The sequence below is a fragment of the Chitinimonas sp. BJB300 genome, from assembly GCF_002735695.1.
Lineage (GTDB): Bacteria > Pseudomonadota > Gammaproteobacteria > Burkholderiales > Chitinimonadaceae > Chitinimonas.
Window position 1 is genome coordinate 1 of sequence record NZ_PDZH01000011.1, and the last position, 54,937, is coordinate 54,937.

Consider the following 54,937-nt stretch of genomic DNA (forward strand, 5'->3'; position numbering starts at 1 on the left):
TTGGCGCGGTGTAGATCGGCCGAATCGCAGCTGCCAATGGCTTGCGATCCTTCCAATTTGCATAGTCAAGGCTGTTCCGGATCAGATGGACGATGCAGGTCTGTAAGGTCGTGGCAGGAAATACTGCGCCTAGTGCCTCGGGCATGCCCTTGAGGCCATCTGTCACGGCGATCAGGATGTCGTTGACGCCACGCGTCTTGAGATCGTTGAAGACTTTCATCCAGAACTTGGCACCTTCGGTGTTCTCGATCCACAGACCCAGGATGTCACGCGTGCCATCGGGCAGCACGCCCAATGCCAAGTAGACTGCCTTGTTGCGCACCACGGCGTCTTCGCGGATCTTCACCCGCAGTGCATCGAAGAACACAACCGGATACATCGGCTCAAGCGGTCGAGCTTGCCAGGCGGTGACTTCCGCCATGACCTCATCAGTAATCGAACTGATGAACGCCGGCGAGACTTCCGTGCCATATTGCTCGCGTAGGAAGCCCTGAATGTCACGTACGGTCATACCTCGGGCATACATGGCGACAATCTTGTCGTCGAAGCCGGTAAAACGGCGTTCATGCTTGGGAATCAGCCGCGGCTCAAAACGGCTGTCGCGATCGCGAGGGATTTCGATTCGGATTGGACCATCCTCAGTCAGGATGGTCTTGGCGCCCCAGCCGTTGCGTTGATTGGTAACGCTATTTGGCTTAGGCGCACCGGTTGGATAGCCAAGATGGTGGTTCATCTCGGCAGCCAGTGCCCGTTGAATCAAGGCTTTCTTAAGGGCTGTCGTAGCGGTATTGATGGTCTCAGTCGTCATGGGCTCGTTGCCGAATTGCTCCAGCAGTTCGGCGGAAATCGACGGCAAAGCTATGGGCTGGGCTTTCTGTTTGCGAGGCATACACTCTCCTTGGGAGCATGATATGCCCTGAACACGAAATTACTGACAGGTCCCTCTCTACATTTTCTGGCACCCGGCCTTGCTTCATTACCTCGTTGTGCTGCCATTCTTTTCCCCCTCCCAAGCCAGATACCCACAAGTCCTAACCGGTTGCGGAATACGACGCGATTCTTTCCCAATGCAGCAGCATCGCAACCGGACAATTAGTTCAGCACCACTGGTCATTCCCTTTTTGACCTTCCGCAGCTTGTAGCAACGGTTGGATATGCCAATACGAAATTTGAGGAAACAAATGTCAAGCCGGCAGAAGAAAGCCAGGCTTGTGATTTATATCGCTATATGGGGGATTTCCTTGCCTGACAGAAGCGAGCATAAAACCAGTCAACTTAATAAAAGACTTATTTTCAGTAGAAAGCATGCCAACTTGATGGTTTGAACGAACTAGTCAATACATTTAAGCCAAAAATCTGATCGTGAATATTACCAATATTTGTTCCTATTCTGGGGCAAACAGGGGCACTCGCCCGACAAATACCTGCCTGGAAAGTTAAAAATCGACAAAAGCTGATTTTTTCGAAAGACCGTTATGATGTGCAACATTTAAGTTGAATATAACAAACACGGTCGACATACGCTTATCAAGCTGAAAGCGTTTTCTATGGGCGCAATGCCCAGTGTGACCTCTTCGACCTATCGTCCATGGCGTAAATCGCCAAATGAATTATATGGAGCGTCGAGTATCCCCTGCGTCATGGGACTAGGTGCTCACGCCAAGTACGAGTGTGTTTGTCGTGGCTTATTACAAGCTGATCTGACCATATATTCACTTGGAGGCATTCAAATGCAATTCGACCAAGGCAAACAGGCGCTTAATAAAGTCTCATTGGTAATGAAACCCCATTCGCTGGGTTTAAAAGCACGTTTTATGAACCCTCACCTTTACCGGTTGGCAAACATTTCGCAACCGGCATTGGCATTGAAGCATTGCGTGACGGCCAAGTCTACTTATGGCCACGTTCCAGTGCAGTACCAAAGTGTCGACCACCAGCTTTATCAACAGGCAACTCAGAAACGGGCTGGCGTGGGTCGTTGATGTTATTTACCTCGCCCGTTTCTGCAAAGAATCAAGTTGCTCAGTTTTCCTCCTATTGGCAACGCTTGCGCTTGCCTATTACGCTAATGCGTTGGCTAGTGCCATTGCTGTTACTTTTAGTCACTATGCCGGGCTGGGCAAGTCCGGTGGAAATTATGGATCTGAGTTCAATTGCACCGAATTTGCTTCGGGACACTTTTCTTTCACTAAAACCCCAGTTCGAAATGGCTGTTCGAAAAATACAAAATAGCAAATTTGGTGATGAAGGGGTTAAGAATTTTATTGATGTTAGCGTCACAAATAATCTTGATGAAGTGGCGGAACGCTATCAGAAATTGATAGATCAATACTGGCAAGATCGCCAGGTAAGACTATTTTTATTAACTGGGCATAAAGAACTTGATGCTAAGTTACAAGCAAAATTGAGTGGGGCTGATTTTAATGGAACCATTATCTATAATGCGCACGGATCTCCATTCAGGGTCGGAAAATATCCTATTAAGGATATTGTGGGAACGGTAGCGAGAGTTATCAAACCAACCAATGCGCCGCTGCAGAAGGTGTTCTTTGAAGCCTGCAATATGTCAAAAGAATGCTTACGATCTACTGTGAAATCCCTAGTGGATGAAAAAGTCCCACTGGCAGATGATTTTAAAATAATCGCCGCCACTACTTCATTGAGTGTTAATGATGAAAAAATTACTCATGTTGATCCTTATGAAGAAGAAGACTTGGCACACAATATTATTGTAGAAGGAAATTTAAAAAAAATACCCCCAAATGTCTATGTTAGCGCCGGGGATATCGGTGAAAATATATTGTTAAGCAACCTATTGAGTGATGATAAAACCTTGGCCAGACTACAGCAGCATGGTGATTATATGGTAGTGACCAAAGATGAAGCATCTAGGAATCAACCTGATTGGTCAGAACAGTTAAAAAAAGATTGGTCAGCTGAGGTAGATGTCGGATTTTTAGGGACTACTGCTAAGATGAAGGCAAAAGTAGGTGATTTATTCGATATTGGGGTGGCCTACAAAGACACAAAAAACTTTAACGGTGAAATTCTAAAATATACTAACCAATTGATAAAATATCCCGTAGAGTTGGGCACAGATTGGAAATTAAATCCTGAAATCCTTTGGCGTCACGCCGACAGAGAAGCAATAAAAAAGCTTTTCCAATTTATGCGGGAGAATAACATAAAAACTAGCGACATATTCATCAATGAGAATGATCCAAAAATAAATGATTTTATCCCTAATTATCAGAGTGCAGATAGATTTCAGAATCATACTTATTTTGCTAAAGGTGCATACGCCGATTTTATACTGGAAAACGTCGGACCGAGTTTAGGTAGAGTGGACACTAACAATCAGTTGCTTACACCCTCAGGTGATCTTGTCAAAATTGACAACAAGCCTATTACGCTTGACTTTGGTAAATGGGAAAAACCTGTTTTTACGCCGGGGAATACTAATGCTTCTAACTCTAGCTATGACAAACAGTTGATTGTCCAATTGCAAGGCGACGATGCCAGTTACGAAGCAGCGCGTAATCTATTCGGTAAGCATCCGAATAAATCAGACTGGGTGCAATGGCATGAGGGTAATCCAACCACTTCAAACTGGGATGGCAAGCAGCTGAATACACGAAATGGTTTACCCCAGAACAACCAAGGTGCCATACGTCTTGCTCTGATTGGCCACGGAAACGAGGACGATACTAAGTTCGGTGGTCTAGATTCTGATCAACTAGCGGATGTGTCAAAACAAGCGGTCGGCTCGGTCAAAAAAGGCCCAATAACGCGCCTTCGGCTCGATTTAGTGGGCACAGGTAAGTTTCAGGGAAACGATTTTAAGAATACGCTTCCTGAAAGCTTAGTTAAAACGTTAACCGGAATGCTAAAGACTGAACTGAAGCCAGAACAAATTTCCCTGATCGCGCGTAATGCCTTCGTTCGGGTCAACGCCCAGGGAAAGAAGGAATATTTCATTGCAGAATATGACGCAATTGGCGATTTGATACCCGAAAAAACTGGCTGGTATACTAAGGAAGAAGCCATTCGCTCCCTGATAAAACTCGACCTTATTTGGGATGCAAAGACGCAGAAATATGTGCAGAAGCCATCTCAGGCTAACGCCAATGCCGTTGCTGTAATCGATAAAATAATAGCGGATCCCCTGGGTAAGAATTTACCCAGCCCAAGCGGTTGCGCAGAGACGCGCAGTGCGTGTATTTCAGAAAATAATTATGCTGAAATCATTAAACAAGCCAAGGAACAAGCAAAAATAGCCCAAGACGTACAAGCTATCCAGGCCTTGAATGATGAAGTCTTTGCTGCTGATCCGAAAATCAACCAAAAGGATTCGGTAGTCGTGCTCGATAAGCTGATAGCCGATGGTAAGGGCGGTTATTCAGTGCCGGTGACGAATGTGCTCACCGGTGAGACAAAAAATCTAACCGTCCAGCACAGCAGCAAACTTGTGCCCGCACAGACCGCGCTGGCGGAGTTCAAAGCGAGTTTTGCGCAGCTGAAGCCGCTTGTTGAACCAGTGCCGGGCGACCCCCGAAATATCCGGCTGCGGGCAGGTGCTCATGCCCCCGAAGCAAGCAACGGCTTGAATACCGCGTTTGGCGCTCAGGCGCTGATGGCCTATCTGCGCGATGGACCAGGGCTGTCGCCTGCAATGCAGCTCAGTACCTATTGGAATCTCGCCGGTGTTGGAGTGGGTGCCGCAGAAGACATAGCTAAATTAGGCGTCGCGGTGAGAGAGGTTATGGCACCCGGTGCTGCCGTCAGCAAGAGCATGACTGGGCTGACTCGCGGTTTAGGGGGCCTCAATGTAGTGGCTAGCGTCGGTTCGATAGGTATTGATAGCTACAACCTAGCAACCTCTACAGACTATGTCAGCAATGTTGGTACTGGCATCTCGCTCGGTTTCAATGTCGCGTCATTCGGTGTGTCCAGCGGGGCTTGGGCGGTCGGTGCGGCTTTCCCTGCAGTAGCTGGGACTGCTGCGGGGTTTGGTTATTTGGCAGGGCCCATTGCGGCGTTGGGTTATGGTTTTAGTGCCCTGGGTATGCAGCTGGCAGTCAATCGGGAAAAGGTGCATGACGCGCTGGGTTATCTGGTCAAGACTGACCAGGCCTACGCTACGCCCGTCGCCCTTAAAGAGGGGGTGTGGCTGACCGATCCCCATGCCGTTGTCAGCCAACTCGATTTCCGTTCCGGCACTGTGACTTTTGGGAATCAGCGTTTACGTAGTACATCTGATAGTAGAAATGGATACACACCTAGACCGTGTCGTAGCGGCAAGAACGGGAAGTCGGGGCCGGATGATCCTGATGATAAAGCGTGCTTTGTTGATCTGCACGAGGCGCTGGGCAGCGGTAAGGCCGAGACTAAGTTCAACGCTGCAGCCGCAACAGAACTGGTATTGCCCATGGTGCCGGCTATCGTACTCGGGTACGAGTACCAAAATGGCGGTAGCTGGGCTTGGGCTGACGGAGAGAAAGCAACTTGCGATAAACTGTTTGCATCCTCCAAAAAGCTAAGTTGTTATGGTGGTAACGATGCAATAGCAAAATTGATACCGTCGTACGAGGCGCTTGACATCAAGCTTCTGCTCGACCAAAAGCCGCGCATACTCTGGTTCGGGCCATTGAACAAGGCTGAAGCCAAACCGATATTAGACAAGCTCAGTTATACCTTTGAAGGCAAGGGCGGCATCTACCTGCTAAAAGGTGTCCATAATGGTTTGAGTCAAAAACTAAGTCTGAAAGAAGCCCCCAACACGTCTACGCCATCCACTTTTGTCCTGCAGTTCAGCGATAGGACACTGGCTTATGACCCCGCTCTGACCAAGAATAAGCAAGCTCTGACGGTACTTAATGAAGGTGCAGAAGGAAATAATGTAGGGCCCTTCAAATTCACGGCATCAGATTCACTCCCCACTGTGACACTTCAAGGCACCGTTGGCACATGGGACATCGACCCTAAAACTGGCAACTACTGGCTTAGCGCGATTGATATGAGGGCTTATCCACAATTTGATGAAAAACATCTGAAGATAATGACGACCTCCGTCAAAGACTTCACCGTCCATACCCGTGACTTGGTCAAGGTGACCATGGGTGATGCGCCACCTAAGCCGCCTGCTAATTTGGATAATAAAGCCGACGCTGAGAGTTATAAGTCAAAACTCATAGAAGCTGCCAAGAACGCTACCCAAACTGTCTACGACAGCAAAGCGCACAGCTTGATCTCACTCGGCACCACTGATGCCGCCGTACAAAAAGGTAGCCGCATCGTCGGGCTCACACCTGAGCACGCCTTCTTTGTCAATGAAGCCAAAAAGATATTGTGGCGCACTGACCGTAGCAGCAATAAAGTCGATGCCAGCTATGCTCTGAACTATCTTTACACCGAGGGCAAAGAAACCGATGATCATATTGTGGCGGTCGAACTGGTTGATGATAAAACCATTAGACAAAACGTAAAGTTTAATGACGACTATGTCTCGTTGATCTATGCCTTAGAAGGTGACGGGCTAAAATTGATTGGCATACAGCCTATCAGCGAAAACCTAAATGGAAAAATGGGTCTTGCTAGTCTCGAGATGTTTGTCGGCCGATTAGCTGAAGCTTCCAAATTAGAAACACCGACAAAGTTGTCTAAGGTTCAACACTATCCAACAAAGCTAGCTGAGTGGGTATCGGTAGCCACGCCCGATAATAAAAACCGCGCCTTGGTCAATATGAGCCTACCAGCCCAAGTCTCGCTGTCCTTTGACAAGGCCGCAATAGACCTAAAGCCAATCAAAAGTTGGCCTGCGGATCAAGGACATGCGGCGCGTCTATTGTTATGGTCGCCTAAGCAACAATCGGCCTACTTTGTCACCCTATCGCGAGAAAATAATGGGCCTTACAAACAAGACAATAAGCAGCTTAAAACACCGCAAATCATATGGGCTGGGGAACGAGAAGGACAGGCTTACCTCGTTACCCAAGACAGTAAGCTCATCAGCGTAGACTCGCAGGGCAAAGAGACCGTCGTGCATTGACGCATCTCAACCACCCTGAGCATTGAAATGTTCACTACCAGTTGAGCGATAGCCTGAGGGAGATTCCCTTGGGCTACTCGATCACCTAGCCCAGATAAATATTGCGGTAGGAAATAAATAGCCACCTTGAGGAGACCTTTGAGTGCTTCCTTCCATGTGGGTGATAAGAGTGAACCATTTATCTCGGGGCATGACTTAGTATAGTTTGGCCACTACAGCTCAAGTAGGGAATTAGGTGATACCTAACGTTCTACAGTAACCCTAGACGGCCACTCAACGGGCTTTATTAATAAAAAGGTGAATTGAGTTATGCCTATTATCCATCCTCCTTTAGGTCGTTCTGACACAACAATTTCTTATGTTGACGCAGTCCCCACTGATATTGACGGTAATGAACCTATTTCTCGTATTAATGAGCGCTATTTAACACGTGAACAAAAAATGGAATTTAGCGCCAATATAAGAGGAGTGCTATCATTATACGAAGGCCATACATTTATTGGCCTGTACAACAAAAAATATGACAAAACATACATTTTGCCAACCACAAATGAAAAAGTATGGATTTTAATTGACTCAAATGGACATTGTAGGAACGGATGGGAAGTTATTGAAAATATGAACGCACAACCTAGATTTATTCGAGGTGCTATATTAGCACCGATAGTTGTTGAAAAATATGAAAACGATCATGCTTATACTCCAAGGATATATTCCAGCTATGAGAGCGATGATGGTGTAAGCAGAAAAACATCACATGACTATATGATTTATTTTTTGGAAGAAGAGGAATGTGTTGAGGATTATTATGGATTCTCACTAAGACAAGATAATGAAAACAAAGACCGTGTCAACCTAGTATGGGTTTCAGCAACACTGAACTCTAGGGATGAGCAGGGCGTTAGAAGAAGGGGTGCTAATGGAATCCCATTAATAATTCCGGGCGCACAAATGGACCCGAGCATTCAATCTCTAGTGAAAGAAAATATAAAAAGAAGCGGTTTTGAAGTATGATTTTTTCACACAAAATAATTCTCTGAATTTCTATTGTTCCAGTGTCTGTTCGTACTTCAACAGAAGCAGAATGAAAGAATATAGCCGTCGCGCTTGGGGGCGTGCGCTCAGAGCTTGTCAAAGGTGCCCCGTCCGTTTGTTCGCAACACATTTCCTGGGAAATTGTTCAGTCCTGCCAATTCATTGATACATTGAGTCAGGTCGGAAGCGATGTACTGTTTCACGTATATGCGCTGGATTTTCTGCTGGTGCTTGCTCTGACGAATTGGCGGTTTTCTAGTTGTGCAGTACACCCCCGCCTTTACAGGGCATCCATCGGTATACGGAGATAGCGTATGCCATTTGTATCCGCCGGAGGGAGTACGCCGGCGCGGATATTGACCTGGATGGCAGGCAAAATCAGCATAGGCATGCCTAATGTCTTGTCACGTTGGGTGCGCATGGCCACGAATGTTGCTTCATCTACGCCATCATGGAGATGGATATTGGCTGCACGTTGAGCGGCCACGGTTGTTTGCCACTGAGGTTTACGGTTCTCGGGCGGGTAGTCGTGGCATAGAAACAAGCGCGTCTGGGCAGGCAGATTGAGCAATTTACGCACCGATTGATACAACGTTGCCGCGTTGCCACCAGGAAAGTCACAACGTGCCGAACCCACGTCGGGCATGAACAGGGTATCGCCGATGAATACCGCATCGCCAACCTGATAGGCGAGGTCGGCGGGCGTATGGCCGGGCACGGCAATAGCACGCGCGCTTAGCGTACCGATGGCGAAGGTTTCGTCGTCCTCAAACAGATGGTCAAACTGGCTGCCGTCGGTGGCGAAATCAGCTTCAAGGTTGAACAGGGTTTTGAATACCTGCTGCACCGTGCCGATTTTCGCCCCGATAGCGACTTTGCCGCCGACTTGTTGCTTGAGCCATGCTGCTGCCGAGAGATGGTCGGCATGGGCATGCGTTTCCAATATCCAGGTGACCGTCAGCGAATGAGCATGCACAAAGTCGAGCACCTTCTGTGCGTTGTCATGTCCCGTACGGCCGGACTTGGGGTCGTAGTCCAACACCGGGTCGAGAATGGCTGCACTACCGCCCACTTGGTCATACACCACATAGCTGATGGTCCAGGTGGTGGGGTCGAAAAAAGCTTCGATGTGGGCTGGTTGAGACATAGACATTCCGACGAAATTAATCTGCTTGAGAATATATTGTTCGAATATATATTGTGCCAATGGCACGTTGGACGTAATGATGCACGTTGTTGCATGAATGAGGTATTGCCGCGTTATTGCAGCCGGGTTTGGCCGCTGCGCAAACAACGCCATAGAACCTGTCTAAAGTCTCGCGAGCTAAGGCAAGATAAGGCGAAAACAGCCGAGGAAGCGGAGTTTACACAGGGTAAATGAGCATTCCGAGGACGTTTTCAACGCCAGATTGCTGACGCGCAGCAGACTTTAGACAGACTCTTAGGGAGTGAGTGACATGCGTGAAGCGGTGTTGACCCAGGCTCAACTGGATACGCTGTGCCAAGCCGCGGATGCGGCAGCAACCTTGCTTAAACCATTAGGCAATGCAGATCGACTTTTATTGCTTTGCCAGTTGGTGCCTGGAGAAAAAAGCGTGTCGGTACTGGAGGCCAACACCGGCATTCGGCAACCCAGCTTGAGCCAGCAACTGGGTGTATTGCGCAATGAAAAGCTGGTCAGCACCCGGCGTGATGGCAAATACATTTATTACAGCCTGATCAGTGATGAGGCAATGCGGGTGCTCGCGTTGATGTATGAGATTCACTGTTCGAAAGGCGAGAAAGGCCCGGAACATGCAGATTGAGGGGCCGTGTGATAAGGCATGTAGTGGGGCGTTGACCTTGAACTGGCTGAGATACCACCATGCCTGAATGGTTGCGCCGGTACCGGCTAACTGACTTACCGCACGATCTGGTTGCCAGTGCGACATTGCTGGTATTGCTGGTGCCGCAAGGCTTGGCATATGCCCTGTTGGCGGGGCTGCCACCACAGGCGGGTCTTTATGCCAGCATTGCCCCGGTGCTTGTATATGCGCTGTTTGGTTCCAGCGCCACCTTGTCGGTGGGGCCGGCTGCCTTGCCCTCGTTGATGACGGCAACAGCGTTGGCTGGGCTGGCTATACCGGGCAGCAGCAATTGGGTTGGGTTGGCGGCCATGGTGGCGTTGCTGTCTGGCTTGCTGCGCCTTGCGTTGGCTGGGCTTAAATTTGGATTTGTAGCCAATTTTCTTTCCCAGTCGGTCGTCGGAGGTTTTGTTGCAGGTTCGGCCGTGTTGATCGTGCTGAGCCAATCACCCCATCTCTTCGGCGTGTCGGTTCACGGTGCGACGGCTTGGGAAATTCTGGTTTCCCTGGTCAATGCCTGGGCGGGCTTGAACAAGGCGGCGTTGATGCTGTCGGTGGCGGCATTGGCGTTGTTGTTGGCAGGTAAACGTTGGACACGGCCACTTTTACAACGCTTGGGTATGCAGACCAAGCATGCTGATCTTGCAGCCAAGGCCTTTCCAATTGTTGTCGTGGCTTTGGGGGGTATTGCGGTAAGCACCCTGCAGTTGGGCGTACGGGTGGTCGGTCACTTACCCCAGGGGCTGCCGCCTTTGGCGTGGCCCAACATTGACTTGCAAGCGGTACAAGCCATTTTGCCTGCTGTACTGGCGATTGCCTTGGTGGGCTTTGTCGACAGTTTCTCGATTGCACAATCACTGGCGCTGAAACGCCGCGAAACCGTCAATCCCGACCGTGAGTTGCTGGCGCTTGGGGCTGCCAACGCAGCGGCGGGTCTTACAGGGGGATTTCCGGTGTCAGCCAGTTTCGGGCGTTCTGCTGCCAATGAGCTGGCAGGTGCCCGCACCCAGCTGGCGGGTGTGCTGTCGGCTGGCTGGATGGCGCTGGTGCTTCTGGTTTTCACGGATTTGTTCGCCAGTCTGCCGCTGGCGGTGCTGGCGGCCACGATTGTCACTGCCGTTACCCAGATGATAGACCTGAGCGTGCTCAAGCTGGCGTGGCGTTATGACCGCCGTGATGCCGTGGTCTACCTGGCGACCTTCGCCGCGGTGCTGCTGCTGGGTGTTGTCGATGCCATATTGCTGGGAGTGGCGCTGTCATTGGCCTTGTTTATCTGGCGCACAAGCCAACCCCATCTTGCTGTATTGGGGCGGGTGCCAGGGACCGAGCACTACCGCAATATCCTGCGTCACAACACCCATGTCGTGCCTGAAGTGCTGGCGATACGGGTGGATGAAAGCCTTTATTTTGCGAATATCCGCTTTGTTCGTACCCGTCTGATTGCTTTGCTGCGCGAGCGGTCAGAAACACGCCATCTGCTGCTGGTGCTTTCCGCCGTCAACGCGATTGATGTCTCTGCACTACAGGGTTTGCGTGAGCTTAACCAGGGCTTGTTAGAGCAGCGAGTTGACTTGCACTTGGCTGAGGTCAAGGGGCCGGTCATGGATCTGCTCAAGCAAAGTGGTTTTCTGGATGAGCTTTCCGGCATTGTGCATCTGTCCACCTATACCGCCATGCAACACCTTAGTGCCGATCACTATACTGATTATGTCATTTGAACCAGTTAACAAACGTAACAAGACACATTAGTCTGAGGACATAAGCAAGGGTGGCGTGGCGATTGTTGGGGGCTACGAAGCGCTTGATAATATTGGCAAGGAGGTGTTGTTAGGACCGCTGCGAGCTATGGCTCGAGATGGAATACAACATGCTGCCAACCCTGCCACCTACACGCGAGCCCCTGCGTATTGCCTCTATTGGTTACTTTAATCGGTTCAACTAAGGCGATGAACTTTTACAGCAGTCGATCGCCAGGCTCTTCATGCATCACGCGATTAACTTCCTTGGCTGGATGCCAAGCTATAGCGCTCTGAATGAATCTGATTTGGTTCTGGTAGGCGGTGGCAGCATTTGGCCCGACTCTGCTTTCTTCACCCGACATGAAACTCTGTTTGCTCACCTAAGTGTTCCATTTTGCGTAATTGGCATCTCCGCACGTAGCGACAACCCCGGCATTAATAATCGTACACAGCGGCTGGTAGACCGCCCTGCTTTTTTCCATGTGCGAGACGAAGAGACCCTGCAGGTATTACCATCGAAATCGGGTATCCGTGCTGGGGCTGATCTCAGTTGGTGGAATGATGATATTCCTCAGTACCCTGCGGCGAGCGATGGGCGGGGGCCGATTGTGTTGAACCTGCGCGAGTGGAAGCGCAGTGACTGGTCACCCCCCAAGCTGGCGGCGGCTTGCCGTGAATCTGGCAGCGCTATTCTGCCGATGCCCATGTTTTTTGGCTTGCCGGTCCATGATTCCGCAATCGATCGAAACGATACGGCCCTCTTGCACGAACTTGGCCTGTCCGACCCGCGGCCTTATTGGCGTGACGAAGTTCTGTCTGACGCGGCTATTGTGGTGTCGATGCGCTTTCATGGCTTGCTGTTGGGGATTCGATCCTGCCGGCCGGTCATCGGGTTTGACTATCACCCTAAAATCCGCAGCTTGTTTGCTTCACTGGGGTTGAGCGAGTTTTGCCTACCCTTGAACGAGCCTGTGCGCCTGAGAGAGGCGATTGCAAAGATACGCGATGACTACGATGGCGTGGTGGAGAGGGTATCGGCGATCTGCAGCGCGTTATTCGCTACAGGCTAGGCCGACCGCAGTGCATTTCTACAGACCTTGCAGCAACAGTTCAGTCATCGATTCTAGCTGTCAAAGCCCAATTGGGTTCGCAGCACAGCACGAACAGCACTTTGGCCGGGCGTATCCAGATACGGCAACATCTCGCTGTACCAGACAATAGCTTGGCTGGAAGCCAGCACCGGTATAACCACCGGCCAGCTTTGTGCCAGGAATGCATCAAAGTCGGGCAGGCCCCGCAGTGCCAGATAGGTAGGGTCGGTATTGTGCAGGGGCAGATAGACACCCTTCATCCAATCCAGATGGGGCAGGGCCGGTGCCAGCTGCTGTTGCTGGACCAAGGCACGGATAAATTGGGTTCGAATCAGCATGGGCGGCAATACTTTGCGCCGCTCGTTGATTTCGATAGCCTTGCTAATCCATGCATCCCCCCGCTTCGCGTCACCGATCATGATTGCGGCGACCGCCAATTGCAGCGCATGGTGTGCCGTGGGTGCCAGTTCAAACAGCTTTTGCGTCACCGAATAGGCATCCGGCCATTGTTCCGACGCGATTGCCGCCAGCGAGCAAATCTGAATCGCATCCTGGCGTATGGATTTGTCCGTTGCTTGCATCAAGGGGGTCGCTGCGACAAGTGCAGCGCTAAAGTCGTCCAGCGATAAAGCGGTACGTGCGCCGGCAAGCGCCAGCTGGTCTGGCGTCAAGGTAGATGAATCGGCCGCAGGAGGTGCGGTCGCAACCGTAGTGGGTGAGGACGGCTTGGCTTGTTGGCCAAAGAGTTTAGAGAAGAATCCCATTACGTCCCGGCATCCAGCGAGGTAGGTTGATAGTGTAATGCCAAGCGGATGGGAAGAAAAAGGAAGGCTACCCATCGCGCGTGAGGCTGATACCGTAGTAGCAGCCAATCGGCGTGCTAGCTACCCCCACTTCACCCTGCTGACAGCTGCGGGTGGCAGACCGTAAAAAAGATTCTTCGTCCATGCTAAACGCGGCGAAAAGGACTGCGCCCCACAATCAAACTTGGCTAGTCACACCAGGCGCGTGCCACCATTTGTGCATTGTTGTATTGGATACTGCATTGCTTAAGCCCTGCGGGTAAGGGTTTTGATAACTCGATGACACTATTGCGATAGCTGCAAATAAACCAATTCTCTTCAGACGTAGAGAAGGGCCAGACATTGATGAAACTGCGCTCTTTCTTGGATTTAATGGTTCTATCTGGTGCCAGTATTGCCCTTTCTTCCGGCGGGCCTGATGAAAAGCCGGTGACCTCGCCATGATGCTTGCTGGTAGTTGTGCCCTGATCAAGCACCGTAGGGGATGATTTTGAGATGCGCCATCCGCTGGGCGGGGTAACGATTTCTTGTTTTGTTTCTATTTCAGCCGGGCAGGAAAGTTCAAGGCTGGCTGCAGCAACCTCGGCGGAAACCGCAAGCGCTAAGACAGTGAATATGCGCATTTTTAGTAATCTCTCACCATTTAAGGTATGTGTAGGCAATCAAGGAATCGTACTTTACGTTGCCAGAATGTGGATAGGGTTAATGCCTAATGGCAGAATATTTATCAGTCTGTATTATAGAAGGGCGCGAGTAATAAACATTGTCAGACACATCTAGTGTCTTCGTAGAAGTATTTCGACCCACTGATGCTACAGAAATCTCCGAAATGACAACCAATCAGCAATTCATTCAGATCCAACGTTTGACTAAAGGCGTGTTGGCGATTTCGATCGGCTTTTTCGGTCTACTTGTCGCTAGCGGGAATATGCTTGATTTTAATTCCAACTGGCAATTTGTTCAGCATGTGTTAGCGATGGACAGTATGGAACCTTGGTTTTCAAGCCCGGTGTTGCAAGCACGAGCTATTGCCAATGTAGGGCTGCAGCAGGCTTTCTATATCGCCATCATCTGTGGTGAATTGACTTTTGGTCTGCTATGCAGTCTTGGTGGGGGCTGTATATTAATTGGCACGCTAATGCACACCAAGGCAAACTTTCTGTTACGAGGGAAAAGCTGCTTTACGCTTGGTTGCCTCATTGCTATTTTGGTTTGGTATACGGGTTTTGCCGTAATTGGGGGCGAGTATTTCGCCATGTGGGCCAATAAATGGAATGGCCAAATGAAAGCCTATGCGTTTATTGGTTTTATTTTACTAAGTCTGATGTATATTTCACAGCCAGAATATTCTGCTGAATAGAGTAGCATTGGCGGTAAATGTTATTGATGTCGAATTGATCTTGTTTATTTTTTAATATAGTGAGCAATTAATTTAGCCAGCCGACCATTTCTTTTTATTCTGGTCAGTTCCTGATTAAAGCGCGGCATATATTTCTTCCACTTCTTGCTGAACATAAAACGTAGGTCATAGCTATCAACTTCCTTGTTTGAGTGACCTAAATGATCTGCCCATCCTTGTGTCTTAATAATCCAAGACCCGGTAATTTCATTGAGGATAGCCACGTCGCTACGACCAATCAGTAGTTTGGCCAATATGGTTTTTTCAGTTGGTGCGTCTTCGCGTTTCATATAGCCATGCTGGAAAAAGGTATCCAGGGATTTATAAAAATAGCCCAGATGCGTACCTACTACTTTTCCTTCCAGTGACATAGGGTTTTCATAAACCACGGGTGCCAGGGTGTTTGAGAATACAACATCTCGCACACGAAAAAATGAATCAGTAAAAACAAAACGCTCAGGTTGTACAGCCCATTCTATTGCCCGATACGCTACATCCGCAGTTTGGTTATGAACTACCGATTCAATGCGTTTCTCGGGGGTTGCCACTGCCTGAACTATATAACCAGAGTTTTTAACTATTTCTTGTAATACATCAATAATCAATCCATAGGTGTCTTGCCCAGGCTCAACAAATAGGAGAGGGGGTAAGCCGTCTGAAGGAACGCTGATGCGAATAATTTTATCTGCAAATGCGACGGGCATTGAAAAGGCAATGTGCAGCAGTAGCATTGCTCGAAAGTATGTGTGTATATCTGACTGGAAAGTTAGTCTTTCTCTGGCAAAATTAACTACACCGACAATGCTATTCATGATAGTGAATCTTAGGTGTTTAAATAATATTTGATTGTAACATTCAGTTATCTATTATGTCTTTGTCCTAATGGTAAACGGGAGATGTTAACTTGGATTCGGCATGTGTATGGCCTAATCGAATCGGGATAATATATTCCCGGCCGCCCCTATAATATATTCTTTGGGTGTGTAATCAAGAGGTAGATTTTCTGAATTGAGCGTGAGCCGAATACAAGCGATGGTGCGATGTGAGTACAACTTTTTAATGTGTCGCTACGGTATATTCCGCTTGGTCGGGTCCCAACGTTATTCCGTTGAGACTTGCCGCTAGAAAGGGCGGTGTTTCCTAACCCGCCCTCAATGCTTACATATTCTCCACCAGCGTGGCAAGCTGGTCGGCACACTGCCCCCAGCCTTCATAAAAGCCCATCTTTTTGTGCGTTTCACAGTCGGCAACGCTCCAGTGGCGTACACGTGCGGTGTACTTAGTCTTGCCGCCCATATCTTCAAACGTCAGCACGACTGTCATAAATGGTTTTTCTGCGGGTTCCCAGGCTGCTGTATAGGCATCGGTGAACACAATCCGCTCATTTTTGACGATCTCCAGATAGACACCCCGGTTCGGTAGTTCCACCCCCTCTGGGCTGCGCATTACCACCAGACTCGAGCCCCCAGGCCTTACATCGAGCAGGGCTACCGGCGTTGTATAAGGCAATGGCGCAAACCATTGCTTGAGTAATTCCGGCTCCGTCCAGGCACGGAACACCTTCTCGCGTGGGGCGTTGATTAGGCGACTTAGCATCAGTTCGCGGTCAGAAGTCGATTTGGCCTGGGCGGTGGCGGACATAAAAATCTCCCCGAATAATTTTCGCTTTGTAGGATGTGGTGGTTGCGCTTGAACAGGTTTCTAGCATTGGAAATATAGGCTGCCGGCCTCAAGGGACAAATGATGAAGTTTGCTGATTGCCGGGAGACCAATGCCCAAGGTTGTCCCCTATTAGGCGAGGACAGGGCTGTTGAGAGGGATGTCGCCTATGTAGGCCGCTGCGGATTATCAGTGGATAGCAGCAATGGAAGCTGGCGATCATGCCTGCGCGAGAAGCATAACAAGGTGGTGATTGCCCCGATCAGGGCACAGAACATGTCGGATTGTGTATCCCAGGGGTCGCCCTGGGTGCCAAGAAATTCGTCAGCGCCTTGGCCAAGCGCCAACGCGGCGGCCCATTCGATCAATTCGTAGGTGGCGCTGATCGCAAGCACTATGCAGATGACGATAAAGCCAAGCATCTTTGGCCCCCGTATGTATGCGCCGCGTATGAGTATCTCGCGCGCTGCCAGAGCGGGGATAAGGCCTTGAAAGAAGTGGCCGATCTTGTCGTAGGGGTTACGGCTCAGCTCCAGCAGTTCCGCAATCTGAAACCCCAGGGGGACGCGCGCATAGGTGTAAGTGCCGCCGATGATCAAGACGACAGCATGTAAAAAAATGCCGGCATACAAAAGCGTGGTGAGGGGAAAAGAGCGATGCGTTGCCCACAGCAGCGGTAGCACGATAAGGACGGGAAATACTTCCAAAAGCCAAGTGCCGCGATCGTAAGGCTGTACGCCCGATAGGGCGAGCAGCCCCACGAGTACGATAGATGCGCCCACCAGTGGCTTATTGGATACGGTTGGCATGAGCTGGGAGCAGCCTTCGGCAAAGTAATCGGTTGCCGGAGTGTGCAGGATAAAGTCAGGTCAAACAAATCGCAGTCTGGCTAGTCGTTGGTTGCGTGGCGTCAGTGAAACGGTGGGACGTTCTTCCGTACGAATAGTGGCAAGCAGTTGAGTATGAGTGCGCGGCTCGGGTGCCAAAATGCGGACAGCAAGAGTAAGGCAGAGCCAATAGCCATTGCCGTGATGGCAAAGTGCAGGCTGACTACGCCATATTGCTTGAGCAGTGCGCTGAAGGTGTACAAGACATAAGCCAGAGCCGACACCATCAATGCCCTGCGGTCAATCGTGAGGGAAACCAGCGCGATGACAATATAGAGCCCCACCACCATGATAGCTTGGGCCGGGCTGGTAGGGCCGCCGAAGATATTCAGCGAAGCTAATACCGGGTGCACCAGCAATGGCGCAGCCAAGAGATGGAGCCAGAACGCAACATCTGCCTTGCGGGTCTGTCGCAGGGTATCGGCGGTATCCCAACGCAGTGCCAGGATAAACACACCTACACCAGCCAGGACAGAAAGAATGTCTGCTGACTTTGCAGCCTCATTTGCCGTTGGAAACAACAAGGTGATGACCACGCCAATAAAGGCGATGGCACCTGCTGCGACGGTGATGGGCACCTTGAAACGTAACCAGTGCAGCCATGCCGCTGCCGCCGCAATGGCGCTGGCAGAAGCGAGGCTCCCATCCTTATTGCCTGGCATGAAGGCGAAAGTCATAAAGACTCCACCGACAAAAGCCAGGAGCAACACAATGGAAGGCAACGCCATGCGGCGCTTACGGGTAAAGAATTCAGCCAGCCCCCATGCTGCGGCAGCGACACCCAATGCGCCTACCGGGGGAGTGGCGGCTGCGCCAATCCAAGCGATCGAGGCCAGCAGTAACACACACGCAATGAACACAAAAATATCATTGAACCCGGTGATGAACCGAAAGTCTTCTTCGTGGATATTTTTGGGTAGGCCCTTTTGCTGCGCGACGTGGGCTCTAAATGCGGTGGCAGTGTCGTTGGTCAGAACACCGGCTTTGATGGCGGAAGCGAGATCGTCTTCGTTGTACATAAATCGATAGTTGGGTTGGACAATGGGTCGGCCTTAAGCCGACCCGACTTTACACACTATCTAGATATCAAGCCTTGGCCATAAGTTCCCGCAGCACAAAGGGCAGAATGCCGCCGTGCTTGTAATAGTCAACCTCGATGGGTGTGTCGATACGGCAAAGTACTTGTACATCCTGGTGACTGCCATCGGCCCGGGTGATACGTAGGGTAAGGTCCTGCTGCGGTTTAAGGCTGGCGTCCACACCGATGATGTCAAAAGTCTCGTCGCCCTTCAGCCCGAGTTTTTCCTGATTGGCATCGCCTTTGAACTGAAGGGGCAATAACCCCATCCCGACCAGATTGGAGCGATGGATACGCTCGAAGCTGCGCGCCACCACAGCCTTGATGCCCAACAACTGGGTACCTTTGGCGGCCCAATCACGGCTGGAACCGGTGCCGTATTCTTCACCAGCAAAAACCACGGTCGGTGTACCCCGGGCGATATAGGCCTGAGCGGCGTCGTAGACCGACGTTTGCACGCCATCAAGCAAGGTATAGCCGCCTTCCTGGCGACTGCCATCGGCCTTTAGTGGCAGCATCAGATTTTTCACCCGTACATTGGCAAAGGTGCCGCGAATCATGATGTCGTGGTTGCCCCGCCGGCTGCCATAACTGTTGAAGTCCACCTTTTGCACACCATGCTCAAGCAGGTAGCGGCCCGCCGGCGTGCTGTCCTTGAATGAACCCGCCGGTGAGATATGGTCGGTAGTGACCGAGTCGCCCAACACCAGCAAGGCGCGTGCGCCGCGGATTTCATTGATTTGGCCCGGTTGCATGCTGAAGTCTTCAAAGAACGGTGGCCGGGCGATATAGGTGGACGTTGGCCAGGTATAGACTTGGCCGGTAGGCGCGGGGATGGCGTTCCACAGGTCGTGGTCACGCGTGAAGTCGCCATAGAGGCGGCGAAACACCTCCGGGTTCATGGCGAAGTGCATCAAGGCGGCGATTTCGTCGCTGCTGGGCCAGATATCCCGCAAAAAGACGGGTTTACCGTCGTTGCTGGTGCCCAGTGGTTCGGTTTCCAGGTTGATATTGGCGCGGCCCGCCAGGGCGAAAGCCACCACCAGCGGTGGGCTGGCAAGGAAGTTGGCTTTGATATTGGGATGGATGCGTGCCTCGAAGTTGCGGTTGCCACTAAGGACGGCGGCGGCGATCAGGTCGTTGTCAATGATGGCTTCGTTAAATTCGGGGGCAAGGTCGCCGGCATTGCCGATGCAGGTTGTGCAGCCATAGGCGGCAACGTTGAAGCCTAACTGGTCGAGGTAGGGCTGCAGGCCGGTTTCTTTCAGGTATTCAGTAACGACGCGCGAGCCAGGGCCGAAGCTGGTCTTGACGCGCGGGTGTACAGTCAGGCCCTTCTCCACAGCCTTCTTGGCCAACAGGCCGGCGGCCAGCAGCACGCCTGGGTTGGAGGTATTGGTGCAGCTGGTGATAGCGGCAATCAGGACATCGCCATGGCCGATATCGATATTGGATACTTTGGCGGCAGTAGTGGGTTTGTCCACCATCTCGACCATATTGTGCACGGGCGCGATTTGCCGGAGCGGCTGTGCGCTGGCCGCCGCATTGTGTTGGGTGGATACCCGTTTGCCCAGTTCTGCCGCCGGTTTGCCAAAGCCATTTTCACTGATCGGCAGGCTAAATAGGCTGTTGAAGCTGCTGGCCATGTCGGGCAGAGCGATGCGGTCTTGCGGGCGCTTGGGGCCGGCAAGGCTGGGTACGATGGTAGTGAGGTCAAGCGACAGGGTTTTGCTGTATTGGATCTCGCCCGGCTTGGGCATGCCGAATAGTCCTTGGGCTTTGAAGTAAGCTTCGAAAGCCTCGACTTCGGCATCCAGCCGACCGGTGCCACGCAGGTAGGCCACGGTTTTGTCGTCGACGGGGAAAAAGCCCATGGTGGCGCCATATTCAGGTGCCATGTTGCCAATGGTGGCGCGGTCCACCACGCTGAGGCTGGCGGCGCCTTCGCCAAAGAATTCCACGAATTTGCCCACGACCTTCTCGCGTCGCAGCATTTCGGTGATGGTCAGCACCAAGTCGGTTGCCGTGATGCCATCGCGCAGCTTGCCTTTGAGCTCGACGCCCACCACGTCCGGTGTCAGGAAATAGACGGGTTGGCCCAGCATGCCGGCTTCCGCCTCGATGCCACCGACACCCCAGCCCACCACGCCGACACCGTTGATCATGGTGGTGTGGCTATCGGTGCCCACGAGGGTATCCGGGAAGGCCATGCCATCGCGAATCTGCACCCCGCGGAACAGGTATTCGAGGTTGACCTGGTGGACGATACCGATACCGGGTGGCACCACTTTGAAGGTATCGAAGGCCTGCATGCCCCATTTCATAAACTGATAGCGCTCGCTATTGCGCTGGAACTCCAATTCCATATTCAAGCGCAGGGCATCAGCACTGCCGTAGTGGTCGATCATCACTGAGTGGTCCACCACCAAGTCGACCGGCACCAGGGGCTCAATGGTCTTGGGGTCCTTGCCCAGCTTGGCGGCGACATGGCGCATGGCGGCAAGGTCGGCCAGTAGCGGCACACCGGTAAAGTCTTGCAATACGACGCGTGCAACAACGAAGGGAATCTCATCCACGCGCGCCGCGGTTGCGCGCCAGTTGGCTAACTCGCGGACATGCTCCTCGCTGACTTTCTTGCCATCGCAGTTGCGCAACACCGATTCAAGCACGAGTCTGATCGACACTGGCAGTTTGCTGATCGGGCCGATTTTTGCGACCTCCAATGCCGGCAAGCTGTAGTACTGGAGCGATTTGCCAGAGCTCAAGGCCAAGGTCTTGAGGGTGTTATGCAAATTGTGCGGCATGTGTGATCTCCCAATTGACTGACTTATCCCGCATACGACCATCTGGCGCGGCATGGGGTTCGATATTGGCCCTATCGTTTACCTATCTCCCACGCAAAAGCAAGCATGGCGCGTGCTCTTTACTTTAGCTTCTGATTACGCATCTTGGTGTACACCCGTCGGGCATGTACGGGTGACGCTGACGTTAGCCCATGGTTTTTAAGAACCTGTCTAAGGTCTCGCGAGCTAAGGCAAGATAAGGCGAAAACAGCCGAGGAAGCGGAATTTACAAGTGGTAAATGAGCATTCCGAGGGTGTTTTCAACGCCATATTGTCGACGCACAGCAGACTTTAGACAGGTTCTAAGGCCGCGGCGCGTGCTTCTAGCCATTGGCAGAAGGCGGTGATGGCAGGGTCGTTCATCACCGCACGGGGGGTAATCCAGCAATAACCGCGTACCCGCACCGTTGGGCCGGACAATGGCGCAACCAGTGTGCCGGCGTCGATTTCGGCTTGCATCATGGGCAGGGGGCCAAGTGTGATACCCAGGCCGTCCATGGCGGCTTGTAGAGCAAGATAAAAGTGATCGAACTGCTGGGTGGCGGCCGGTTTCAGCTCGGGTACGCCGGCCAGGGTAAGCCACCGCTGCCAGGCGGTGGGGCGTGTGTCGGCATAGAGCAGCGTATGCCTAGCCAGGTCGGCCGGTGTGTGAATGGCGTTGCGTTCGAGCAGGGTAGGGCTGCACAACGGGATTTCCCATTCGTCCAGAAAAGGCTTGCTGATATAGCCGGGCCAATCACCCGGCCCACGGCGGATCGCCAGATCAAATGGGCTGTCCAGCCGGCTGACATCACGGTCGCTGGTGACAAGGCGTAATTCCACATCGGGGTGCTGGCGCTGGAAGTCGGTGAGCTGGGGCAGCAGCCAATGCATGGCCAGTGTGGGCGTGGAGTTGATTACCAGCCGGCGTTGCCGGTTTGGCTGCTGTAGCTGTGCAGTCGCGTTGGCGATGATGTCGAAGCCATCCTGCACTTGCACCAGATAGCGCCATCCGGTATCGCTGAGTTTGACCCGACCGCCGCTGCGCTCAAACAACTTTATCCCCAACCATTCTTCCAGCTGCTTAATCTGTTTGCTCACAGCACCGTGGGTAACGAACAGCTCGTTGGCGGCAGCAGAAAAGCTCTCTAACCTTGCTGCTGCCTCAAAGGCGCGTAGGGCATTCAGGGGAGGGAGGGGTTGGCTCATGCTGTGATGATAACTCACAGTGGCTGTCGCGATTACTCGTTTGTGCGTTGCCCGGCTTACGCGTAATCTCCGCCGCATTCCTTATCGGCTTTTACCTGTTGAAACAGCCTTTTGGCTAGGGTTAAAGCAGGAAAATAGCCTATAAAATCAGCAGGTTTGATTACTTGCCCGGCACTCCCGGCCGGATGGGGAGCAGCCCGTCTGCTTCCCCTTTTAAATATCGCAACCGCAACCGTATAAAGGTCATCGCCATGCTAGAAGCCTACCGCCAGCACGTTTCAGAGCGCGCCGCTCTGGGTATTCCCCCGCTGCCGCTTACTTCACAACAAGTCGCCGACTTGGTGGAGCTTTTGAAGAGCCCGCCGGCAGGTGAAGCGCAGACCCTGGTGGACCTGATCACCCACCGCGTGCCGCCCGGCGTGGACGATGCCGCCAAGGTTAAGGCGTCTTTTCTGGCGGCGGTAGCTGAGGGTTCGGTCAAGAGCCCGTTAATCGACCGCGCATTGGCGACCAAGCTGTTAGGCACCATGGTGGGGGGCTACAACGTCAAGCCGATGGTGGACCTGCTGGTTGATGATGAGGTGGGTGCCATTGCAGCCGAAGGCCTCAAGAAGACCTTGCTGGTATTCGACTACTTCCACGACGTGAAAGCACTGGCCGATAAAGGTAACGCCAACGCCAAGGGTGTGCTGCAGAGCTGGGCCGATGCCGAATGGTTCAAGAGCCGCCCGGAAGTGGCCGAGAAAATCACGGTGACCGTCTTCAAGGTGACAGGCGAAACCAATACCGATGACTTGTCACCCGCACCGGATGCCTGGTCGCGCCCTGATATCCCACTGCATTACCTTGCGATGCTGAAGAACGCCCGTCCCGGTATCACCCCGGAAGAAGACGGCAAGCGCGGCCCGATGCAGTTTATTGAAGACCTGAAGAAGAAGGGCAATCTGGTTGCTTATGTGGGCGACGTGGTCGGTACCGGTTCCTCGCGTAAGTCCGCCACCAACTCGGTGGTATGGGCCACAGGCCAGGACATTCCCTTCGTGCCGAACAAGCGCTTTGGTGGCGTTACCCTTGGTGGCAAGATCGCGCCGATCTTCTTCAACACGCAGGAAGATTCCGGTTCGTTGCCGATTGAAGTCGATGTATCCAAGCTCGATATGGGCGACGTGATCGATGTGTATCCCTATGCCGGCAAGATTGAAAAAAACGGTGCCGTGGTGGCCGAGTTCAAGCTTAAGTCAGACGTGATCCTTGATGAAGTACGTGCCGGTGGCCGTATCAACCTGATCATCGGCCGTGGCCTGACCAGCAAGGCACGGGAAGCGCTGGGCCTAGCTGCCAGCACCGAGTTCCGCCTGCCCAAGCCACCTGTCGACAGCGGCAAGGGTTTCTCGCTGGCGCAGAAGATGGTTGGTCGTGCTTGCGGTCTGCCAGAAGGCCAAGGCGTACGTCCCGGCACCTATTGCGAACCAAAGATGACCACCGTGGGTTCGCAAGACACCACCGGCCCAATGACCCGCGACGAGTTGAAGGACCTGGCTTGCCTGGGTTTCAGCGCCGATATGGTCATGCAGTCGTTTTGCCATACTGCCGCCTACCCTAAGCCGGTGGATGTGAAGATGCACAAGGAACTGCCAGCCTTTATCAGCACCCGTGGTGGCGTGGCGTTGCGCCCCGGCGATGGGGTGATACATAGCTGGCTGAACCGCCTGCTGCTGCCTGACACGGTGGGCACCGGTGGTGATTCGCATACCCGTTTCCCGATTGGTATTTCCTTCCCGGCCGGTTCCGGCTTGGTGGCTTTTGCCGCTGCCACCGGCGTTATGCCGCTGGACATGCCGGAGTCAGTGTTGGTGCGCTTCAAGGGCAAGATGCAGCCCGGCGTCACCCTGCGTGACCTCGTCAACGCCATTCCGCTATATGCCATCAAGGCGGGTATGTTGACGGTGGCCAAGGCAGGCAAGCAGAACATCTTCTCAGGCCGCATCCTGGAAATCGAAGGTCTGCCTGACCTGAAAGTGGAGCAGGCGTTTGAGTTGTCCGATGCATCGGCCGAGCGGTCGGCTGCTGGCTGCACCGTGCATCTCGACAAAGCGCCGATCATTGAATACATGACGTCGAACATTACGCTCATGAAGAATATGATTGCCAATGGCTACGCCGATGCTCGTACGCTGGAACGACGTATCAGGGCCATGGAAGCCTGGATCGCGAATCCGGAGTTGTTGAAGGGTGATGCGGATGCGGAATACGCCGCTGTAATCGAAATCGACCTCGCCGACATTCACGAGCCTATCGTAGCGTGCCCGAACGACCCGGATGATGTGAAGACCTTGTCCGATGTATCGGGGGCGGTTATCGACGAAGTATTCATCGGGTCATGCATGACCAATATCGGCCATTTCCGTGCTGCATCGAAGCTACTGGAAGGCAAGCGCGATATCCCCGTCAAGCTGTGGGTGGCCCCGCCCACCAAGATGGATGCCGAGGAGCTGACCAAGGAAGGCCACTATGGCACCTTTGGCACGGCTGGTGCACGTATGGAAATGCCCGGCTGCTCGTTGTGCATGGGCAACCAAGCCCAGGTGAAGGAAGGCGCAACCGTGATGTCGACTTCTACCCGTAATTTCCCAAACCGCCTAGGTAAGAACTCGAATGTGTATCTGGGCTCAGCCGAATTGGCAGCGATCTGTGCCAAGCTGGGCCGCATTCCTACCCGCGACGAGTACATGGCTGACATTGGTGTTCTGAATGCCAAGTCCGGAGAGATCTACAAATACATGAACTTCAACGAGATCAAGGATTACCAGGACGTAGCGGATACTATCGCCGTTAAGTAATACCGGGAGTTTGCAAGGCACTTAAAAATCAGCCCGCCAGAAATGGAGGGCTGATTTTTTATTTTGGCGATGGGAAACCGAGGTTTTTTCAAGTGACTGCTTATTCACATGCGCCAGGGCAGCGGCTAAGGCTGGTTTTTGATGGACGGCTGTTTGCTTTTGTAAATTCTTCATCCAAAAAGAAGGCTGCTGCTTCGCAGCATCAGTACCTATTTTTGGAGGATCAACAAGATGGCTAAAACAGCGCTTAAAAAGCCAAACAAGGCGGAAAAACCCAAGGTCGCCCTGATTCTGCAAGGGGGTGGGGCTCTGGGTGCTTACCACATCGGTGCCTACCAGGCGTTGCAAGAGGCGGGATACGAGCCGGATTGGCTGTCCGGCATTTCGATCGGGGCGATCAACGCCTGCATCCTGGCCGGCAATGCACCCGAAGACAGGCTTGGTAAGCTGGAGATGCTTTGGCAGGAGATTTCCCGTCCGGGCCTTGATGGCTTTCTGTTTGAAGGAGAGATGCGCCGCCTGTACAACCAGTTCAGTTATCTTGGTGCGGTGATGCTGGGCCAGCCCAATTTTTGGCAGCCACGTTTCCCGTCACCGCTCCTGCTAAGTGAAATGTTGCCGCAACAAGCCAGTTACTGCGATACGGCGGCCATGTTGGCAACCTTGGAGCGCTTGGCGAACTTTGATTTGATCAACCAGCAGACCACACGCTTGTCACTGGGCGCTACCAAGGTGACAACCGGCGAATTGGTATTTTTTGATAATCACCGACAAAAAATCGGACCGGAACATGTGCTGGCCAGTGGCTCGCTCCCCCCAGGCTTCCCTGCCACGGAAGTGGATGGCGAACTGTACTGGGATGGTGGTTGTGTTTCGAATACCCCGCTGGATGCCATATTCGATGATGAAGAGAGCGCCAGCGGCCATACCTTGATCTTTATGGTTGACTTGTGGGATGCGCACGGGCTGCCGCCAAACAATATGGGCAATGTCAGCTGGCGGCAAAAGCAGATCATGTATGCCAGCCGTAGCCGGCAAAATATCTGTGCCGTGGCCAGCAAACATAACCAACGGCGTGCATTGCATCAAATGGCTAAGGCGTCGCCTGCCGCTGCGGCCAAAGTAAGTAGTGATCTGCATCTGCACAAGCACAATGAGCAGGCCACCTTTGATATCGTGCACTTGATCTACCATCCGGCATCCGACCAGATAGCGGATTCCGATGCGGAGTTTTCGCGCACTTCGATTGAAGAGCGACGCGCTGCCGGGTATTCAGATATGCAGGGCGCTTTGGAAGATGCATCGTGGCGGCGTTATCGGCGTCCATCGTCTGTGGGCACCGCGGTGCATACCGTACGCCAAGGCGAGGTTCGTAGCGCCTGCCCAACTTAACACCAGTCATATACAGGTAAGAACCTATCTAAAGTCTCGCGAGCTAAAGCAAGATAAGGCGGAAACGGCCGAGGAAGCGGCGTTTACACAGGGTAAATGCGCATTCGGAGGGTGTTTTCAACGCCATATTGCCGATGCGCAGCAGACGCTTAGGCAAGTTCTAAAGATGTAACGCAGCCTACTGGGGAACTGGTAGGCTGCTTTTCTTTGCGGGTACTGCCCAACGTCTGGCAGATTTTTTGATTTGTAGCCGATATTTTTTTACTACAGGTCGAGTTTGCTGGTAAAAGGCGGCCCAAGACTTGTTGTAACGATCAACCTCGGGACCGGTGCCAAAAGTGCGGGTCTGCTTTCGTTGCAAATCAATTGGCCATGGCGTGGCCCGAGCTGCCACGCACAAGTATTGGATAGAACAAATGCCCAAGCAGAAAATCGGCGTTATCGGCATGGCGGTCATGGGCCGCAATCTGGCGCTAAACATTGAAAGCCGTGGCCACACGGTGTCGATCTACAACCGGTCGTCCGACAAGACCGAAACAGTGGTGGCTGAAAACCCAGGTAAGCAGCTGCGGCCTTTCTACAGCCTGAAAGACTTCGTGGCTTCGCTGGAAACCCCACGCCGCATCCTTTTGATGGTGAAAGCCGGTACGGCCACCGATGCGACCATCGAACAGCTCAAGCCATTGCTCGACAAGGGCGACATCATCATCGATGGCGGTAATACGCTTTATACCGATACGATCCGGCGTAACCACGAATTGTCGGCATTGGGTTTCAACTTCATCGGTACCGGTGTATCGGGTGGGGAAGAAGGCGCGCTCAAAGGCCCATCCATCATGCCTGGCGGCCAGCGCGAAGCTTATGAGCTGGTGGCACCTATTCTGAAAGAAATCGCCGCCAAGGCCCACGGCGAGCCCTGTGTGACTTATATCGGCCCCGATGGCGCCGGCCACTATGTGAAGATGGTCCATAACGGCATTGAGTATGGCGATATGCAGTTGATTGCCGAAGCCTACGACATCCTGAAACGGGTGGTGGGGCTTTCCAACGCCGAACTTGCCGAGGTATTCGCCGAGTGGAATCGTGGCGAACTCGACAGTTTTCTGATCGAGATCACAGCCAGCATCTTCAAGAAGCAGGATGAAGAGAGCGGCGGCGAGTTGGTGGATGTGATCCTGGATACAGCTGGCCAGAAGGGCACCGGTAAGTGGACCAGCAAAAGCGCGCTTGATCTGGGCGTACCTTTGCCCTTGATTACCGAATCGGTGTTTGCCCGCTTTATTTCGGCGTTGAAGCCTGAGCGTGTCGAAGCCGCCAAGGTGCTACATGGCCCGGCGACCCGCGCCGCGGTGACCGACCGAAACGCCTTTGTCGAATCGGTGCGCCGTGCGCTCTACCTTTCCAAGATTGTTTCCTACGCCCAGGGTTTTGAGCAGATGCGCAAGCAGTCGGATGAGATGGATTGGAACCTCAACTACGGTGAGATTGCCCGGATTTTCCGTGCCGGTTGCATCATCCGCTCGGGCTTCCTACAGAACATCACCGATGCCTATGCTAATAACCCAAAACTGATCAACCTCCTGCTTGATCCGTACTTTGCCAAGATCGCCAATGAATATCAGGCGGCCCTGCGTGAGGTGGCTGCTACCGCCGTACTCAACGGGATTCCGGTACCCACGTTTGGTTCGGCGATTGCGTATTTCGACAGCTACCGTGCTGAACGTTTGCCGGCCAATTTGATTCAGGCCCAGCGCGATTACTTTGGTGCGCATACGTTTGAACGTACCGACAAGCCGGGGGGTTTCCACGCTCAGTGGTTTTGATCGCCACAAGTCTTGGTGGTCAGTACAAAAAAGCAGCGTCTTGTAAAGACGCTGTTTTTTTATGTCTGCCAAGTATCTGCATGTAGGTTTATGTCGTCACGTCGGCTTTCAGGGTGGGTGCGACGGGGAATTTCCCGTGCCAAGGCCGGTCTCTCCCTATGTTGTTGAGGAGGGCACCATGCAAGAGACGATAGCCGACCGGTGGCGTCTGGATGTGAACGCCTGTTTGTGGTTCCGAGCCTCGGCGGGTAGTACGGTCCGGCTGGCTTCCGGTAGAGCCTATCTGATACCACCACCGCAGTGGCTGGCCGATACGATGGTATGTGAACGCGTGATCCTGCTTGGGGGGAGCACCCATGTCATGCGTGCATCAGGCTGGGTGGTTATCCAGGCAGCCAGCGCCACTGAGCTATGGGTCGCGGCGAATGGCAACGTGCCATCGTGGCCAGCATGGTGTCTAGAAAGGGCGATGCGTTGGTTGAAACGATGTATTTCAGCCTAAGAACCTGTCTAAATTCTGCTGCGCTTCGGCAATATGGCGTTGAAAACACCCTCGGAATGCGCATTTACCACTTGTAAATGCTACTTCCTCGGCTGTTTCCGCCTTATCTTGCGAGACCTTGGACGGGCTCTGAGCGTCGCTTATTTGCATCGTACCGCCCGTAACGACTGGTTGATTGAAGCACATGCGCATAAACTGGTGCGCTTGCTGGGTATGGGTTTAAGCCTTGAGCCAATATACCCGTCCCGATGATAATTAAGATTGCCAGCGTATGCTTGGCGGATGCCTATGTGGGAGTACTTGGATGATGCGTAAATCGGCTGCTCAATGTAAATCACTGTTGGGCTTGTTGCTGGTGGTGTCGCTGGGTGCCTGTGCCCCCTTTGTGCCGCTCAAGTCAGCGGCCGAAGCCGTTGAGGTCAGCAACCTGGAAGCCACTACTGCTTGCACCCTGAAGGGGAATGTAAGGGTAAAGGTGCTGAACAAACTGGGGCCGGTGGCGCGTGACCCGGGCAAGGTCATTATCGAACTCAATACCTTGGCCCGTAATTCGGCGGTTGAGCAAGGTGGTGACACCGTAGCGGCAGCTGGGCCGATTGCCGATGGCGAGCGGGAGTACAAGGTTTTTCGCTGCCATTGAACGTGGCTACCTGGATGGCATCTGGCGCTGGGGGTGGCGTCAGTTGCGTTAGGACAACGCAAGCAATGTAGTTTGAGTGGCGAAGCCAACAACAATGCTGTTCTGGGGAAACGCCGCAGCCGCATGGCGGCGTCGTTGCGCGTTGGATGGTTCTGTCGCAATAAGCCCGTTGAAGTGAAAAAGTTCAGGTAAGCGGAGCCTATGAAAGCCGTCCACCTTCAGCTCGAGATGTCGAGCCTTCGCAATGTCCTGAAGCGTCTGCACTATCCGCTGGAGATCATGTTGATGTGCGTGCGCGGGTACGCAGCCTACCCACTGAGCCTGCGTCATCTGGAAGAAATGATGGCCGAACGCGGCGTGACGGTCGATCACGCCACGATACACCGCTGGGCGCTCAAACGCCTGCCCGTGCTGGCCAAGGTGTTTCGTCAGCGCCATCAAACGGCGAACTCGGCCGATGCTCGGATTCAAGGACTTTCGTTCGACGCCAGGATAATTGCCGGTATCGAAACCCTGCACATGATCTGCAAGGGGCAGCTCGACTGTCCCAAGGGCACCCCTTTATCTTCAGCGCAGCAATTCTATTCCCTAGCATACTGAGGACCACCACGGGACTGGGCTTTTCTCATCCATCACCCTTTTTGCGACAGAACCGCCGTTGTTCCACCACGTAAACATCGTAAAGTGCAGCGCGAGTATGACAAAGACTTGTATCGCCACCGTCATCTGGTCGAAAAGGCTTAAAGCGCAGGCGGGGCATCGCAGCCCGTTATGCCAAGAATATGGCCTCTTTTCTGGCGGCCGCCCAGATCCGCTGTATGGCGATCTGGATCGGCATCTTGTGACGACACCCTCTAGCTACTTTGCAGTTTTCGCATAGCGGCTTCCAAGCCGGCAGGTGTGAGGGGATACATACGTTCCTCCATTAACCCGCGCGTAATACGCAGTGACTCGGTATAGGCCCAACGGGATTCCTCGACGGGGTTAAGCCATACGGCACGGTGAAAGTGCGCTAGCAGTCGTTTCAGCCAAACTTCACCTGGTTCCTCATTCATGTGTTCAACCGAGCCACCAGGGTAGACGATCTCATACGGGCTCATGGTTGCGTCGCCCACGATAATAAGCTTGTAGTCACTGGGATAGGTGTGCAGCAAGTCAAAGGTCGATTGGCGTTCGCTATTGCGGCGTTGGTTATTGCGCCAGATCGACTCGTAGAAAAAATTGTGAAAATAGACATGTTCCAAATGCTTGAATTCACTTCGCGCAGCGGAGAACAAGTTTTCGCAAACTTCGATGTGGTCATCCATGGACCCCCCGACATCAAGGCATAGCAGCACTTTCACCGCGTTGTGGCGTTCCTGTGCGAATTTCAGGTCCAGCCAACCCGCGTTGTCAGAGGTGGCGCGGATGGTGGCATCAAGGTCCAGCTTGCTGGCTTCGGATTGACGCACCAGCTGGCGTAGACGGCGCAGGGCAACCTTGAAATTGCGGGTACCCAGTTCACGGCTATCATCGAAGTCCTTGAATTCACGATGGTCCCATACCTTGACCGCGCGGTGATGGCGCGACTCATTTTGGTCGATGCGGACGCCTTCCGGATTGTAGCCATGGGCGCCGAAGGGGCTGGTGCCGCCGGTGCCTATCCATTTGTTACCCCCCTGGTGGCGTTCCTTTTGCTCAGCCAACCTTTCCTTCAGTGTTTGCATCAGTTGGTCCCAGCCAAGGCCTTTGAGCTGAGCTTTTTCCTCGTCGGACAATTGTTTTTCAACCAGTTTGCGTAACCAGTCTTCTGGGATGGCGGTTTCCAGTTTCTCCAGCAGGTTGTTCACTCCCTTGAAGTACTGGCCGAAGACTTGGCCATAACGGTCGAAATATTTTTCGTCTTTGATCAACACGGTGCGGGAGAGGAAGTAGAAGTCATCCAAACTGCCGCTGACTACGCGTGTATCCAGCGCTTCCAACAGCGTCAACAACTCTTTGGTCGAGACAGGTAGCTTGGCGTCGCGCAGGTGATAAAAAAAGTCGATCAGCATGGTGGTAGAGGGGTGGGCTGGAACAGACCCTTATTGTCGCTGCTATTGATCCACGCTGCCATGGCTTGGCGTGCTTCAGGGTTTTGTTGATAATGGCTCTCAATAAAATATCGAAAGCTGCTATGCGTTGTTCTTTACCCAGTCGGGTGCTGGTCCTCGCGGGCTTGTGCTGCAATCTGGTGGCTTGTGCTACTGCACCCAGTACGCCCAAGCCGTTATCGGCGGTCTTGACAGGCTCGAATACGGTGCTGCTTGGCGAGGTACATGACAATGCCGTAGTACATGCATTCCGGCTTGCCGCGTTACGCCAAGCTGTTGAAGCCGGCTGGCGGCCGGCGATTGCCATGGAGCAATTCGATCGTGAAAAGCAGGCGACGCTTGATTTGGTCCGACAGGCTAAACCGGTGGATATTGACCGGTTGATAGTCGAAGCGGCTCCATCAGGAAAAGGTTGGCAGTGGGACTACTACCGGCCGGTATTGGCATTGGCCATCCAGTACAATTTGCCCATTGTTGCGGCGAATCTATCGCGTGTGGATGCTGCCAAGGTAGCAAAGCAAGGTGTTGCTGCGGTATTGCCAGATAAGTTGATAGTGGACTATGGCCTTGCAGCGGGTGTGCCTGACGATCTATTGGCGAAACAACGCCGGGCGATAGACCTAGGGCATTGTGGGCAGCTGCCCCCATCGTTGCTCGAAGGCATGGCGCAAGCCCAAATAGTGCGCGATGTAGTGATGGCTGAGGCAATCAAACCCTACTTACAGAATAAGCGGGGGGTGGTGCTATTGGCCGGCAACGGCCATGTGCGGCGCGACATGGGCGTACCGCATTGGCTGCCGGGTGCCATATCGGTAGGGATGGTGGAGCAAACTGAGGCGGCGGCTTATGACCAAACCTATCTATTGCCCACCCAAACCCGGGCTGACCCATGCGCTGGGCTATCCTTGCCGATGGCTACATCGAAGTGACGTTGCGCCACCTTGCACCAAGCCAGGGTCGGGTCTTAGAACCTGTCTAGAGTCTGCTGTGCGTCGGCAATATGGTGTTGAAAACCCCCTCGGAATGCTCATTTACCACTTGTAAACTCCGCTTCCTCAGCTGTTTTCGCCTTATCTTGCCCTAGCTCGCGAGACTTTAGACAGGTTCTTAAATCGCTGCCCCGTCAGATGTTGCATCGCCGATACGCTTGGGTGCTAGCCTGTAAGCACCTTTGCCCGCTGTCTGTCGTTTTTGTAGATAAGCCGAGCAATCGCTCGACTGCGTGGCGATTGCCTGCTTTAGAATGACCCTGCACATCAGAATGCGGTGAAAAACCGCAGCCTCATGCTTGGTGAGACGACGTAGCGGGCAGAGGTATCCACAAGACAACGAGGAGGCAACTATGCAGGCCATGTTCGAACCCCACGACAGCCAAGCTGAAAAAGCACGGCTTGCCGAGTTGTATGCGCGGCAGCGCGAGGCATTTGTTGCCGATCCATTCCCCGCTGCCGAAGTAAGGCGCAGTCGGCTGGGCCGTCTGAAACGTGTGTTGTTAAAGCACCAGGATGCGCTTGCTAAGGCGATTTCTGCTGACTTTGGGCATCGATCGGTACATGAGACGCGGCTGCTTGAACTATTCCCCAGTATTGCCGGTATCAAGCACACATCGCGTAAACTGACTCGCTGGATGAAGCCCAGGCGGCGCGGGGTATCGATCTGGTTTATGCCGGCCAGCAATACGGTGATTCCACAGCCGCTTGGTGTCGTCGGCATTATTGTCCCTTGGAACTACCCATTGTTTTTGTCGATTGGCCCGTTGACAGCGGCATTGGCCGCTGGGAATAGGGCAGTGGTCAAGATTTCCGAATACACGCCGCGTTTTGGCGAAGCATTACGTTTGGCGTTAGCTGAGGCGTTTGACGAGCGTGAAGTGGCGGTACTCAACGGCGGGGCGGAAGTCGCCCAGACATTTTGCAGCTATGCCTGGGACCATTTACTGTTTACCGGCTCTACCAATGTGGGTAAGCATGTGATGCGCGCCGCTGCTGATAATCTGACCCCGGTGACGTTGGAGTTGGGTGGCAAGTCGCCTTGTATCGTGCATCCGGACTTCCCTATTGCGACAGCGGCCGAGCGCATTTTGCATGGCAAGTGCCTGAATGCGGGGCAGACCTGTGTCGCGCCGGACTACGTCTATGTCCCCGAAGGTAAAGAAGCTGAATTTATTGCGGCAGCCAAGGCGGTGGTTGCCAAATGGTACCCGACCCCTGGCCAGAACCCGGACTACACCGCGGTGATCAATGGCCGGCATCTGGCGCGCTTGCAAGGGTATTTGCGGGATGCTGAAGAGAAGGGTGCGAAGGTACAGGCACTCGCGAGTGTTGATGCGGCATCGGGGAAGTTGGCTCCGACAGTGGTGCTGGGTGTGAATGACCAGATGACCATCATGCAAGAGGAGATTTTTGGTCCGATTCTGCCGGTGCTGACTTATCGCACCCTGGATGAACCCATTGACTATATCAACGCTCATCCACGGCCGTTGGCCTTGTATTACTTCGATTACGACAACCAGCGCATTGGCCGGATGCTGGCAGCCACTATTTCTGGTGGTGTCGGCATCAACGAAACCGTGATGCATGTGGGACAAGACGACTTGCCGTTTGGTGGTGTGGGGGCATCCGGCATGGGGCACTACCACGGGCATGAGGGCTTTGAAACGTTCTCCAAGCTGAAGCCCGTTTTCGTACAAAGCCGCCTCAATGGAATATGGATGATGCGCCCACCTTATGGGTCTTTGGTAGCAAGACTATTGAAGTTCATGCTGCGCTAAGGAGTGAGGTCATGCTCACCCGACGCCAATTGCTACAAACCGGCTTTGCCGGTGCTGTTGTATTGGGGCTGGCGCGTTTTGCCTATGGACCGATCACACCCGATGCCGTGTATGCAGGGGGGCAGCCCAGTCGCTTCAAGGTGCTTGATGCCGAGAGTTGTACTGCCATTGCAGCAATTGCACGGGTGATGCTGAAAGGCGCTTTGCCTACCAACGATACGGCAGCGTATGCGATGGCATTGCAGGCTGCGGTGGCAGGTTGTGATACCGTTATTTCCGGTTTACCCGAAACTGTTCAGGATGAAGTCAAAGACTTGCTTGCTTTGTTGGCGAGCAGGCTTTCCCGACGCTGGATTGCTGGTGTGAGCTCTGCCTGGGAAGCGGCAAGCGACGACGAGGTCGCGTATTTTCTCAATCGTTGGCGTTACTCCGCCTTTTCCTTGTTGCGCAGCGGCTATCAGGCGTTACACCAGATTGTCTTTGCTGCCTGGTATGGCAATCCGCAAGCTTGGGTCGGCATTGGCTATGAAGGCCCCCCTGAATTTGTGAAAGGTTATTGGCATGCCTAAAGACCTGATTGCCGAGGGGTTGGCATCTGGCAAATGGGATGTACGCGATGCCTCTAGCTTTTTGCAGGATCAAACCGTAGAGGCGGATGTCGTTATCGTCGGTACGGGGGCGGGTGGTGGTGTGGCGGCCGAAATATTGAGCTTGGCGGGTCTTAAGGTCGTCATGGTTGAGGAAGGGGGTCTGAACTATGCCTCCAAGCATTTCCACTTGCGTGAGGCGGAGGCTTACCCGCAGCTTTATCAGGAATCGGCGGGCCGGCAGACCAAAGACAAAGCGATCACGATTCTACAGGGACGCACCACGGGCGGTTCGACGGTGGTGAACTGGACTTCCAGCTTTCGTACACCGCCCACAACCCTGCATCACTGGCGTACCCGTTTCGGCCTTGAAGATATGACAGTGGAGGGCTTGGCCCCTTGGTTTGGTCATGCCGAGAAGCGCTTGAACATAAGGGATTGGCTGGTTGAACCCAATGCTAACAATAAGGCCCTCGCCCTGGGTGCCGAACGCATCGGTATTCATTGGGCAAAGATGCGCCGCAATGTGAATGGTTGCCTGAATCTTGGCTACTGCGGAATGGGTTGCCCGGTCAATGCCAAGCAGTCGATGTTGGTTACCACCATACCTTCCGCCTTGAACCAAGGCGCAACGCTGTTTATCCATAGCCGGGCTGAGCGGGTATTGCTGGAGGGGGATCGAGCAGCGGGTATTGAATGCGTGGCCATGGATGCGAGTGGAAGATATTCCATTGGGACGCGGTTGACGGTTCAGGCCCGTACAGTGGTATTGGCAGGTGGTGCGATCAATACACCGGCATTGATGTTGCGTTCAAAACTTCCCGACCCATTTGGGTTGATCGGAAAACGTACATTTTTGCATCCGGTGAATATTTCCGGCGCCATCATGCCTTCCAAGGTGGAAGGGTGGCAGGGCGCCCCTCAGAGCATTTACTCCGATCATTACCTCGATACCATGCCTGTTGACGGCCCCATTGGCTACAAGTTGGAAGTGCCGCCACTGCACCCTGTTTTAACGGGGATTACCATGAGTGGCTTTGGTGAAAAGCACCGTAATTTGATGGCGTGTTTTGATAAGTTACAGGTAGTTTTGGCTTTGCTTCGTGATGGGTTCAATGAGGGGAGTCAGGGTGGTACTGTGGGGTTAAAGTCCGATGGCACGCCATTGTTGGATTATCCTATCAGCAGCTATGTGTGGGCGGGCGTGCGGGAAGCGTATCTCACGATGGCAGAACTGCAGTTTGCAGCAGGCGCAACGCACGTCATGCCGATTCATGAAGATGTTGCGGCAGAGGGGTATGCCAGCTGGGCAAAGGCTAGGTCAGCCATTCTGGCGCTACCATTGGTGGCGCTGCGTGCCAGGATGGTGTCTGCGCATGTGATGGGTGGGGCGGGTATGAGCGTGCGTGCTAACGAAGGCGTGGTGAATAGCGAGGGCCGGTTCCATCATGCGAATGGTTTGTATGTGATGGATGGGTCGGTTTTCCCAACCTCCATCGGCGCGAATCCGCAACTGTCGATATACGGGTTGGTGAGCCGTAATGCAAGCTTGCTTGCCAAGGCCCTGACCGGAAGGACGGTGGTGTGGCCGGTTGCTTCTTCCGTGTAAGAACTGTCTAAAGCCTGCTGCGCGTCGGCAATATGGCGTTGAAAGCGTCCTCACTTCCCCGGCTGTTTTCGCCTTATCTTGCCTTGGCTCGCGAGACTTTAAACAGGTTCTAAGGGAGAGCCAAATCAAAAGCCCCGTATCAGCACGGGGTTTTTGACTGGTTGAAAGGGTTGACCAACCCTCAACTCGGTTTGTAGCGTGCTTCGATCTTCTCGAACGTCGCTGCATATTCTGGTTGCACATAGGGTTTGAGCAATGCCAATACTTGGCGTACACCTTGCCTGCCGGTCTCTTCCGTCAGGGGGATATCCGGCCGTACTGTCTGCTGGAAGGTGAACCAGAATTTCACGATGAGCCAGGCTGTCGTGGCCAGCGGTTGGATATCGCCAAGTTTGACTGACAAGAAACCGATGCTGGCGAACTCACTGAAAGCGCGTGCCAGTATGGGGGCAATATCGTCCTTCACAAAGGCTTGGTAGTCGTTTTGCAGCTGCGAATTGCGGCTTAACAAACCTGGCAAGTCGTAAAAGAGGAAGCGGTACTGCCACATGGCAGTGAAGGCAGCATCGAGATACTGCCCCAGATCTTCTGCTTCCAATGCCCGGTTCTCGGGCACGCGCAGGTGTTCCCGCATGTACTCTTGATACAGGCGGAAAATCTGGTAGACAATTTCTTCCTTATTGCGGAAATGGTAGTACAGGTTGCCGGGGCTGATGCCCAGATGGGCTGCGATATGGTTGGTCGTGATAGGACGTTCACCATGCTCGTTAAAGAGCTGGAGACTTTCCTGCACGATACGGTCGTAGGTCTTCATCGTCATTCTAGGAGGGGCGGGCGTAAGAATGACGTAATATTACACGACTTGAGTAACTGCTCTAAATTACCATTTGGATAAATTGAGCGTGTGCAGAGAAATAAAGCGGGATTTTTATAAAAGGAGAGGTGGCGAGCCCGACCCTCGGCACTTACCTGCATCGCTGTGGCTGCTTCCTTCCGGACCTGACCAGATTCACGACTTGGCAATGCGAGGAGACCCGCCATTGAGATCACGACATCCGCCCGACAACGCGACGAACGGCGCTATTCTAACACTGTATCCGTCACCGAGTCGAATCCAGACGCGGTGGACCATTGGATGTCGCCGCACAAAACATGGGGATTGCCATCAAGCAACAACCCCAGTGATAGCGTAATGCATTGTTCTTCGCCCACGATTGATAAATAAGGGCGGGAAATTTGCAGTTCTCCAAAGCGCCGCATGGCTTGGCGGAAATAGTGACGGCGGGACCAGATGGCGCCGTGAGTGTCGTCAAGCGGGGAGAAGCGGGGCGTAACGGTAGGGTGGTCGCCGGCACGCGTGTTGACGTTAACCTGCCGCCCTTCCGCATCCAGTAGGAAATAGCGGACAGAAGCGGGTTCGACCAGAAATGCTTGGGCGGATACTGCAAATGGCTCGGCTTCCGCCAGCCGTGCAGCGCCCTTTAGCAACGCGCTACAGTAAGGGGCCAGCTGTTGTTGATTGTTTTCTATTTCGAGCCGCATGCGGGCGTTGAAATTACGCCAAAGTGCCTGGAAAAGCGGTTCTGTGGGGCCACTTTGCAGCAAGCCGGGCGCAGGGCGGGCAAAGTAGTAGCCTTGGACAAGGTCGCAATCGGCCTCCAACGCCAAAAACGCTTCGGTTTCGGTTTCCACACCTTCCGCCAGCACCAAAGCGCCGGCTTCATGCAGCAGACTGACCAAGCCAGGCAGGATCCTGCGTGCGTCCCGGTTACAGGTGGCGTTTGCAATCAGGGATCGATCAAGTTTGACAATCTCTGGGCGTAGTCGCCAAACCCGGTCCACGTTTGAGTGGCCAGCCCCAAAATCATCAATTGCAATTAGACAGCCCATTTCACGGAAGTAGGCCACGGAGCGCGCCAAGGCCCGGTGGTTCTCAATGGCGGTTTCCAATACCTCGATCACGATACGTTCTGGCGGTATGCCCAGTTGACTCAGCAATTCCGGGAAGAAATGACCGTATTGGTTCATCTGGGTGAAGGCATTGGGTTCGGCGTTCAAGAACAACCACTGTGATGGCTCGCTTAATTGGGAGGACAGCGCGCAAAAATTTTGTACATGCAACAGACGCGACAAACGATCCAACGTCACCAGTTCTGGCTCGTTATAAGTCGACGTAAACACGGTGGTTGGCGGCAAAGATTGGCCCGCCGTGGTCCAGGCCCGCATCAATCCTTCGTGCCCCACCACACGGCGATGGGCAAAGCTGAAAATAGGCTGGAAGTAGCTATTGAGCAATAGCCCACGATGACTTGCCGTGTACTGCTGCCCTTGTCTTTGCAGCAGGCCTAGCAAATCGTTTAGTTGGAAGAGGGGGGTGGAAGACATGGGGGGCGCAGTGTATCCGTTTGGGAGGCTTGGCTGTCAACCAGCGCTTAATTCTCCGCGCAGGCTGATTGGGAGTTTGTCTTCCGGCCCGAGTACGCCGGCATGTTGGGACAAGAGAAAGTACAGTTTACAGAGTGCAGCTTCCGGGGTCATATCGCAGCCAGATACTAAACCTGCACGCGCCAGCGTCGAACCTGCTGCATAGCTATCCATATCAACCCGGCCGGAGATGCACTGGGTGGTATTCAAGATCAAGGTACCCTGCTCACGCGTGCTGTGGGCGAGCGCATCCAGCAATTCAGTATCCGCATCGGGTGCGTTGCCTGCGCCATAGCTCTCCAGTACTAACCCTGCCAAGGGGGGGGTGCCAAGCAGCAGTTTTTTGATGATTTCTACGCTAAAGCCCGGATACAACTTGAAACCGGCAATCGGCAGGGCGGCGTTGATGAGGTGAGCGACGAAGGTACCATGGGGCTTGGGGAGGCAAAGGACTGGATTGAGCTCATAGTGTCCTTGAAAGCGGCCGAGAATAGGATAATTGGGCGAACCAAACGCACCCATCTCGGATCCCCAAAGTTTACGGCTGCGATTGCCCCGTAGCAGCTGTCGATTGAACGCGACGCACACTTCAAACAAGCCCGGCTGGATGGCCCAATGAAACGCGTCGATCAGATTTTGCTCGGCATCGTTGGGGTGTTCAGACAGCGGTACCATCGCCCCGGTTACGACAACAGGCTTGCCTAGGTTTTCCAGCATGAAGCTGAGCGCTGAAGCTGTATACGCCAGCGTATCTGTGCCATGGATGATGACGAAGCCATCATAATCAGCGTAGTTGTTGGAAATATCGGCTGCCATGACGTTCCAATGCTCGGGCTTGAGATTGGACGAGTCGATGAGGGGCGCGTATTCCTTCAGGGTGTAGGAAGGAAAATTGGGGGTGCGCGCGGCAATATGCGCTAGTTCGGCAGGCAGATAGCCCGGCGCGGGTGCATGCCCCTGCGGGGTCGCTTGCATACCGATGGTGCCACCGGCGTAAATAACAAAAAGGTGTTTAGCGGGCATGGGTGAGGGGATTCGAGTAAAATCCGTGCTTTGTTTCGCGCACAGGTCCGGCCGTTAGTCCAAAAGGCACAAATGTGGGGCGGACTTTACCGCGCTCTTATCCAACTAGCCAACCATGTCCATTATTGATAACCGTAAAGCTTTCCATGACTACTTCATCGAAGACCGCTTCGAGGCAGGGTTGGTGCTGGAAGGCTGGGAAGTGAAGTCCATTCGTGCCGGCCGTGTACAGATCAAGGAAGGCTACGTGATTTTGCGCAATGGCGCTTTATGGTTGGTAGGCGCGCATATTTCGCCACTGACTTCGGCATCGACCCATGTGCTTCCTGATCCAACCCGAAGCCGTAAGCTGCTGCTGAACCAAGCTGAAATCAATAAACTGATCGGCAAGGTGGAGCGAGCAGGTTATACGCTGGCGCCGCTCGATATGCATTACAAGGCGGGCCGTGTCAAGTTGGCGATTGGCCTCGCGAAGGGTAAGAAGCAACACGATAAGCGCAATAGCGAGCGTGATAAGGATGCCCAACGCGAGGTGCAGCGGGCCATGAAGGTACGTCAGGGCTAGCAGCCTCGCTTGGTTGATGGGGTTGAGTTGGCGGAACGTTGGCCCGTGTTGAGATTTTTCATTTTCAGCTATGTCTAGGCAGTTTGTTGTTCGCAGTCAGAGGCAATATAACCAGGGCATTGCAACCGCCACCTTGATCGCTTTCGCTTATTTCCACTCGCCCGCCATGTTGTTCGGCGATTTCTCGTACGATAGACAAGCCTAACCCGGCCCCTTCTGCCGGTACATTGTCTCCTCGAAAGAAACGCTGGAATACTTGTTCCCGTTGTGGAAAAGGAATGCCGGGACCATTATCGGTAACGCTGATTAGCGCACTGTCTGCCCCTCGCTGGACTGAAACCGTTATCCAACATCCAGGAGAGACGTAACGGCAGGCATTGTCGATCAGGTTGCCGATCATTTCCTCCAATAGATGCCGATTGCCTATATAGCCGGCAAGTTGGTTTTCACCCTCGTACCCCAGGTCAATCTGCCGGGCAACGGCGGTCGGTACAAATTGCTCAGTGACGCTACGCGCCAAGACAGCCAGGTCGATCTCCGACGTGCCCATATGAACCTGAGCAGATTCCGCGCGAGACAGGGTCAATAGTTGTTCCGCTGTGTGGCTGGCCCGAGAGGCGCTTTGCTCGATCTCCGTCAAAACATCTCGCGCAACTTCATTTCGCGGGTCTTTTAACGACAATTGCACATGTAGCTGGAGTGCCGCCAACGGGGTACGTAACTGGTGGGCTGCATTGGCAGTAAAGCGTTGCTGCAAACCTACGGCGTTTTCCAGGCGAGCCATCATGTGGTTGATTGCGTTGATCAAGCCGCGAACCTCACGGGGCGCAGCACCCAGATCCAGGGGAGAGAGATTATCCAGCGAGCGGCTTGCGGCTTCGACTTCTAACTTTGCCAGTGGCGCCAGGGCGCGGGAAATACCATCCCATAGGACCGCGATGGTGACGGCGGCCAACACCAACATCAAACCAATTAGCGCCACGAGTACATCACGAATCAAAGAATCCCGCTTATGGCGCGTTTCCCCAACCTCTATCAGGATCGAATTGTCTTCCTCCAGATTGACGACCATACGAGTCAGTCGCAGGGTGCCGCGTTTGGATTTGATATCCTGGAAGAAGGGGCGACTATCCGTCGGCATCTCGGCTTCGACAGGCTTAGGCAAACCATGTTCGCCAAGCGTCCGTCCTCTGGTGAGGTCGGTGACCCGGTAGACGATAACGTCGTACTGGTCGGCTAGCAAAACCCGTTGCGCAGACGGCGGCAGATCGAGACGAACCTCCTTTCCGTGTAATGTGACTTGCTTTGAGAGGCTGATGGCCAAATCAAGCAGCGCACGGTCATACGCCAAATTCGCGTAGTTATTTGCAAGGGCATATCCAACGGCTGATCCCAATAGGGCAACCACGGACAGTGCTGCCACCAGGCGAGTGGTTAGAGTACGACGCAACGAATGCTTAGACTGCATCGGGTGTTTCCTGCAAGAAATAGCCAACGCCTCGCACTGTCAATATAACCAAGCCCGCGGGTGCCAACTTGCGGCGAAGGCGGTGGATATAGACTTCAACCGTATTTTCCCCTGCTGCCAGTTGAGTGTCTCCCATGCGCCAAGCCAGGGTTTCCTTGTTTACGACTTTCCCGGCTTGTTGGAGCAAGGATTCAAGTAATACCGAATCTTTGGCAGAGAGTGTCAAAAGCTGCCCATTCACGATCGCCTGACGTGTTTGCCAGTGCCATTCGAGCGATCCGAGGACTGTGATTGCACCGTGGCCGCGCCGAAGCTGCGCACGCACACGCGCCTCGAATTCAGTGAGGTCGAAAGGCTTGGTCAGGTAGTCGTCCGCGCCGCCATTGAGGCCAGCGATTCTGTCTTCCAGCCGGTCACGTGCGCTGAGTATCAGAACAGGCACCGGTTGGCGTCGGCTGCGCAAACGCCGCAGTACATCCAGTCCATCAAGACCCGGTAACCCGAGGTCGAGTACAAGCAGATCAAATTGTTCCGAGGCCAGCAGCGTGTCGGCATGCTCGCCATTGCCCACAACGACCGATTGATACCCCATCCGGTTGAGGGCTTCGCGTAAGCCGCGCTGTAATGCTGGGTCATCCTCGGCGAGCAATATGCGCATATTCGCTTTCAGTTATGTTTAAGCTTGCTTCGTTAGAATGCGAGCTATTTGATAAATATGCCCCAAGTTTAAATGGATACCAGCTTGCCTCAACGCCAACAGCATTGCATGTTGTTACATGGTTTGATCAGCACCCCAGCAGAGTTTTCTGCGATGCGGGCGCCGCTGGCGCAACGCGGCATTCAGTTGCACACTCCTGTGCTGCCCGGCTACAGCTACACGAAGAATATGCAACCACGGCGTTGGCAAGATTGGCTAGCCGAGGGAGAGCAGTTGCTCGCGGATACAGTGTCGGATGGACAAGCAATCACCTTGGGCGGTTTGTGTATTGGTTCCATATTGGCGTTGGCGCTTGCCGCGGAGCATCCGGGCCGTGTCAATAAGCTGGTATTGCTTTCTCCCACTTTGTATTACGACGGCTGGGGGCTTTCGCGTTGGCGTTGGATGCGTCAGCTGGGGTACCTCCCGGGGTTGCGACGTTGGTTAGGTACTCCCGAGCGGGAACCTTATGGTGTCAAGAACCCACAAATTCGCAAATGGATTGCCCGCGAGCTGGAGAAGCAGGCGGTTTCGGCTGCGGGGGCGGCCAAGCTGCCTTTATGGGCAGTCCACGAAGCTGAGCGGTTGATTGCGCATACCAAGCGACAGCTGCACCGTATCGATGCGCGGAGTCTTATCCTCCATGCCCGGGAAGACGAAGTTACCAGCCTCAGAAGCCCAGAATATCTGGTTGCCAAACTCGGGGAAAATCGAACGCGCTTCATCATTCTGGAAAACAGTTACCACATGGTAACGCTCGATAATGACAGGCAGCTTGTCAACCGTGAAATCGCTGACTTCATGCTGGCTAAGCCAGACATACACACCATTACTGCCAATAACCCTACTTTTAACTTGATGCAAGGAAACCAAGCATGTCAACAACCTTAACCACTATCCAAGATCTGATCGTTGAAAAATACGGTGTGGATCGTGCTGAATTGCTGCCGAATCGCCCACTTAGCGAATTCGGCTTGGACTCGCTCAGCCAGGTAGAGCTATTGTTTACCGTTGAAGAAACGTTTGACATCACCATCTCGGACGACCGCGCTCAAGTGGGTAATTTGGCGGAATTGACGGCATTGGTTGATGAGTTGCTCGAAGCGGTTGCCTTGGCATGAAGCACGCCGTCGTAGTGACGGGTATTGGTTTGATCAGCCCGCTGGGTAACCAGCCTGAGGTTGTGTTCGACAGTCTGATGCAAGGGCAGTCGGGCGTTCGCCTATTATCGAGTGAGCAATCAAACGGTGTTGCCACGGCTGCGGGTGTAGTCGACTTCTCGCCTGAGCCTTGGTTTACGCGCTTGCAGCTTTCGGGTGTCGACCGTGTAAGCCAGATGGGCGTCGCGGCCGCGGATTTGGCACTGAAAGATGCAGGATTGGCGGGCGAAGCTTTGATGGATGCAGGAATCTATATTGGCTGTGGCATGGGCGGCGCTAGTGCAATAGAAACTGCCTATACGAGTCATTTCTCTGCTAAACCGCGCGTCTCGCCATTGTCTGTTGTTGCCAGCATGACGAATGCGCCTGCAGCGCACATTGCTATGCGCTTTGGCATAGGTGGGCGCGTGATGACATATTCCATCGCCTGCGCTTCTTCGTCTGTCGCTATTGGTGAAGGCTATCGCGCCATTGCCAGTGGTGAGACGGATATTGTTATTGCAGGCGGTTGTGAGGCATTGTTGGTCCCTTGCGTGATCCGGGCATGGCAGGCTATGCAGACGCTGGCGATGCCTAGTGCAGAGCAGCCGGAAACCGCATGCCGCCCCTTCTCGCTCGACCGTAGTGGCTTGGTGCTGGGCGAAGGTGCCGCTATGTTGATCCTGGAGCGTGAAGACCACGCATTGGCACGTGGCGTAAAAATATATGCACGGGTAAGCGGGTTTGGTATGAGCTGTGATGCTACGCATATTACCCGCCCAGAGCCCACAGGACAGACGCGCGCGTTACACACTGCGCTGCGAAATGCAGATTTGAGGCCTGCGGATATTGGTTATTGCAATGCCCATGGCACCGCCACACAAGTGGGCGACCCCGCAGAATGCGCTGCATTGCGTGAAGTGTGGGGTAAGGATGCAGACAATTTGCTGGTCAGCTCAACCAAGTCTATGCATGGCCATCTGCTTGGCGCCGCAGGTGCGCTAGAGGCAGCAGTGACTGTTTTAGCCGTCCATCACAAGCAGTTACCGCCAACGGCGCACTGCAATGATCCCGACCCAGTTTGCAATATTCCATTGGTGAGAAGTACAGGTATAGCTTCACCTCACGTGAAAGCGGCAATCAGCAATTCTTTTGCCTTTGGTGGCACCAATGCTGTGTTGGTTTTCACTGCGGCTTAAAAGGGCGAGTTTTTGAGAGCGCCTCATTCTGATCTTCATTCTGGGGTAGAGAACTGCAGCCAAGATCGAAACGGTTTTGGGGCGATGTAGAAGCCCAGCAAGTGCGCATTAAGAAATGCATCGACTGAATGCGCATAGATTCGCCATCAAAAATATTGCGCTATTCACGTTTTATTCTGTATTTGGCTGAAGTGTGGATAAGCCCACTAATCCCGATTAATTTTTGCTCAGAAGACAGGTGAACGTTTGAATGCGTATATTTGTGCTATACGCAAACATTGCCTTACTCTTGATTTGGACGCTGTCTAATGGGCTTAGATCTTCGTACACTTGTTATTACGGAAGCATTGATCTTGATGCAGTTGGCTGCATTGCTCTACGTGGCTGGCCGAAGAATGCGCGATATTTTTCGGGGACCGACTCCTTGGGCGTTGGGATTGTTGGGTTTTGCCATATCCCAGTTGCTATTCGTATTGCTTGATGGCCCGGGTCAAGGCCCACTTCGGGTGTTAGGTCATTTACCTGCAGCATTGGGTTGTAGTGCCATGTTAATTGGCGTCGATGATTTTACTGAGCGTACGCGTCAGTGGCGTGGCGTATTCGTTTTATTGGGTGTGGCTTTAGTTGATTTCCTCTTTCAAGCCTTTATCTGGACGAGCTTCCCTCTGCAGATTTTCAGCTTTTGCTTGGTGCAACTGATTTATGTGGCGCTGATGCTCCCGCGTCTTTATCGGCAGGTGCCAAGCCAGCAGCAAATGGGTTTCAAGTTATTACGCCTATTGGCTTGGGGGTGGGGGATGGTCAATCTGGCACGTATGGTTACCGTGGCGTTAAATGCAGACCGCGATTCGCAGTTTGGCCACACCATGCAATTGGTTTATTTCATCATGGCGTTGTTCTTTGCTATCTGGCTGGCGTTGGGTTGTTGGCTGGTAATGCATGAACGTCTGACCACCGGTTTGATACATGCCGTGACACGCGATGGTCTGACCGGTAGTCATAACACGCGTGGTTTCGTTGAATTGCTTCAGCGGGAGTCCAGCCGCTTGGTACGGCATTGGTCTCCTACTTCAATAATTCGGATGACGGTTGATGATTTTGCCGCACTCTGTGGAAATTACGGCCATATTGCCGGTGATCAAGTGCTGATTGCATTTGCCGACGTCGTGCACGAAGAGTTACGCGATGTAGATGGTTTGGCCCGCCTTGAAACAGACCAGTTCGCGATTTTGCTTTTGAATGCCGATATGGCGGGTGCGGCGATAGTGGCCGAGCGGCTGCATCGTCGGGTGAAGGATCTGGTGGTTTACTCCCCTGCCGGCCCTATCTGGTTTACGGCGAGCGTTGGCATCGCGACTTTGCCGGCGCTGGAGACGGAGTTGAGTCTGGTATTCAAGCAGGCGGAATTGGCCTTGCAGCAGGCGCATAAGGCTGGGGTGGACCGGCTGGTGATGGTGGAGAGCGCAAGTTGAACGGGAGACCATCCTTACGTTAGGCGTAGTCGGCGGGCTCCTGTAAAATCCGGTTTTTGCACGGAAAGCCTGCTCGCCCATGGACAAAATCCTCATCCTCGACTTCGGCTCGCAAGTCGCTCAACTTATCGCCCGTCGTGTTCGTGAAGCGCACGTTTACTGCGAACTGCACCCGTATGATATGCCATTGGCCGAGATCAAAGCCTTCAACCCAAAAGGTATTATCCTTTCTGGCGGGCCAAACTCGGTATACGAAAGTGACTACCAGGCTGACGCCGGGTTGCTGGAACTGGGCGTACCGGTGCTGGGTATCTGTTACGGCATGCAATGGATGGCGCAGGCCTTGGGTGGCAAGGTTGAGGCAGGAGACAAACGTGAATTCGGTTATGCCGAGATTCGCGCCCGTGGCCACTCACAGCTTTTCAATGGCTTGCAGGATCGTACTAACGCCGAGGGGCATGGCCTCTTGGATGTATGGATGAGCCACGGCGACAAGGTTACCGCCATGCCTACGGGCTTTAGCGTGATAGCTGAAACACCTTCCTGCCCCATCGCGGCAGTCGCTGATGAAGTGCGTAAGTTCTACGCTGTGCAGTTCCATCCGGAAGTGACCCATACCAAGCGCGGCACAGACATGCTGCATCGATTTGTGTTGGGTATTGCTGGCGCTCAGCCCAGCTGGACGATGCCCAACTATATCGATGAAGCCGTAAAGAAAATTCGCGAGCAGGTCGGTGACGAAGAGGTGATCCTGGGCTTGTCGGGTGGTGTTGACTCCAGCGTGGCGGCAGCGCTGATTCACCGCGCTATTGGCGATAAACTCACCTGCGTATTTGTGGACCATGGCCTGTTGCGCTTACATGAAGGCGACATGGTGATGGACATGTTTGCCCGTGGTTTGGGCGTGAAGGTGATCCGCGTTGACGCAAGTAAGGAGTTCATGAGCCATCTGGCGGGGGTGACTGACCCAGAAGCCAAGCGCAAGATCATTGGCCGTGAATTCGTCGAAGTCTTTCAGCGAGAGTCCCAGAAACTGCCAAATGCTAAATGGCTAGCACAGGGCACCATCTACCCCGATGTGATCGAGTCGGCGGGTTCCAAAACCAAGAAGGCGCATACCATCAAGAGCCACCACAATGTTGGCGGCCTGCCTGAGACCTTGAACCTGAAGTTGCTGGAGCCATTGCGCGAACTGTTCAAGGATGAAGTTCGGGAGCTGGGTGTGGCGCTAGGTTTGGCGCACGAGATGGTCTACCGCCACCCCTTCCCCGGTCCGGGCTTGGGCGTACGTATTCTGGGCGAAGTAAGGGCAGAATATGCTAGCTTGCTGCAACGCGCTGATGCCATCTTTATCGAAGAGCTACGCAATACAGTAGACGAGCATAGCGGCAAGACTTGGTACGACCTCACTAGTCAAGCCTTTGCTGTTTTCCTGCCGGTAAAGTCTGTGGGTGTGATGGGTGACGGACGTACCTACGAATGGGTAGTTGCGCTACGTGCGGTTGTCACCAGTGACTTTATGACCGCCCACTGGGCCGAGCTGCCATATAGCTTGCTTGGTCGCTGCTCAAATCGGATTATCAATGAGGTACGTGGTATTAACCGCGTCGTCTACGATGTATCAGGTAAGCCACCAGCGACTATCGAGTGGGAATGAAACAACGTTAGGTAAGTACTTGCAGTAAATGGCAAGAAAACTGAGAAAGGCCCTGATTTATCAGGGCTTTTCTATTCCTGCCTGGCAATGCGTGGCAGTGGTTGGCGACGGGATAACACCCCAGATGGCACGGGCAAGAAATCCGGATGGGTTGCACAACCCCGGAGCGGAAACTTTTGGACGCTGTTTAACCCAGAAATCTAGAAAGTTTTTGCACGCTGTTTTGTAATAAACCTGTGATTTCAGTAGCAGTTTGCAATTCCACGGCTGAATGAACGTTAACCTGAAGCCGTTAAGACTTGTTCGGGCGATAAAGCCAGCCAAAGACAACGGTAGCGGCAGTTGCACCACCCAGTTGAGCTGCAATGAACCCAAAGGTATCTGTAGGCCGAATACCAGCAAACGTGTTAGTTACTGATCGTGCAAGGGTGACGGTTGGATTGGCAAACGACGTGGAAGCGGTGAACCAGTAAGCGGCCGTGATGTAGGCGGCAACACCGAAGGGCGTGATTTTCGGGTGGTTGCGTGTGCAGCCGATGATGACGGCAAGGAGGCCAAAGGTAGCGACAAACTCACTCCACCATTGCGCTGCACCCGTCCTGATGTGCTGGGAGGCAAAGAAAAGTGGTTCGCCAAACATCAAATGTGCCGCGGCCACGCCAGCGAAGGCCCCGACGATTTGTACCATGACGTATGCAGGGACATCGCGCCAGCGGGTATTGCCAAGCCAAGCGTCTGAGAGGGTAACGACAGGATTGAAATGCGCCCCCGACAGCGGGCCGAAGGTCAGGATTAAGGCGATAAGGCCTGCTCCTGTAGCCAAGGCATTCGCGAGCAAAGCTAGACCAATATTGCCGCCCGCCAATCGTTCACCCATGATTCCGGAACCGACTACCGTTACCAGCAGAAAGGCTGTTCCGAGACCTTCCGCTACTACTCGACGACTGAGCGTCATGAGGGCATATCCCCGATGATTTGCATCTCGCGCTTGATGGCTGCTTTATCGAACTGGGGTAGAGGCAGATTCATCAACAACTGAACACGGCCTTTGATTTTGCGGAATACCTGATTGAAGGCTGCTCGCTTTACTTCTTCACTGCCTTCGACGGCTGCTGGGTCTTCAAAGCCCCAATGCGCCGAAATTGGCTGGCCGGCCCACACAGGGCAGACTTCCCCCACTACGTTATCACAAACTGTGATTATGAAATGCATTGGCGGTGCATCAGGCTGGGCGAATTCATCCCAACTCTTGCTGCGAAGTTTATCCGCCGTATAGCCCATCGAGACGATTTGCTCAATGGCGAAAGGGTTAACCTTGCCGGTCGGATAGCTACCCTCGCTTTAGGCCCGGAAGCGGCTGTTGCCCTTCGTGTTGATAAGGGCTTCAGCGATGATGCTACGCGACGAGTTGCCGGTACAGAGGACAAGGACATTATAAATATTTTCTGCCATTGGCTTTTCTCGATAGTGGATCAGCAACAGGTTCCGGTCACCTTAAGTTTGCTGGTGGGTATGTAGCACGGTGATGTGCTTTCTGTCTTAGCCATGGGAATACAGCAACCAGATTCGGCAGAAGAACTTTCTTGATGGCTACCAAAGACAGGGATAGTGTCCAGCGTATGGAAGGTTTCCCAAGCAATACCCTGCGGGTCGTTGATCCAATACTTGTCTGAATTCGCATAACAACATGCTGAATCGGTTTCTTCGGTCAAATTTGACGCTAGTCCTTGCAAGCGATGGTGCATTTCAGCCAGCTCATCAGCGGACTCAACCTGGATGCCAAGATGATTTAATCCAGTGGCCGCACCCCGTTGAGAGATGGCAAAGTTCATACGAGGATCTTCTAGCATCCACTTCGCGTAATCGGATTTGCTGACGGTTGGTGCGGTTGCGAACATTGAAGTGTAGAAGTCGATGCTCTTGGTCAAGTTATCGACTTAGACATGCACGTGTAGGCGTTTCATGATGACCTCTCTTCTGTTTTGGCACAGGTTGGGTTACAGACAGACGCGCAGGGATTGCCCCCGCAGCAGTTTTCACTAAGGAATGAGAGCAGCACATTCATCGTCTCAAAGTTGGCTGTGTAGATGACAAAGCGCCCTTCTTGGCGCGAAGTAGTCATGTCGGCATGTGTGAGTTCTTTCATGTGGAAAGAAATCGTAGAGGGGCAATCCCGGTTGCCCCAGCAATCTTTCCGGCAGATACGCCTTCAGGCCCGGCTTGTACCAAGACACGAAAGATTGCAAGACGAGAGTCTTGGGCGAGGGCTGCCAGTGCTGTAACAACGTCACTTGTTCCAATATTTTAATGATAATAGAAATATGGAAACAATCGGGTGCCGAATAGAACAAGCGCGCGGTAGAGGGAGTGCTAGATTATGTGCATGTAGCGAAGTCAATTGATCTTTGCCAATGAATTTCTATTCTTATGCAGCCAGGAGGATGGCCTGTTTGAGGCCATTTAGCGCGTGACCATAATGAATAGGAAATGCACATGACAAAAATCATCGACGATGTGAATACAGCAGCTGCCGCAGTGCTGGACCAAGCGACTGCTGCTGCAAATCAGACCACTTTTGCAGTGGGTGGTGTGATGGTCAATAACCAGACTGGGGAAGTTATCTCTGCCATCCACAATAATGTGATCATCCCTTTAAGTAACAATGTCTCATTTACTTTCGACCCGACCGCGCATGGTGAACGCCAATTGGTGTATTGGTATTACGCCAATAAAGAAGCACTGAAATTACCCGAGCCCAATCAGATTACAGTGATTACATCGCTTGATCCCTGTGCGATGTGTACCGGTGCACTACTAACGGCAGGGTTTAATGTCGGCGTGGTGGCAATTGATACTTATGCGGGTATTAATTGTGCGCAGAATTTCCAATTTGCGACCTTGCCCGCGAATTTGCGCACCAAGGCACAGAAAAACTTTGGTTACTATGCCTCTGGGGCGGCAAATTTCAAACCCCTGACCCGGTCTTATGTGGGTGGGCCCTCCGTTGCGTTTAAAAATGGCGTTGTCACACCTGCAAACCTCCGTGACTGCGGTACGGTGTTCACTCAGAGTGTTGATACGGTTCGTAACACCAGTAATTCCACGGGGCTGGCGCCTAGTCAAATGAGTAATCCGGCGGAATTGCCGTCTAACTCAGCGATTCTTCAGGCTTACCGAGCAATTTACAAAAAGGCGTTTACGATTAAAATTGACAACCCACGCTTGCCTGATGCGCAGATATTGACTGAATTGAAAGCAGTGCTGGCTGATGCGCCAAACGCACGCAATGCAGTGGCATTCATTGATCCTTTTGGCAATCTGGTGTTGTGCATGGCTGATGCATTCAATACCAGCCCAGTGCATGCGGCGTTCATGAATGTAACTCAGGAGTATGCAAAGACACGTTGGGACCTTATGAATAAATACGCGCAGGCATCTACGACAGATAACCCCGCACTGTATTTAACGCACCCTAAATACGGCACCTTTGTTTATCTATATGCGCCGGATCCTGATGATTCAATAACCATCATGAGTTTGGGTGCTTACGGTTCGACGATGGAGGGGCCGATTCCCAATATGTTTCCGAGTAATCTACAGTTTTATTATCCGCCACGTAATGGTGCCCAGTTCTCCGAATTGGTTCCTGTTGTGAATGAGCTTCCGCCGTTTTATACCCAAAACGTAAACATATCGTTAATGCAAGTACCTGGCGTGACGCAGGCACCAACTAAATAAGCATCAGCCTTCAAAGTGCCAACAACTGCCGCATCATGCGACGGATGTTGGCACTGTGGCCCTGGCCTTAGAACCCTGTCTAAAGTCTGCTGCGCGTCGGCAATATGGCGTTGAAAACACCCGCGGAATGCGCATTTACGACTTGTAAACGTCACTGCCTCGGCTGTTTCCGCCTTCTCTTTGCCTTAGCTCGCGAGACTTTAGACAGGTTCTTAGAGACGGGATGAAGGAGGGGATTTGTGCTGCCATCGCGGTCCACGGAATAAATCCGCTACATTGCCGCGTACAGCAAAGACGGCCAGGGTAAGAAACAGCACAGAGATGAACCCACTGACATCAAGCGCAACGTGTTCACCCAATACTAAGCGCACAGGTACCGATGCGGTGGTAACAATGAGCAGATAGGCCAGCCAAGCCATATACGGACGGTGCAGACGACCTTTCCGGCGGAAAAACAATAGGCGTAAGGCGATCAAGCTGCACAGCGCGGCATAAATCCAATGGAAGTGGATTGTCACTCTGTTCCCCCTTTCTGGCGTAGTTTGGCGAGCAACGCCATTGGATTGTTAGCCTGCCCAATTAGCCAGAGCAGCAGCTTGACCGATATGGCGGCAGTGATGAGGGCGCCCACACTTGGCGTGACGGTAATGTGCTCGGGCAGCAGCCACACGAGTACGCTGGTGCCGGTGGATGCACTCGCTATTCCGGTGATGAAGGAAACCAAGAAGTAGCCAGCCTTGCACAGGTTGCTGATCTCCTTGGCGCTCAGCACGAACACGGCAGCGCCCGCAATAGCGCCCATGACGATGCCGGCATCCACACCAGGAAACAGGCTAACCAAGGTGGTGGTGGAAAGGCTGGTATTGGCTACCGTGCCGGATGTTGGAGTAACAGGTTCAGCCATATCAGTTAGTCTCAAAATTGGAGAGGGGTTTGGGTTTGAGGAGGCAGCATACTGGACAAGGCCACGGCGGCGCCAAGCGACAAGGTATGAGTTATCAGTACTGCTTCCACAACGACGGGTGTGCGGCCGTACCGGCGATAACAAATCCACTCCACGTTGTCGCTGTGTCGAGCGATAACGCACATCAAAGCAGCTTGATCAGAGTGCGCGACTTGTCCAATGAATTGCTTACTACTAGTTTGCATCACCGTATTTGTCCGTTTCGACGAGGCTGCGCTAGATGGCGTTGTAGTTGTGCAGGCGCTGGGTCCAGGTAGGCTTGCGCGAGGTAATACGCTCCTCGGCAATACGTTGCAGGTAGATGCGTTCTCCGTTGATTTGCTCCGTGGGTACCGCGGCCAAGGTGCGAAGGCCCGGGCTCTTTTGCTGCTCTGACCACACAGCCAACCCCTCGTTCATATTAGCCAGTGCTTTCACTAGCGCATTGCGTCAGAACTGGTTCACGATCCTGCTGCGCAGGTGTGATCGGGACGCATAGGCTGCTGGAAAGCCCTCGCAAGGGGAGGCCGAACTGCTACGGCGATATGCGCCAGCAATACGATGTTGAAAGTACTCTCGGAATGCGCATTTACGACTTGTAAACGCCACTGCCTTGACTGTTTCCACCTTGTCTTGCTTGGCGCGAAACACTTTTGACAGGCTCGAAGTGGGGTTCAGTAACGGTACCGTCCCGTTTTTGCACTTTTCAGGCCTGATTATTTAATGACGGAGTCCAATCATTGCGCCCCGCTTCTTATTCGGACGCGTTCGTGTCAGTCCAAATGTGCTGCTCAGCCAGTTAATGACAAATTATTATGTTTACGAAACAATCACACATAACTATGTACTAATTCATTGCTGCACCAGCAGGCCTAATTACCCCATATTAGTTTCACTCAACATCACGCGAGAAACGATCATGCAAATACTTAGCGCCATGGAGATTCAACAAATTGCAGGCGAAATATGCACGACTACCTTGTCTCTATACCCACCTGACGATGCACTTCGCGGCACGACTAGAAGCGATATTCCTGCCGGGATTGCTTATGGTATTAATCGAAAAAGCGCGTTCATCGGTAATTAGACAAGTACGCGGATTAAATTGGGAAAACTACTGTGAAAGACGACCATCTAGACGCATTGTTTCCGAAGAAGACCGCTTTCCTTAATGCTGACTTGATTATTTTAAGTCATCGCGACTTGAGAGACTTTGCTGAAACATTGGAACGAAACGACTTAATGACATTGCATGTTCAGAGCAGGGAAGATGGTTTATGGCAGGCTACCTTTGAGTTAGAAAGTGAAAGTGGTGATGAATCTTTCCATAAAATTATGGATGGCTTGCTGAATTGCATTGAAGGGCTGCCCATCAATCTCCGATAGCAATGGGATGGTTTGCAGCACCGTACATTAGACTTGGGTTTTAAGGCCGGTACCGAGACCCGCCGTTACACACGGCAAATCAGTCCAGCGCTTTTGAGCCGCATGGTGAATACCGCGCTTGTGCTTGCGATAACGATTTATTCACCGGTGAATATGTAAAGGCGTCAGCTTGGGCAGGATAGGAATGAGGGCGGCACAAGCCGGGCAGCGCGCATTCGTTGTTTGCGTGACATCTGTTTGTGGCGTTTATTATTCACCCGGCAACTAAGGGTTGATTTATTGGTGTCCGCCCCCAACTGATAGAAATGGACAAAGAAGACGGACGCAAGCTGTCGCGGCAAGAACAGCACGAAAGGCGCAAGCAAGCTGTGAGGTTG

48 protein-coding genes, 1 other RNA gene and 2 pseudogenes are annotated in these 54,937 nt (G+C 53.1%); 26 read left to right on the forward strand and 25 right to left on the reverse strand.

Annotation, left to right across the window (positions count from 1 at the left end; translation table 11 throughout):
* Positions 1 to 889 (reverse strand): IS256 family transposase (locus CSQ89_RS03115; protein WP_099404734.1); only part of this gene is annotated, 889 nt, incomplete at its 3' end.
* A gap of 841 nt (positions 890 to 1,730) precedes the next feature.
* Here CSQ89_RS03115 and CSQ89_RS03120 point away from each other — a divergent pair.
* From CSQ89_RS03120 to CSQ89_RS03130, 3 genes are all read left to right on the forward strand, one after another.
* Entirely contained in the window at positions 1,731 to 1,982 is a 252-nt protein-coding gene (locus CSQ89_RS03120; protein WP_099404735.1) for a hypothetical protein, read from the forward strand.
* On the forward strand, positions 1,982 to 7,048 hold the full coding sequence (locus CSQ89_RS03125) for a TcdA/TcdB pore-forming domain-containing protein (protein WP_099404736.1): 5,067 nt from the start codon (positions 1,982 to 1,984) through the stop codon (positions 7,046 to 7,048). Before CSQ89_RS03120 ends, CSQ89_RS03125 begins: the two co-directional genes overlap by 1 nt.
* A 309-nt stretch (positions 7,049 to 7,357) precedes the next feature.
* Positions 7,358 to 8,062 carry a hypothetical protein gene (locus tag CSQ89_RS03130; RefSeq protein WP_099404737.1) on the forward strand — a complete coding sequence of 235 codons (705 nt, stop codon included), beginning with the start codon at positions 7,358 to 7,360 and terminating at the stop codon, positions 8,060 to 8,062.
* A gap of 301 nt (positions 8,063 to 8,363) precedes the next feature.
* On the opposite strand, the gene CSQ89_RS03135 is transcribed toward CSQ89_RS03130, so the two are convergent.
* Positions 8,364 to 9,230: an MBL fold metallo-hydrolase gene (locus CSQ89_RS03135; RefSeq protein ID WP_099404738.1), complete on the reverse strand. Its 867-nt coding sequence runs from the start codon at positions 9,228 to 9,230 to the stop codon at positions 8,364 to 8,366.
* 310 nt (positions 9,231 to 9,540) lie between these two features.
* Here CSQ89_RS03135 and CSQ89_RS03140 point away from each other — a divergent pair, with 310 nt between their 5' ends.
* The 3 genes from CSQ89_RS03140 to CSQ89_RS03150 all read left to right on the forward strand — a co-directional run bounded on the left by CSQ89_RS03140 (position 9,541) and on the right by CSQ89_RS03150 (position 12,736).
* On the forward strand, positions 9,541 to 9,888 hold the full coding sequence (locus CSQ89_RS03140) for an ArsR/SmtB family transcription factor (RefSeq protein ID WP_099404739.1): 348 nt from the start codon (positions 9,541 to 9,543) through the stop codon (positions 9,886 to 9,888).
* A gap of 59 nt (positions 9,889 to 9,947) precedes the next feature.
* A complete protein-coding gene (locus CSQ89_RS03145; RefSeq protein WP_099404740.1) occupies positions 9,948 to 11,645 on the forward strand; it encodes a SulP family inorganic anion transporter in 1,698 nt (565 codons plus the stop codon).
* 263 nt (positions 11,646 to 11,908) lie between these two features.
* Positions 11,909 to 12,736 (forward strand): polysaccharide pyruvyl transferase family protein, encoded by an 828-nt coding sequence (locus tag CSQ89_RS03150; RefSeq protein ID WP_099404741.1) that lies wholly within the window; start codon positions 11,909 to 11,911, stop codon positions 12,734 to 12,736.
* A 53-nt stretch (positions 12,737 to 12,789) separates the two neighbouring features.
* Here CSQ89_RS03150 and CSQ89_RS03155 read toward each other — a convergent pair whose 3' ends face one another.
* Both CSQ89_RS03155 and CSQ89_RS03160 read right to left on the reverse strand, forming a co-directional pair.
* Positions 12,790 to 13,521, reverse strand: a complete 732-nt coding sequence (locus tag CSQ89_RS03155) for a hypothetical protein (protein WP_099404742.1) — start codon at positions 13,519 to 13,521, stop codon at positions 12,790 to 12,792.
* Positions 13,522 to 13,748: 227 nt separating this feature from the next.
* The gene (locus CSQ89_RS03160; RefSeq protein ID WP_139022871.1) at positions 13,749 to 14,222 is read right to left on the reverse strand and encodes an STY0301 family protein; all 474 of its coding nucleotides are present in this window, start codon (positions 14,220 to 14,222) and stop codon (positions 13,749 to 13,751) included.
* A 167-nt stretch (positions 14,223 to 14,389) separates the two neighbouring features.
* Here CSQ89_RS03160 and CSQ89_RS03165 point away from each other — a divergent pair, with 167 nt between their 5' ends.
* Positions 14,390 to 14,920, forward strand: a complete 531-nt coding sequence (locus tag CSQ89_RS03165; protein ID WP_099404744.1) for a DUF2165 family protein — start codon at positions 14,390 to 14,392, stop codon at positions 14,918 to 14,920.
* A gap of 44 nt (positions 14,921 to 14,964) precedes the next feature.
* Here the strand turns inward: CSQ89_RS03165 and CSQ89_RS03170 are convergent, their stop codons facing one another.
* The 6 genes from CSQ89_RS03170 to CSQ89_RS03195 form a co-directional block, all read right to left on the reverse strand.
* Complete coding sequence (locus tag CSQ89_RS03170) at positions 14,965 to 15,771, reverse strand: substrate-binding periplasmic protein (protein ID WP_099404745.1); 807 nt, start codon at positions 15,769 to 15,771, stop codon at positions 14,965 to 14,967.
* Positions 15,772 to 16,117: 346 nt separating this feature from the next.
* The gene (locus CSQ89_RS03175) at positions 16,118 to 16,600 is read right to left on the reverse strand and encodes an SRPBCC family protein (RefSeq protein ID WP_099404746.1); all 483 of its coding nucleotides are present in this window, start codon (positions 16,598 to 16,600) and stop codon (positions 16,118 to 16,120) included.
* 185 nt (positions 16,601 to 16,785) lie between these two features.
* Positions 16,786 to 17,427, reverse strand: a complete 642-nt coding sequence (locus CSQ89_RS03180; RefSeq protein WP_099404747.1) for a DUF2238 domain-containing protein — start codon at positions 17,425 to 17,427, stop codon at positions 16,786 to 16,788.
* Between the two features lie 101 nt (positions 17,428 to 17,528).
* Positions 17,529 to 18,524 (reverse strand): hypothetical protein, encoded by a 996-nt coding sequence (locus tag CSQ89_RS03185; RefSeq protein WP_099404748.1) that lies wholly within the window; start codon positions 18,522 to 18,524, stop codon positions 17,529 to 17,531.
* 67 nt (positions 18,525 to 18,591) lie between these two features.
* A complete protein-coding gene (acnA, locus tag CSQ89_RS03190; protein WP_099404749.1) occupies positions 18,592 to 21,387 on the reverse strand; it encodes an aconitate hydratase AcnA in 2,796 nt (931 codons plus the stop codon).
* 330 nt (positions 21,388 to 21,717) lie between these two features.
* Positions 21,718 to 22,614 (reverse strand): transcriptional regulator GcvA, encoded by an 897-nt coding sequence (locus tag CSQ89_RS03195; RefSeq protein WP_099404750.1) that lies wholly within the window; start codon positions 22,612 to 22,614, stop codon positions 21,718 to 21,720.
* Between the two features lie 251 nt (positions 22,615 to 22,865).
* On the opposite strand from CSQ89_RS03195, the gene acnB reads away from it, so the two are divergent.
* Entirely contained in the window at positions 22,866 to 25,454 is a 2,589-nt protein-coding gene (gene acnB / locus CSQ89_RS03200; RefSeq protein WP_099404778.1) for a bifunctional aconitate hydratase 2/2-methylisocitrate dehydratase, read from the forward strand.
* Positions 25,455 to 25,475: 21 nt separating this feature from the next.
* Here the strand turns inward: acnB and CSQ89_RS22365 are convergent, their stop codons facing one another.
* Positions 25,476 to 25,628: a hypothetical protein gene (locus CSQ89_RS22365; RefSeq protein WP_158228883.1), complete on the reverse strand. Its 153-nt coding sequence runs from the start codon at positions 25,626 to 25,628 to the stop codon at positions 25,476 to 25,478.
* A 57-nt stretch (positions 25,629 to 25,685) separates the two neighbouring features.
* On the opposite strand from CSQ89_RS22365, the gene CSQ89_RS03205 reads away from it, so the two are divergent.
* From CSQ89_RS03205 to CSQ89_RS03235, 6 genes and pseudogenes are all read left to right on the forward strand, one after another.
* Complete coding sequence (locus tag CSQ89_RS03205) at positions 25,686 to 26,846, forward strand: patatin-like phospholipase family protein (RefSeq protein WP_099404751.1); 1,161 nt, start codon at positions 25,686 to 25,688, stop codon at positions 26,844 to 26,846.
* Between the two features lie 416 nt (positions 26,847 to 27,262).
* The gene (gene gndA / locus CSQ89_RS03210; RefSeq protein WP_099404752.1) at positions 27,263 to 28,669 is read left to right on the forward strand and encodes an NADP-dependent phosphogluconate dehydrogenase; all 1,407 of its coding nucleotides are present in this window, start codon (positions 27,263 to 27,265) and stop codon (positions 28,667 to 28,669) included.
* A 178-nt stretch (positions 28,670 to 28,847) separates the two neighbouring features.
* On the forward strand, positions 28,848 to 29,171 hold the full coding sequence (locus CSQ89_RS03215; RefSeq protein WP_099404753.1) for a hypothetical protein: 324 nt from the start codon (positions 28,848 to 28,850) through the stop codon (positions 29,169 to 29,171).
* A gap of 304 nt (positions 29,172 to 29,475) precedes the next feature.
* Positions 29,476 to 29,811, forward strand: a complete 336-nt coding sequence (locus CSQ89_RS03225) for a DUF4156 domain-containing protein (protein WP_099404755.1) — start codon at positions 29,476 to 29,478, stop codon at positions 29,809 to 29,811.
* A gap of 228 nt (positions 29,812 to 30,039) precedes the next feature.
* A pseudogene (locus CSQ89_RS23655) lies at positions 30,040 to 30,252 on the forward strand (IS6 family transposase); the annotation flags it as partial.
* Between the two features lie 216 nt (positions 30,253 to 30,468).
* Positions 30,469 to 30,656: pseudogene (locus tag CSQ89_RS03235) on the forward strand (IS5/IS1182 family transposase); the annotation flags it as partial.
* 9 nt (positions 30,657 to 30,665) lie between these two features.
* Here CSQ89_RS03235 and CSQ89_RS03240 read toward each other — a convergent pair.
* Positions 30,666 to 31,844 carry a vWA domain-containing protein gene (locus CSQ89_RS03240; protein ID WP_099404757.1) on the reverse strand — a complete coding sequence of 393 codons (1,179 nt, stop codon included), beginning with the start codon at positions 31,842 to 31,844 and terminating at the stop codon, positions 30,666 to 30,668.
* A 122-nt stretch (positions 31,845 to 31,966) separates the two neighbouring features.
* On the opposite strand from CSQ89_RS03240, the gene CSQ89_RS03245 reads away from it, so the two are divergent.
* From CSQ89_RS03245 to CSQ89_RS03260, 4 genes are all read left to right on the forward strand, one after another.
* Positions 31,967 to 32,812 (forward strand): ChaN family lipoprotein, encoded by an 846-nt coding sequence (locus CSQ89_RS03245; RefSeq protein ID WP_158228884.1) that lies wholly within the window; start codon positions 31,967 to 31,969, stop codon positions 32,810 to 32,812.
* 413 nt (positions 32,813 to 33,225) lie between these two features.
* Positions 33,226 to 34,653: a coniferyl aldehyde dehydrogenase gene (locus tag CSQ89_RS03250; RefSeq protein ID WP_186293361.1), complete on the forward strand. Its 1,428-nt coding sequence runs from the start codon at positions 33,226 to 33,228 to the stop codon at positions 34,651 to 34,653.
* An 11-nt stretch (positions 34,654 to 34,664) separates the two neighbouring features.
* A complete protein-coding gene (locus CSQ89_RS03255) occupies positions 34,665 to 35,222 on the forward strand; it encodes a hypothetical protein (protein WP_099404759.1) in 558 nt (185 codons plus the stop codon).
* A complete protein-coding gene (locus CSQ89_RS03260; RefSeq protein WP_099404760.1) occupies positions 35,215 to 36,849 on the forward strand; it encodes a GMC family oxidoreductase in 1,635 nt (544 codons plus the stop codon). Before CSQ89_RS03255 ends, CSQ89_RS03260 begins: the two co-directional genes overlap by 8 nt.
* A 181-nt stretch (positions 36,850 to 37,030) precedes the next feature.
* On the opposite strand, the gene CSQ89_RS03265 is transcribed toward CSQ89_RS03260, so the two are convergent.
* The 4 genes from CSQ89_RS03265 to CSQ89_RS03280 form a co-directional block, all read right to left on the reverse strand.
* On the reverse strand, positions 37,031 to 37,663 hold the full coding sequence (locus CSQ89_RS03265) for a TetR/AcrR family transcriptional regulator (RefSeq protein WP_199065184.1): 633 nt from the start codon (positions 37,661 to 37,663) through the stop codon (positions 37,031 to 37,033).
* 127 nt (positions 37,664 to 37,790) lie between these two features.
* Positions 37,791 to 37,888: signal recognition particle sRNA small type (ffs, locus tag CSQ89_RS03270), an RNA gene on the reverse strand.
* Between the two features lie 41 nt (positions 37,889 to 37,929).
* Entirely contained in the window at positions 37,930 to 39,234 is a 1,305-nt protein-coding gene (locus CSQ89_RS03275) for a sensor domain-containing phosphodiesterase (protein ID WP_099404762.1), read from the reverse strand.
* Between the two features lie 36 nt (positions 39,235 to 39,270).
* Entirely contained in the window at positions 39,271 to 40,296 is a 1,026-nt protein-coding gene (locus CSQ89_RS03280; RefSeq protein ID WP_099404763.1) for an asparaginase domain-containing protein, read from the reverse strand.
* Between the two features lie 115 nt (positions 40,297 to 40,411).
* On the opposite strand from CSQ89_RS03280, the gene smpB reads away from it, so the two are divergent.
* The gene (gene smpB, locus CSQ89_RS03285) at positions 40,412 to 40,861 is read left to right on the forward strand and encodes an SsrA-binding protein SmpB (RefSeq protein WP_099404764.1); all 450 of its coding nucleotides are present in this window, start codon (positions 40,412 to 40,414) and stop codon (positions 40,859 to 40,861) included.
* A 64-nt stretch (positions 40,862 to 40,925) separates the two neighbouring features.
* On the opposite strand, the gene CSQ89_RS03290 is transcribed toward smpB, so the two are convergent.
* The gene (locus tag CSQ89_RS03290) at positions 40,926 to 42,329 is read right to left on the reverse strand and encodes a sensor histidine kinase (protein WP_099404765.1); all 1,404 of its coding nucleotides are present in this window, start codon (positions 42,327 to 42,329) and stop codon (positions 40,926 to 40,928) included.
* The gene (locus CSQ89_RS03295; protein ID WP_099404766.1) at positions 42,319 to 42,987 is read right to left on the reverse strand and encodes a response regulator; all 669 of its coding nucleotides are present in this window, start codon (positions 42,985 to 42,987) and stop codon (positions 42,319 to 42,321) included. Before CSQ89_RS03295 ends, CSQ89_RS03290 begins: the two co-directional genes overlap by 11 nt.
* Positions 42,988 to 43,071: 84 nt before the next feature.
* On the opposite strand from CSQ89_RS03295, the gene CSQ89_RS03300 reads away from it, so the two are divergent.
* The 5 genes from CSQ89_RS03300 to guaA all read left to right on the forward strand — a co-directional run bounded on the left by CSQ89_RS03300 (position 43,072) and on the right by guaA (position 48,493).
* Positions 43,072 to 43,917, forward strand: coding sequence for an alpha/beta hydrolase (locus CSQ89_RS03300; RefSeq protein WP_158228885.1), 846 nt, complete (start codon positions 43,072 to 43,074; stop codon positions 43,915 to 43,917).
* Positions 43,902 to 44,147: a phosphopantetheine-binding protein gene (locus CSQ89_RS03305; protein ID WP_099404768.1), complete on the forward strand. Its 246-nt coding sequence runs from the start codon at positions 43,902 to 43,904 to the stop codon at positions 44,145 to 44,147. The genes CSQ89_RS03300 and CSQ89_RS03305 overlap by 16 nt, the downstream gene beginning before the upstream one ends.
* Positions 44,144 to 45,364, forward strand: coding sequence for a beta-ketoacyl-[acyl-carrier-protein] synthase family protein (locus CSQ89_RS03310; protein WP_099404769.1), 1,221 nt, complete (start codon positions 44,144 to 44,146; stop codon positions 45,362 to 45,364). Before CSQ89_RS03305 ends, CSQ89_RS03310 begins: the two co-directional genes overlap by 4 nt.
* A gap of 308 nt (positions 45,365 to 45,672) precedes the next feature.
* On the forward strand, positions 45,673 to 46,836 hold the full coding sequence (locus CSQ89_RS03315; protein WP_099404770.1) for a GGDEF domain-containing protein: 1,164 nt from the start codon (positions 45,673 to 45,675) through the stop codon (positions 46,834 to 46,836).
* 79 nt (positions 46,837 to 46,915) lie between these two features.
* The gene (gene guaA, locus CSQ89_RS03320; protein ID WP_099404771.1) at positions 46,916 to 48,493 is read left to right on the forward strand and encodes a glutamine-hydrolyzing GMP synthase; all 1,578 of its coding nucleotides are present in this window, start codon (positions 46,916 to 46,918) and stop codon (positions 48,491 to 48,493) included.
* 292 nt (positions 48,494 to 48,785) lie between these two features.
* Here the strand turns inward: guaA and CSQ89_RS03325 are convergent, their stop codons facing one another.
* The 3 genes from CSQ89_RS03325 to CSQ89_RS03335 form a co-directional block, all read right to left on the reverse strand.
* Positions 48,786 to 49,448: an aquaporin gene (locus tag CSQ89_RS03325; RefSeq protein ID WP_099404772.1), complete on the reverse strand. Its 663-nt coding sequence runs from the start codon at positions 49,446 to 49,448 to the stop codon at positions 48,786 to 48,788.
* Entirely contained in the window at positions 49,445 to 49,774 is a 330-nt protein-coding gene (locus CSQ89_RS03330) for a hypothetical protein (protein WP_441302615.1), read from the reverse strand. The genes CSQ89_RS03325 and CSQ89_RS03330 overlap by 4 nt, the downstream gene beginning before the upstream one ends.
* Positions 49,775 to 49,965: 191 nt before the next feature.
* Positions 49,966 to 50,421, reverse strand: a complete 456-nt coding sequence (locus tag CSQ89_RS03335; protein WP_233202947.1) for an ArsI/CadI family heavy metal resistance metalloenzyme — start codon at positions 50,419 to 50,421, stop codon at positions 49,966 to 49,968.
* 565 nt (positions 50,422 to 50,986) lie between these two features.
* Here CSQ89_RS03335 and CSQ89_RS03345 point away from each other — a divergent pair.
* Entirely contained in the window at positions 50,987 to 52,231 is a 1,245-nt protein-coding gene (locus CSQ89_RS03345) for a nucleoside deaminase (protein WP_099404773.1), read from the forward strand.
* 212 nt (positions 52,232 to 52,443) lie between these two features.
* Here the strand turns inward: CSQ89_RS03345 and CSQ89_RS03350 are convergent, their stop codons facing one another.
* From CSQ89_RS03350 to CSQ89_RS03365, 3 genes are all read right to left on the reverse strand, one after another.
* Positions 52,444 to 52,749 carry a phage holin family protein gene (locus CSQ89_RS03350; RefSeq protein WP_233202948.1) on the reverse strand — a complete coding sequence of 102 codons (306 nt, stop codon included), beginning with the start codon at positions 52,747 to 52,749 and terminating at the stop codon, positions 52,444 to 52,446.
* Positions 52,746 to 53,135, reverse strand: a complete 390-nt coding sequence (locus CSQ89_RS03355; RefSeq protein WP_099404774.1) for a putative holin — start codon at positions 53,133 to 53,135, stop codon at positions 52,746 to 52,748. Before CSQ89_RS03355 ends, CSQ89_RS03350 begins: the two co-directional genes overlap by 4 nt.
* A gap of 276 nt (positions 53,136 to 53,411) precedes the next feature.
* On the reverse strand, positions 53,412 to 53,612 hold the full coding sequence (locus CSQ89_RS03365; RefSeq protein WP_099404776.1) for a head completion/stabilization protein: 201 nt from the start codon (positions 53,610 to 53,612) through the stop codon (positions 53,412 to 53,414).
* 681 nt (positions 53,613 to 54,293) lie between these two features.
* Here CSQ89_RS03365 and CSQ89_RS03370 point away from each other — a divergent pair.
* Entirely contained in the window at positions 54,294 to 54,560 is a 267-nt protein-coding gene (locus CSQ89_RS03370; protein ID WP_099404777.1) for a hypothetical protein, read from the forward strand.
* 164 nt (positions 54,561 to 54,724) lie between these two features.
* Here the strand turns inward: CSQ89_RS03370 and CSQ89_RS23065 are convergent.
* On the reverse strand, positions 54,725 to 54,937 hold a 213-nt coding region (locus CSQ89_RS23065; protein WP_233202949.1), incomplete at its 5' end, for a hypothetical protein.

Excerpts from the sequence above, each read along its gene's own strand:
- CSQ89_RS03275 (WP_099404762.1), bottom strand. The coding sequence starts at position 39,234 with ATGTCTTCCACCCCCCTCTTCCAACTAAACGATTTGCTAGGCCTGCTG.
- CSQ89_RS03325 (WP_099404772.1), bottom strand. The coding sequence starts at position 49,448 with ATGACGCTCAGTCGTCGAGTAGTAGCGGAAGGTCTCGGAACAGCCTTT.
- CSQ89_RS03295 (WP_099404766.1), bottom strand. The coding sequence starts at position 42,987 with ATGCGCATATTGCTCGCCGAGGATGACCCAGCATTACAGCGCGGCTTA.
- CSQ89_RS03135 (WP_099404738.1), bottom strand. The coding sequence starts at position 9,230 with ATGTCTCAACCAGCCCACATCGAAGCTTTTTTCGACCCCACCACCTGG.
- CSQ89_RS03310 (WP_099404769.1), top strand. The coding sequence starts at position 44,144 with ATGAAGCACGCCGTCGTAGTGACGGGTATTGGTTTGATCAGCCCGCTG.
- CSQ89_RS03355 (WP_099404774.1), bottom strand. The coding sequence starts at position 53,135 with ATGGCTGAACCTGTTACTCCAACATCCGGCACGGTAGCCAATACCAGC.
- CSQ89_RS03240 (WP_099404757.1), bottom strand. The coding sequence starts at position 31,844 with ATGCTGATCGACTTTTTTTATCACCTGCGCGACGCCAAGCTACCTGTC.
- CSQ89_RS03165 (WP_099404744.1), top strand. The coding sequence starts at position 14,390 with ATGACAACCAATCAGCAATTCATTCAGATCCAACGTTTGACTAAAGGC.
- CSQ89_RS03260 (WP_099404760.1), top strand. The coding sequence starts at position 35,215 with ATGCCTAAAGACCTGATTGCCGAGGGGTTGGCATCTGGCAAATGGGAT.
- CSQ89_RS03180 (WP_099404747.1), bottom strand. The coding sequence starts at position 17,427 with ATGCCAACCGTATCCAATAAGCCACTGGTGGGCGCATCTATCGTACTC.
- CSQ89_RS03305 (WP_099404768.1), top strand. The coding sequence starts at position 43,902 with ATGTCAACAACCTTAACCACTATCCAAGATCTGATCGTTGAAAAATAC.
- smpB (WP_099404764.1), top strand. The coding sequence starts at position 40,412 with ATGTCCATTATTGATAACCGTAAAGCTTTCCATGACTACTTCATCGAA.
- CSQ89_RS03315 (WP_099404770.1), top strand. The coding sequence starts at position 45,673 with ATGGGCTTAGATCTTCGTACACTTGTTATTACGGAAGCATTGATCTTG.
- CSQ89_RS03185 (WP_099404748.1), bottom strand. The coding sequence starts at position 18,524 with ATGTACAACGAAGACGATCTCGCTTCCGCCATCAAAGCCGGTGTTCTG.
- CSQ89_RS03205 (WP_099404751.1), top strand. The coding sequence starts at position 25,686 with ATGGCTAAAACAGCGCTTAAAAAGCCAAACAAGGCGGAAAAACCCAAG.
- CSQ89_RS03250 (WP_186293361.1), top strand. The coding sequence starts at position 33,226 with ATGCAGGCCATGTTCGAACCCCACGACAGCCAAGCTGAAAAAGCACGG.
- CSQ89_RS03290 (WP_099404765.1), bottom strand. The coding sequence starts at position 42,329 with ATGCAGTCTAAGCATTCGTTGCGTCGTACTCTAACCACTCGCCTGGTG.
- CSQ89_RS03330 (WP_441302615.1), bottom strand. The coding sequence starts at position 49,774 with ATGGGCTATACGGCGGATAAACTTCGCAGCAAGAGTTGGGATGAATTC.
- guaA (WP_099404771.1), top strand. The coding sequence starts at position 46,916 with ATGGACAAAATCCTCATCCTCGACTTCGGCTCGCAAGTCGCTCAACTT.
- CSQ89_RS03345 (WP_099404773.1), top strand. The coding sequence starts at position 50,987 with ATGACAAAAATCATCGACGATGTGAATACAGCAGCTGCCGCAGTGCTG.
- CSQ89_RS03255 (WP_099404759.1), top strand. The coding sequence starts at position 34,665 with ATGCTCACCCGACGCCAATTGCTACAAACCGGCTTTGCCGGTGCTGTT.
- CSQ89_RS03215 (WP_099404753.1), top strand. The coding sequence starts at position 28,848 with ATGCAAGAGACGATAGCCGACCGGTGGCGTCTGGATGTGAACGCCTGT.
- CSQ89_RS03225 (WP_099404755.1), top strand. The coding sequence starts at position 29,476 with ATGATGCGTAAATCGGCTGCTCAATGTAAATCACTGTTGGGCTTGTTG.
- CSQ89_RS03155 (WP_099404742.1), bottom strand. The coding sequence starts at position 13,521 with ATGGGATTCTTCTCTAAACTCTTTGGCCAACAAGCCAAGCCGTCCTCA.
- CSQ89_RS03170 (WP_099404745.1), bottom strand. The coding sequence starts at position 15,771 with ATGAATAGCATTGTCGGTGTAGTTAATTTTGCCAGAGAAAGACTAACT.
- acnB (WP_099404778.1), top strand. The coding sequence starts at position 22,866 with ATGCTAGAAGCCTACCGCCAGCACGTTTCAGAGCGCGCCGCTCTGGGT.
- CSQ89_RS03175 (WP_099404746.1), bottom strand. The coding sequence starts at position 16,600 with ATGTCCGCCACCGCCCAGGCCAAATCGACTTCTGACCGCGAACTGATG.
- CSQ89_RS03125 (WP_099404736.1), top strand. The coding sequence starts at position 1,982 with ATGTTATTTACCTCGCCCGTTTCTGCAAAGAATCAAGTTGCTCAGTTT.
- CSQ89_RS03150 (WP_099404741.1), top strand. The coding sequence starts at position 11,909 with ATGCATCACGCGATTAACTTCCTTGGCTGGATGCCAAGCTATAGCGCT.
- gndA (WP_099404752.1), top strand. The coding sequence starts at position 27,263 with ATGCCCAAGCAGAAAATCGGCGTTATCGGCATGGCGGTCATGGGCCGC.
- CSQ89_RS22365 (WP_158228883.1), bottom strand. The coding sequence starts at position 25,628 with ATGAAGAATTTACAAAAGCAAACAGCCGTCCATCAAAAACCAGCCTTA.
- CSQ89_RS03195 (WP_099404750.1), bottom strand. The coding sequence starts at position 22,614 with ATGAGCCAACCCCTCCCTCCCCTGAATGCCCTACGCGCCTTTGAGGCA.
- CSQ89_RS03130 (WP_099404737.1), top strand. The coding sequence starts at position 7,358 with ATGCCTATTATCCATCCTCCTTTAGGTCGTTCTGACACAACAATTTCT.
- CSQ89_RS03245 (WP_158228884.1), top strand. The coding sequence starts at position 31,967 with ATGCGTTGTTCTTTACCCAGTCGGGTGCTGGTCCTCGCGGGCTTGTGC.
- CSQ89_RS03120 (WP_099404735.1), top strand. The coding sequence starts at position 1,731 with ATGCAATTCGACCAAGGCAAACAGGCGCTTAATAAAGTCTCATTGGTA.
- CSQ89_RS03265 (WP_199065184.1), bottom strand. The coding sequence starts at position 37,663 with ATGAAGACCTACGACCGTATCGTGCAGGAAAGTCTCCAGCTCTTTAAC.
- acnA (WP_099404749.1), bottom strand. The coding sequence starts at position 21,387 with ATGCCGCACAATTTGCATAACACCCTCAAGACCTTGGCCTTGAGCTCT.
- CSQ89_RS03145 (WP_099404740.1), top strand. The coding sequence starts at position 9,948 with ATGCCTGAATGGTTGCGCCGGTACCGGCTAACTGACTTACCGCACGAT.
- CSQ89_RS03140 (WP_099404739.1), top strand. The coding sequence starts at position 9,541 with ATGCGTGAAGCGGTGTTGACCCAGGCTCAACTGGATACGCTGTGCCAA.
- CSQ89_RS03280 (WP_099404763.1), bottom strand. The coding sequence starts at position 40,296 with ATGCCCGCTAAACACCTTTTTGTTATTTACGCCGGTGGCACCATCGGT.